The following is a 57671-nucleotide window of genomic DNA, read 5'->3' as shown; positions in this document are numbered from 1 at the left end:
CAAAAACAAGACCAGTTCCAGCTCTCCTGCTTTTTCTTTAGCAAAGGGCGTCTCATGATGAGGAATAAAGGGACCGATCCCCACCATATGAGGATTAAATTCTTTGATAAACAACAAGTCCTCAACCAGACAATCGGTATTCTGAAAGGGGGAGCCCACCATAAAACCGCATCCCACCTGATACCCTATCTTCTTCAAGTCAGATAAGCACTGTTTTCTTTTTTTAAGAAGCAGATTATGGGGGTGCAGTCGGCTATAATGTACCTCGTTAGCAGTTTCATGACGCAGCAGATAGCGGTCAGCTCCAGCCTCATAAAAAGCTTGGTAGGTTTCAAAGCTTTTTTCGCCCATGGAAAGTGTGAGTGCACAGTCGGGATAATTGTTTTTAATGGACTGGATAATATCGACCATCTTTTCATCGGTATAGTACCCGTCTTCGCCACCCTGCAGCACATAGGTACGAAAACCCAGTTCATACCCCGTATCACAACATTGGAGAATCTGCTCCTTGGTTAAACGGTACCGCTCCGCTGTGGAGTTGCTTTTCCGGATCCCGCAATAGTAACAATCATTCTTGCAATAATTCGTGAATTCAATGAGACCCCTAATATAGACATTGTTCCCGTAGTTTTCAATTTGTACTGCCCTTGCTTTGGCAAAAAGGTATTCCGAAAGCTCAGCGCAGCGGTTTTCGATGAGTTCTTTAAATTCTGCAGGTTCCAGCTCTCTGGTCTTATGAAGCTTATCGATCAGTTGTTTCATTAGATCCCTCATTTTCTGCCTTATCTTTTAACTTGGAATAGACCGCCTTAGTACTGACCCCGGGGAGTTTACCCAGCTTTCCCGAAAGTGCACTGATGATATCTTGGGGTGCATCCACTGCCAGGCTAATTATATTAATACCTTTTTCACGATAGGGAATACCCATTCTGCCAATAATGTACTGCCCGTAATTATGTAAAATATTATTTAGTTTATCAACAGACTCAACATCCTCGACGATGATTCCAATAATCGCAACTCTTGTCTCCATATAAGTACCTCCCTTGTAAAATAAAAAATGCGCCAGAAAGGCGCAAAAATTTCATGATAATATGAAGCGTTGCAATGCCTTTCGCCTTATAACTTGTATTTGGCGTCAGTAACAAATTATTGTTTTCACTTTGTCATCGGGACATCCCTTTGACTTAGTTAGGTACATTGTAATACGTTTTCATATTTTTTTCAATATTCGTAACAAAACTATTAGGCAATCCTTTATGAAAATAGTGAAATAAGGGGCAAACAAGCTATTCGATTATTCTTCTTCTAATAATCTCTTATAATAAAAATTACTAGTATATAAAGCCGCAGCAGGATTATGCCCCGTAATTCTATCTTTAGTAATTAGATTTGTTACTATGGCCTCAGAATACTTGATGAACAATGAATCATGACCCACACATAAACCAATAATGACATTCAAGTCCGTTTTAGCTTCATTTAATAACTTGGCTTGTAAAACAGGATTACATAGGCCTTCTACACAATCCTTTTGTAATTTCAATTCATTGGGAATTCCAATTTCTGTTTTATCAACTGATCCAACCTTACAGATTACACAATAACACTCTAATCCTTTGGCCCTTAAAATTTTGCTAAATAGTTTAGCTTCATTATGTAAACCAACACAAGTAGCGATCCCGATCTTTCGAGCCCCTATTCGCTTGGCAAAAGCAATAATTTCTTCAGCACGGGTCAATTTACCGTAATAAATACCTTCTATTTCAGCAGCTGTCTTAGCCAGTTTTGCGACTAAATCATCTCCCTTATATAAGTTGGTGCATTCATCAATTAGTTCTTGTCGAGTGTTAGTAGTCAAGCAAAAGCTTGGGAAATTGCTGTCTTGATGAAAACAATTTGCTGTTCCACAATCACAGCAGCTTAAAGATTCCATTTTTTCCTTTTCCATTTGCAAATCCCTCCAGAATATATTTATTGATTTGTTATTGTTCTTTATCTTTGTCAACTATTTCTTTCATCTGTTGTTTCGCCCCAGGAGACAATACATCGACAAGGTAATTGCGATTTATTCCCTTTAGTTCCTGATATTCTTTTCTAATTCTTTCGTTAGCCCTTTCAATCTCAACCTTCAGTTCTCTAGCGGATAATAAAGCAGCTCCTGCTCCCCTGATAATGAGCTGCTGCAGACCGTCTGAAGTTGCCACGGTGATATCATATTTTTTCTGATTGTCATGGGCGAACTTTTCAATATACTGATCCGCTGTTTGAGCCTCCCTGGTGAAGACCATATGGATATTATGATAGTCAATAACTTCTTCAAAATGCCCTTGTACACGGTAAGCATCAAAAACAACAATGATCTGAGATCTCCGTATCCCCTGATAATTGCTTAGAGTATCCAGCAATTTCATTCTGGCCCCATCCATATTGTCATCGGTAAGCTCTTTCAGTTCAGGCCAGGCATGGATGATATTATATCCGTCCACAAGGAGGTACTCTTCTTTGTTTTCCTTCTGTCTTTCTGCATAAGCAGATGGTTCATAATAACTGTCCCGAGCTGTCTTGCGTCTTTTCCAGACAGACTTTTTCCCTTGGTTGGCATAAAAGGTGTTGTTAATAATTTGGTCTATCTCCTCTAAACTGATGGACCTCTCCACTGGGTATGAGGCTTGGTTAGGGACTGCTTCTCCCTGCGAGTTTTTTTGCTGAAGATAGCTTTCAACATGCATGTAATCCTTGACGGCATACCATTCCACTAAAAAACCCGCACCATGAGCGCAAAATACCGAACCCGTCGGATTTGCCAGGTCTCTTTCCGAATCATAGCTGCAAGTTTCAATGACCTCTTCGGGATTGTGGCATGGCTCGTACCCTTTCGGGCTGCAAAACAACCTGCCGAGTCCTTTGGTGTAGGCCACTACTTCTTGCTGATAATTCCTCATGGTAACAACCGGGGCGCTCCCCACCAGAACTGCCGTCTCTCCATTGGTCTCGGATATTGCGCAGGTGCCATGCATTTTCTCTATATCTGTCATGGCTCTCCCTACCATTTTCTCAGGCAGTTCCAGCTGAAAGGCATAATAAGGCTCCAGCACTATGGATTCTGCTTCCTTTAGACCCTGACGGACTGCACGAAAGGTAGCCTCTCTAAAGTCGCCACCTTGGGTATGTTTATTGTGGGCCCGACCTGAGACTAAAGTGATTTTCAGATCTGTAATGGCTGACCCGGTTAGAACTCCTTTATGAGCTTTTTCTTCCAGATGAGATAAGATAAGTCTTTGCCAGCTTTTACTTAAGCTATCCTCACTGCATTCGGCCCCCAACTGCAGACCGCTTCCCTGCTCTCCCGGCGTGAGTAACAGGTGTACCTCCGCATAATGCCTGAGTGGCTCAAAGTGCCCTACCCCTTCTACTACATTAGTTATGGTCTCCTTATAAACAATCCTTCCTTCATCGAAGGCTACAGCCACACCAAAACGACTTTGGATAAGGCTCTGTAGAATTTCTATCTGCACCTCCCCCATAATTTGCGCCTGAATTTCCTGCAACTGCTCATCCCAGACAATATGAAGTTCCGGCTCTTCTTCTTCAATCTGACGTAGCTTAGGAAGCATCACTTTGGGGTCACAGCCTTCTGGCAAAGTAATCCGATAGGACAGCACCGGTTCCAAAACTGGTGTATCTGAAGCTGCCTCTATCCCTAAGCCTTCTCCCGGTCTGGTTTGGCTAAGCCCTGTTACTGCACAGACGGAACCTGCCTCTACCTCATTCACTTGAACGAATTTCTCTCCGGAATAGACCCGAATCTGATTTACTTTCTCACTCCAAATGCTATTGGTTAAGACGTCTTTCACCTTAAGTCTTCCGCCGGTAATCTTCAGATAGGTAAGGCGGTTCCCTTGCTCATCTCTTGCTATCTTAAATATTTTAGCCCCGAATTCCTCGGGATAGGCAGGTATCATGGCATACTGCACAATCCCCTGTATAAATTGCTCAACACCCTCTAATTTTAAAGCGGAACCAAAAAAGCACGGAAAAACTTTGCGCTCCGTAACAGCTTTTTTAATCTTGGAAGCTTCAATCCGCCCCGTTTCCAGAAAGGTTTCCATCATCATTTCTTCACACATGGCCAATTGATCGTAGAAATCCTCCGTGGGAGCTTGTCCAAATTCAAGACACCCATCATGCAGCTGCTTTTTCAATTCTTTCATCAACTTGTCTTTATCCGTCCCAATCTGATCCATTTTATTGATAAAAAGAAAAACCGGTATCCTATAGGTGTGCAGGAGCCGCCATAATGTTTTGGTATGCCCCTGTACCCCGTCCGCACCGCTAATCACTAAAATTGCATAATCCAACACCTGAAGTGTTCTTTCCATTTCAGCCGAGAAATCTACATGTCCCGGGGTATCCAGTAAGATAATCTGAGTCTCCCCTATTTCAAACATCGCCTGCTTGGAAAAAATAGTGATTCCTCTTGCTCTCTCCAGCTCATAGTTATCTAAATAAGCATCTTTATTATCCACCCTACCCAATCGGCCAATTTTACCGCTCAGATAAAGCAGACTCTCAGATAGTGTCGTCTTGCCCGCATCCACATGTGCCAATATGCCAATAACTAATTTTCTCATAATCTATTTCAAATCCTTCTGTTTAGCTGCTTCAATAAGCACAGCAGTATCGGCGTTTATGTCGATTCTTCTATTATTATGATACCAGTAAGCCTAAGGTTTAACAATTGAAATAGGAGAATGGGGGACAGGAAAGATTATGGAAGGTGTTTTCCCCAAAAAAGATTTACATTTTCTTGAGAATCTTTATCGATAATTAAAACATACATGCAAAAAGCATCGCCTTCATAAACGATGCTTGAGACAAAGTTATACCACGTTTTCGCTCTTTTCATCTGCTTTGAAGATACACTGGTTTCTTCCGGCTAATTTGCCCTGATAAAGAGCCTCATCTGCTCTGGCTATTAAAATGTCCAGAGAGGTATTTTCCCGGTATTGACATAATCCAATTGTAATCGTAATGCTTTTGCCGATGTCTCTGTGCCGGTATTCCGCTACTGCTCTGCGTATCTCATTGGCCTTTTTTAAAATTGAATCAAACTCAACCATCTCCAGTACTATTAAGAATTCCTCACCGCCCCATCGACCAACAAAACCACTGTCGCCGATAGCTGTGCTTATGATGGAAGATATGAGGACAAGGATTTCGTCACCTTTAACATGCCCGAACTGATCATTAATCTCTTTAAAATGATCAATATCAGCTAAGGCAATATAAAAGCCCTTTTTCTGCTCAATAAGATTCTTTATTTTGGCAAACACCAACCGTCTGTTAGGCAATTTTGTCAGATAATCTGTTTTAGACATAACTTCCATTTCCTCCAAGGCCTTCTGCAAATCGGAAGTCCGTTCCTTAACCAGAGATTCAAGATTACTGTTCAAAAGCTTAAGCTCTGACAAAATAGCCTTATTTTCTGCCGAGAGCTGCTCAGCTCTTGTAAAGGCATTGGAAAATCTGGCAGACAAGGTATAGGCCTGGGTAAAGGTAAATATTGCAACGCCGAAGGGAATTAGTGAAGGTGTATTGCGAAGTGTGATTTGATAAATAAAATCATTGATAAAGGTTATCCCTAAAAAAGCGAAACCCAGAAAAACGATATTGGCAAAAGGAACACTTTGCCATACGCCAATAACAAGGCGAATCATGGCATAGCCTAATAAGGCAAATCCAAATACAGCATAAATCATCAATAGTCTGTCCGCTGAACTATAGGGAATCCAGAGGATGAGCAAACCAAAAACTGTTCCCAGAGTGATACTGAACTTGACAAACCATTTGGGGAATAGGCCATCTAAGGCATAGTATAAGAATCCACACAAAGCTGCAAAACCAATAAACACAGATAGATAAGCCATTCGTCCGTAAACAAAAAAACTGAGATTCAAATGACTTGGTAAAAAGCGTTCGCCTACTAATAACATACGAAGTGAAAACAAGAGGCAAAAAACCCCAAAATAGAGTGGTGCACGATCCTTTGTCCTCATAATATACAGGCCAAAATGATAGATTCCCATGATGAGCAGCATACCAAAAAGGAATAAATCTCTGCCTAAACCCAACTGTACTTCTTGGGAAATCTGAGAGGCTAAACCGATTTTGGGTGCTACGATGGTACAATCTTCCGCTGTAAAATCTGATGTTTGATAAATTAGTTCCACTTCACTACTTTCCGGGTTAAAGTAGGTTGTAAGTATATTGTAGTAAGGAACGCTATTCTCCCGGCTCATTCCGACTTTTCCCACTTCACCCTGTAGATTACCGTCAATGTAGAGTTTAAAGGATGTCAGAATAATATCCGACCTTAGTCCATATGTTGACCTACCTTCAGGCAGTTTTATAACGAGCCTCACCGTACCGTAGAACTTGTTTTCCGCAAAGGGCTTGAAGCGTGCCATGCTTTCTTTGGTGCTGGGTATTTCAATAGGTGTTGGCATAACGTCAACACCCTTCACAAAGTCTTCGTGAGTCAGAAACTGATTGAAGTAGAATGACCACGTGCCTTCTAAACTAATAATTCCATTTTTCTCAAATGACCAGTTGCTTAAATCCAGGACACCGTTTATTGCCGTTGGTGGTTTCTCGGCAGTTTGTTTATTTACAAAAAATGTAGTAGTTGAAATGATTATTAGGGCAATAATTACAAATATAGGAGTAATTTTCCTTCTCATAATATCATCTCTACTTATTCAGTCTTGCCCAGTCATTAAAGTGAAAAGGCTGCAGGGAGGGCATATCATCCGTGCAAATCCGTAATTAGAATTACCGGTTTCGGATTGAAAGTATGTTCTCCAATCATTTTCTCCATCCAAATCATATCGTACCAAGTATTAAACTTGTATCCGCACTTTGTAAAATGTCCTACCTTCTTATATCCTAATTGATTATGAAAATACGCACTTCCATTGGTAAGATAACTATCATCATCGGTCGGGGTATATGCGATGCAAGCATTGAGGTTAAGAATATTTTGCTGCCTTAATATTTCTTCCAATGCTAAATACAATTTCTTACCCACACCTTTACCTCGGCAATCTTGCCTTAGATATACGGTGGTCTCCACTGCCCAATCGTATGCCGCCCGCTCTTTAAATGCTGACGCATAGGCATAACCAATAATCCGCTTCTTTTCTATTGCAACTAGGTAAGGATATTTCTGGGTTATATTACTGATTCGTTCTGCAAACGCTTGAACAGAAGGAACCTCATATTCAAAAGTGATAGCAGTATCCGTTACATAAGGTGCGTATACTTCCAAAATTTCTTCTGCATCTTCTTTAGTTGCCATACGCAATATGATGTCTGTCCCCAATTCTTGCCCTTCCTTTCACAAAATCAAATTATTAAAAACCAAAGGCCAAATTTTGGCCTTTGGATAAATTAACTATTATCGGCAATATAGTAAATAAGCTTTTCTGTACTCTCCCAACCCAAGCATGAATCTGTAATGGATTTTCCGTAGATATTTTCATCGATACCTTGTCTGCCTTCAACCAGATAGCTTTCAATCATCAAACCTTTAATCATTTTCTTAAGTAACCCATCGTACTTTCTACTTAATAAAACTTCCCGAGCGATTCGCGGCTGTTCATAAAAACGTTTCATCGAATTAGCATGGTTGACATCGACGATAATAGCCGGATTTTTAAGGTCTAGTTTTTCATACTCGGCAGCAGTATGAATCAGATCTTCAAAGTGATAATTGGGGATATTTCGTCCGGTGAAGTCAACGGCACCCCTTAAAATGGCATGGGCGTAGGGATTTCCTAGGGTATCAACTTCCCAGCCGTTATAGATAAAGGTATGGTTGCTCTGCGCAGCAATAATTGAGTTTAACATAACTGTTAGATCTCCGCTGGTGGGATTTTTCATGCCAATCGGCAAGTTAATTCCACTGACAGTGAGACGATGCTGCTGATTTTCCACCGACCTGGCCCCTATAGCGATATAACCTAAAACATCTGCAAGATAACTATAGTTTTCCGGATATAGCATTTCATCAGCTGCCGGCATACCAAATTCTGATAACGCTCTGATATGCAGTCTGCGAATGGCTTTAATCCCCTCGCATAAATCAGGCTTTTTCCCGGGGTCGGGTTGGTGAACCATACCCTTATAACCCTCACCTGTGGTACGAGGCTTGTTTGTATAAATTCTCGGAATGATTAATAGTCGGTCTTTCACCTTTTCCTGAACTTCAGCCAATTTCTCGATATAATCACAGACGGAATCCTCATTATCCGCCGAGCAAGGTCCGATAATCAGGATAAACCGATCATCTTGATTAGCAAAAACATTTCTCATTTCGTCAACTCGTTTGTTGCGAAGACTACTTATATGATTAGGTAACGGTAACTGCTCAATGATTTCTTCAGCAGTCGGTATTCGTTTAATAAATTTCATGCTCATACCAGTGCTCCTCGCCCCATTTAATACTTAAAGTATAAATCAAATCTAGAAAAACGCAACTGCAAAGGACCCCCTGCATTCATTTAAGTTGCTGATTATTCCGGAAAAAATCCTGCCAAGGGTCATTGCCGCCGATCCTCCGGAGGGCCTCCGCCATATTGATACCGTCAGGAGCCACCGTGTTCAGTTCAGCCCAGGCGATGGGCATGGACACTCCGGCCCCGTTCCTAGCTCTCAGGGAATAGGGGGCTATGCTGGTAGCACCTCTGCCGTTGCGAATCCAGTCGATGAAGATCTTGTTAGTACGCTTAGCTTTTCTCACATTGCTTGTATAACGGTCAGGCCACTTCTGTTCCATCACTTCGGCAACGCGCCTGGCAAAATCGTGAAACCTCTCCCAGGTTACGGACGGTTTTAAGGGGACGACTACATGATACCCTTTACCGCCGCTGGTCTTGAGGTAGGAGTTCAGGGAAAGCTGGGCCAGAATATTTTTTACATCCAGCACACCTTGACGCACCCTGCTCAGATCCATCCCTTCGTCAGGATCCAGATCAAATACCATCATGTCAGGTTTTTCTAGATGGTCCACCCGGCTCCCCCAGATATGAAATTCTAGGGTGCCCATTTGTGCTTCAGCGATCAGCCCGGCGGGGGCGTCAATATAGAAGTAGTCCTCTTGTTCACCGCTGCCGGTAGAAATCGGGATAGTGACAATTCCTTTGCTTCCCGGAACGGGATGCTTCTTATAAAAGCAAGTCTGGGCTATGCCTTTGGGACAGCGTACAATGCTAAGAACCCTATGGCTCACATAGGGCAGCATGCGCTCTGCCACCTGGGCGTAATACCGAATCACATCGACTTTAGTGATTTCCGAGCCAGGAAAGATCACTTTGTCCGGGTTGCTGATCTTGATTCCTTCGATGATGATCCCGTTGGTGTTTACTTCCACAAGGCTTTCCGTTTTTTTAACCGCTGATGGGGACAGTGTTTCGTCGTCTGCTCTATCTTCATCCGCTGTTTCTTTTCTAATATCCTTAGGATTCTTATCCCCCCGCAGGCCTTTAAAGCTGGCTTGCCTTAACTGATGATCTGCGGTCCATTCGGCAAATTTAATTTCCGCCACCAATTTAGGTTCCAGCCAGGTGATCTTTTCACCGGACCTGGGTTTAGGCGCAAATTGGAAAGGGGACTCTCCTCTCTGTATGCTAGCAAATTCACCCTCCAGCTTTTTCATATCCGCTTCGCTCAAGCCGGTGCCGGCTCGGCCGGCATAGACTAATTCCCCCCTTGCATAGACGCCCAGGAGGAGGGAACTTATTCCGCTGGTTTTTTTATTGGAAAGGGTATAGCCTCCGATCACAAATTCCTGCCTTTTATCGCATTTAAGCTTGACCCAGTCGCCGTTTCTTCCTCCACTGTAGACGGAATCGGCTTTTTTACCGATTATCCCTTCCATATCCCCTTCACAGGCCGCCCGGAAACTCTCTTTGCCGTTTCCTCTCACATGCCGGCTGTAGTGGAGGTTTTCGGGTGCATCCTGCATTAAGGCTGCCAGCGTCTCCTTCCTGTCAATCAGACGTTGGCCCCTGAGATCCGTTCCATCCAGAGCCAGGAGGTCGAAGACGATATAGGTCAGGTTTTTGGCCTGGGGGTTTTTTAGATAGTTCTGCAGGGCCTGAAAGTCCGTCTTCCCCGCTGGATCCGTGATGACCATTTCACCGTCCAGAATCATCGCCCGGCCAATAGCCCATTCAGTAAGGGAAGTGGCGACTTCCTGAAACCGCTTTGTATAATCATGGCCGTTCCTGGTAATCAGCCGGACACTGTTACCTTCAATATAGGCCAGTATTCTGTAGCCATCGTATTTCAACTCATAGAGCCAATCCTCACCCTTAGGAGGCGTATGGACTAATTGGGCCAACTGCACGCTGGCACTGCTAAAGGGATTCTGAGTGATTTTTTCCTCTTCCCCTTCTTCAATTTCCGTCATGGTGCGTCCGGTTCTAATGCTGGTATTAAATTCTGAAATTCCCTCGGAAGTTTTGGCATACTCATCTTTTTCTTTAAGCAACAGCCAGTTATCCTGCTTCTCCCCCGCTTTTCCTTTCAAGCGCACCAGAGCCCACTTGCCCTTAAGTCTGCGTCCTTTCACAACAAACTTCAGCACACCTGCACGGAGTCCGTCACCCACATCCCCATAGGGTTCCCAGTACCCTTCATCCCAGAGCATAACCACACCGCCGCCATATTCCCCTTGGGGAATCGTCCCCTCAAAGTTTCTATATTCCAAGGGATGCTCCTCCACCCTTATGGCCAGCCTCTTGTCACGGGTATCATAGGAAGGGCCCTTAGGCACTGCCCAGCTTAATAGGGCTCCTTCCCATTCCAGGCGGAAGTCGTAATGATCTCTGCGAGCCAAATGGTGCTGAACCACATACCTCAGACCCTCTTGGGTAACTTCTGTTATCCCTTCCGGTTCTGCGGTTCTGGTGAAGTTTCTTTTTTGATTGTACTGGTTGAGTTTTTCAGTCATCTAATCACGCCGGTTCCTTCTCATTTAGGATTTTAAAAAGCCTCCGAGCTATTGTTTCCAATTGAATTATAAGTATCCCCTTGTTTCCCACACGCTTCTGTCAATAATCAGATACTTTTCAGACCAGACTAGAAGGGATAATTTCGAAATCAGCAAGCCAGCGATGATACTTACCATTTTCTAATTTTAAATCGTACACAAGAGTTTGTGGGAAAACCTTCACTATTTTAACAATCATTCCTTGCTGAATCTTTGGCGGATGCCCTTTCTCATTCAATACTCTAGCCAGCTCTCCTGCCTGTAGTATCCCGTAATGATTGAGACATGGGCTTACAGGTTCCAACTCAGAGCCAGTAAACCATCGATGTAGCTCTCCATCGGGCAATTGTACTGCATAAAGGCTCTCTACTCGTGGTGATATTATGGTTGCTTTTGTTCCACTCCTAATCTCTGGAGGATGGAAAACGAGTGCAACTACTTTGTCTCCAGGCTTAAATCCGGGATAAGTAATGTAACCACTTGTCAATATAGCCACCTTCTTATTTTTATTTACTATATTTTACTGAATAACAAGTTTGTTGTTACATACTTACTAAGTAATAATTCGTTGTAAACGAATCGGAGGATATGAATACGCTACTCGGACTTGCAGAGTCGGTGATTCCGCAGGGACATTAATTGGTCATTTAATTCATTGATGTGTTTAAGATAACCATAGCGAGCCGTATTAAACAATAAATACCAGCGTACATGTTAGATTCTTGGATATATTAGAATCGCAGCGGATTGATTAATTTGACGGACACTTAGCAAAAGCATATAAGGAATATGGAAATGAATCTTCAATAGGAGGTCAGCTTCGTGAAAATTATTAGTTCCAAGGTTTTTCCGGGAAGGAACATTTATTCACACAAAAAATGCATCAGGCTGGACCTAGATTTAGAAGGATACTGTGACATTCCAAGTAAGGAAATCAAAGGTTTTAATTCAACCTTAATAAGCATGCTGCCAGAGCTTGAAAAGCACCGGTGTGGTATTGATGAGGATAGAGGCTTTATTAAGAGATTGACAGAGGGAACCTATTTGGCACATGTCACAGAGCATATTATTATTGCCCTCCAGAATATGTTGGGCTTAGAAGTAAGTTATGGAAAGGCCCGGGAGATATCCGGGGATAGATACTATGTTATTTATCAATATGAATACATGTCTACAGGGTTAGAGGTTGGGAATACAGCCGTTGACTTCATTAATTCCTTAATAAAGCATGAGTCCTTTGATCTAGATCTAAGATACGCAAATTTAAAGGAACTATTAGTGAGTGAACAACTCGGCCGGAGTACTCTGGATATTTGCAACGAGGCGAGGAAAAGAGGAATCCCGATCTTAAGAATCGGTCAAGAAAGCATTTTTCAATTAGGTTACGGAAAACACTCCAAAACTATCCAAGCTACTCTGGGCAATGACACCCGGGAAATCGCTGTCAGCATTGCTCAGGATAAGTTACTTACTAAAGAACTACTTAGCTTGCATTGTCTGCCGATTGCATATGGCAGGAAAGTTCAGAATAAAAGTGATGCCTTATCCGCTGCCCAAGAGATAGGATATCCGGTGGTACTAAAACCCCAGTATGGTAATCAAGGCAAGGGAGTTATAGCCAATATTAACGATAAGATAGGATTATCCAACGCCTATGACCTTTTGTCTAAGGATTATCAAAATATCATGATTGAAGAGCATATCCAGGGAAATGACTATCGAGTATGCAGTGTTTATGGGGACATAGTAGCTGTTTCAGAGAGAATCCCCCCCTTCATTATTGGAGATGGGGTAAGCTCCATAGAGCAGTTAATATATACAGTGAACCAGGACATTCGCAGAGGCGAGGGGCATGAAAAGGAATTAACAAAAATCAAAATTGATGAGACTTTGATTACTTATTTAAATCAAAAAAACTACTGCTTAGAGTCAATTCTATTGAAGGGTGAGAAATTAACCTTAAAAGCTAACGCCAATTTATCTACCGGTGGCTTTGCCATCGATCATACAGATTCAATCTGCAAGGAAACCATTGAACTCTGCCAACGGGCAGCAAATGCTATTGGACTAGACATCTGCGGCATTGATTTGCTGTGTCAAGATATTAGCAAGCCCCTTACCGAAGGAGGCGCAATCATTGAAGTCAATGCTGCACCGGGTATTAGAATGCATCACAATCCGTTCAGTGGCAAAAAACGCAATGTCGCAGGACACATCGTTGATAAATTATTTAAGGATGGATTTAAAAAAGTCCCCCTGGTAGCAATAACCGGAACCAACGGAAAAACAACCACCACAAGACTCATTGCCCACATCCTCTCACTTGCGGGCTATTCCGTTGGAATGACCACAACCGATGGAATCTATATCGAAGGGAAATGTATCTATCAAGGAGATACTACCGGTCCTCAGAGCGCTTTGTCAGTCCTGATCAATAAGGATATTGATGCAGCGGTCTTAGAAACCGCCCGGGGTGGCATGATTAAAGGCGGCTTAGCCTATGAGACAGCAGATGTCGGAGTGATCACTAACATAACTCAGGATCACCTAGGGCTCGATGAAGTAGAAACCCTGGAAGACTTGGCAAAAGTTAAAGCGTTAGTGGGCGAAGCTGTTAAGGAAGATGGTTATGTGGTGATTAATGGGGATGATCCGCTGAGCTTAAGCATTCTCGACCGTTTCAAAAGTAAACTTATTGTTTTTTCTCATCATAAAGACAATCCCACCCTGCAAGACAACCTCCTGAAAGGTGGGTATGGCGTCTATGTCGATGACGGCACGATAATGATCCAAAAGGACTATCATGCTGAACCGTTGCTAGCTGTTAATAGCATTGGCATTACCTTAAACGGCGCTCTGAAATACAACATAGAAAATGCCATGGCTTCCTGTGCTGCTGCTGTAGGGCTAGGTATTGATTATAATTCAATCAGACAAGGTTTGACGTCCTTTTATTGCAATAATAATCCCGGTAGATTTAATATGTATTGTGTTAATGATCAGCGGGTTATTTTAGACTATGGCCATAATAAAGAAGGTTATCAATGCGTAATTGATGGACTTAAGCAAATAGAACACCATAAATTGATCGGAGTTATTGGAGTACCTGGAGATAGAGCAGACAAGGATATACTTGAAGTTGGGGAATGCGCCGGAGCGAACTTCGACTATATTATGATAAAAGAAGATCGGAATAAAAGAGGCAGAGCGGACGGCGAGGTGGCAGATCTCTTGGAAAAAGGCGTCCTATCCTCAAACTTTCCAAGAGTAAACTTGCAAATAATCCTTGATGAGGAGGAGGCTTTTAAAGCTGCCTTGGATCTCGCCAAACCAGAGGATATCGTTATTGTCTTCTTCGAAGAATCTGCACCTCTTATCGAGATAATGAAAGATAGAAAAAAAGGTATGCAATTTGATAAGCTTACTGCAAAATAATACTTGCTCTGCACAATTTACATTCCAAATAAAACCCCAGATCGAGGCTCCTGTACTAATGGTACGGGAGTCATTTCCGTTAGAACTGTTTTTCAAGTTTTGATAAAAACTGGTCCAATGATTCATTAATATCAATATTCATACGCTCTGCCAAAACAATTAGCCACCATATGCACTCGCTAAGTTTATGCTCCAATTCAGATACTGTATTACCACCTTTTGGCCAACGCTCCTGCTGACACATAGTCAAACGACCCACCAAGCCGGCATCAGTTAGGAAAGCTAAGGCATCCTCTTCCACGGTCCATTCTGATCCATGATGCTGCCGTTCTAGTTGTTGATAGAGTTTTCTTATTTGAACGGAACGTTCAACTACGTCGCTAAAATTCATATCTTTCATAGTTTCCTCTCTTTTCCAAATACTTTTTGCTACCTGTTACGGTATCACATGCTGTTATTATACGATATCAAACTTGAAGACATCATGTCATATTAAGCAATCAAAATATATTTCTTTCCACATACATAGTGCAATATACCCATTGTTGAATTTTATGTGTATGTAAAGAAGGAATTGAAGAGCAAAATGTAGAAATTCGAATGCTACATATAGAATAGGAAATTGAATATGAGGGTGATTACTAATGAAGGAAGCACTTTTTGACCGGGTTGCTGCACATTATGATTCCTGGTATGATACTGAACTTGGATCAGTCTCTGATCAAGTTGAACGTCACTTGGCCCAGTCCATGTTTAAGACACCGGGTACCAAGGTTTTGGAGATCGGTTGTGGAACCGGACAATATACCAGCTGGCTTGTGCAAGAGGGCTATGAAGTGACAGCTGTGGATATTTCTGCTGAAATGATGGCTCTGGCCCAAAAGAAACTAGCCTCCCTCGAGGGGAACACTGCAGAAACTAAGCCTGTTCACTGGTGGCAGGCCGATATTACTGAGATTCTTGATCAACTGGAAACCTATGATGGGATTTTTTCCATGACCGCCTTTGAATTCGTCCCTGAACCGGAAAAAATCTTGCAAAAACTATTTAGTCGCTTAAAGCCCGGGGGCTGTCTGATGATCGGACTCATCGCCGGCAGGAGTGCCTGGAGTGAATACTATGCCGAGGCAGCTCGTAACAACCCCTCTTCTGTCTTCGCTCGTGCTACTCTTTATAGCAAAGAGGAAATAGGTTCCTGGCAAATCGGCAGATCTGCGGAAATTGGAGAATGTCTTTTCTTCCCACCCAATGTTCAAACCACAGCAGAGGCCCTAGCCATGGAGGAAAAAAGAGAAGGAAATCCTGGCTTTGTGGTGGCCAAGTGGGTCAAGGACTGAGGAAATTACCAGTCAAGATTCTTAACAAGGAAGTTCAGTCATACTGAGCTTCCTTTTCATATAAGTGCTAAGTACTTAGGGTGTGGTTTATGAACGTGTTTGATAGACCCTTTTTTTATCTGGTGGTATAATCACCTTATTTAGGTTTACTTAAAAAGTAGTATCACGCAAAGTAATGCTAAAAATAATCATAAAAGGAACTAACTTTATGGAAAAAGCAACGATGATTGAAATGATCAAGAATAATCCTAATGCGATAGCCTATATCCCTAATCCCACCGAGGAGATTAAGTTATTGGCTGTACAAAAAAATGGTCTGACTTTGAAATTTATCGATAATTCAACCAGAGAGATGCAAGAATTGGCTTTGGACAATAATGGCCGAGCAATTCAATTTATTAATGACCCTTCCGAAGACATGCAGATCAAAGCAATCAAAGATGGCTGGGTTAACTTAGAGTACATTAAAAATCCCAGCGAACAGTTAATTAAATTAGCCCTCAATCAAGCCGGCTGGGCTATTAAATATGTTCAGAATCCCAGTGAGGAATTGCAATTATTAGCTGTGCAAAAAAATTACGATTCCATAAAATTCATCAAAGAACCTTGCGCAAGTGTTCAAGAAGCGGCTGTAAAAATTAATTATGATGCCTTAAGATATATTAATTCACCTACCTATCAGGCAGAACTTTTGGCGATCAAGAATAATGAGAGGGCTATTACCTTTATTAAGGATTTAGATCAACCAAAAATCTTAGAATTTTTGCAAGTCAACATTTTAGTCATTAAATACATTATGGACAAAATCTCTAAAGCTGAATTAGAACAAGTGTTAAAGCAATCCTTAGCTATTGAAGATGTTAACGAAAAATATGTAAGAGACTTTTTAAATTGCAGTTATATCCATAAAAGCAGTGACCTGATGCCCCTAGACAAGATCATGTTTATTTATAAATATGGCAGTAAAAAAGCAAAAAAAATAGCTGTCGATGAAAAGCTGAAGATGCTATAGGAGTGAGACACCATGAATTTTACAGACACCTTAAAAAGTGTTGACTTAGTACTATCCACTGAGGAAGTCCCTTTAATCGTTGGGGAAAGCGGGATCGGCAAAACAGCCTTAGCCCAGGAAATTGCTCAGAAAAATCAGTGGAGTTTAATTGTTATTAACGGAAATCTCCTCAAAGAAGGGGAAATCGGGGGTCTGCCAACGATAGAATCTTATCAGGGGGTTAATGGTAAGACAGATCCGATGGAAAAGAAAGCAACCGTCTATGCAGTTCATCATAAGCTCAGGGAAATTGACGAAGAAGTAGCTCAGGGAAAAACTGTTCTTTTATTTATCGACGAGATCAATCGCTGTGAACATACCGTCCAACAGGAACTGATGAATTTAATCCTAAATCGGGAAATCAATGGCTATAAGTTACCTAAAGGTGTAAAAATCTTAGCTGCTATGAATCCTTCCAGTAAATATGGTTCGGATTTTGATTACCAGGTTGTCGATATGGATGCCGCCCAAGAAAATCGCTTTGTCTGGTTATCTATGGAGCCAGATTATCAGCAGTGGATGGGTTGGGCCCTAGAGGCCGGAATTGAGGAAAAGGTTGTCGAGTTTATCTCCACTTTCCCCGATTATTTGCATAAGATCAATGAAGATGATCTAAGAGCTACCCCCAGAAGCTATGAGCGAATTTCCAGCAGTTATAAGATTTATAAGGAGAACAAAGATTCCATACCCAGATCCGTATTTCTAAATGTTGTCAAAGGAAATGTTGGACGCTTAATAGCCGAAGAATTTGTAAGTTTTGTGGAATCCGATCACCCTTCCCTCATCTCCTATAAAGAGGTTTTTTCAGAACCTTCCCTGCCTGAATCCATCAGAGAAAGCATAAAGAAAGAAAGCCATACCCGGCTTTATCTAGCTGCCAAGAATATTCTCAAAAGCTTAGAAACAACCATCTTGACCCAACGTGATGATTCTAGTTTTTATATAGATAGGTTAATTGAGTTTTTAAACCTATATCCTGTGGACTTAATGATAGGAATCATGAAAGATATTAAGAACAGTTATCCTGAAGTTTACAAACTTGCCCTAGAAAATGAAGCCTTTATTGAATCATATTTTGAATCTTATCGTTTAATCAGGTGATAAGTATGGAAAATTTGTTTGAGAAACAAGTTAAAGGTCTTTATGAAAAAGCAGATAGTGTTGTTAATAGTTTTTTCTCGGCAAAACGCAAAAATCATCATTCTGAACTTTATATACCCCAAGAGTTTAAAAAAGAGTTTTTCGGCCTTGTCGATAAAGTTAATTTAAGTCTTATGGAAGATGCAGATAACTTTTATGGCTATTTTTTACTGCAAATGTCCAGAGAAATACGCTTTGACATTAGCAGCCCAACTGCAGTGAATTTTAAAGGGGCTAAGTACGTTATCTATTTTAATCCCATCATTTTTCTAAATCTTAATATTAAGCAGATGGAAAGTACCATTAAACATGAAATTCTTCATATCTTATCCAGGCATTTAATCAGAGCTAAAGAATTTAAGGCTGACTACAGCACATTAGCTATCAATCTAGCCATGAATATCGTCGTCAATACCTATTTAGATTATCTTCCCCCCTATTCTGTTACCTTAGAATGGGTTAATTTAAATTATTCCTTAAACCTCCTGCCCTTTAAACCCTTTGAATATTATGTGGAGGAGATTCAAACCGCCCTGGACTTGCTGGAAGCGGATGAGGATGCATCCGATGAAAGTGATACAGATGACGCTGATCCTGATCAGGACGATACAATAGAAACAGAGTATGATCCTGAAAAAACCCATGACCTTTGGGCAGAGTCAGGAGATATGGATGAAAAAACCCTGCAAGAATTTACTGAGAAGTTTATTGATAATGCTCAAAAAGGCAGCCTTCCCAATTATTTAGAAAGTATGGTCTCATCCCTTAAGAACAGCAAGGGTGAATTGCCTTGGAATTTATATCTTAAGCGGCTGATGGGAACGGTTGAAAGCAATAAAAAGAAGACCATAACCAGAAGAAATCGAAGACAGCCCGAGCGCTTGGATTTAAGAGGACAACTGAGGAGTCATAAAGCCAAGATTGTTGTTGCCCTGGATATCAGCGGCAGCATTAGTGATCAGGAATTTAAGCATGCCCTGCAAGAAGTCCTGGAGATCGTTAAAAATCTTAATCATGAAATTACGATTATCGAATGTGACAATGAAATCAGACGAGTGTATACCGTCAAATCTGCGAAGGATATCAGAGACCGAATTAATATTAGTGGAGGCACCAAATTTACCCCGGTTTTCGAATATGCTAATCAGCATAAGGTTAATTTACTAGTCTATTTTACGGATGGCAAAGGTGAAGAAAAGCTTAAGACAATACCACGGGGTTATAAAACCTTATGGGTAATTTCTGGGAAAGGAGATAATCTTTCCTTAAAGGAAGCTTATGGAGCAGTTAAAAAGCTTAAGAATATTGAAATAAACGATGATTCCTTGAATATGAGTGATGTGAAAAAAGATGGATTTTCAATGCAAGACCAGGAAAGCATGGGGGTTTGAAATGATTAATCAATCTGAATACACATGAAATCTAGTTAAATTAAGGGATTTTGGGTAGTAATATAGGCTAGAATGAAGGAACTAATGTTCATTTTCTTCCAAATAGGACTACAAAATTAAAATATTTGTAAACACAATCCACATCCAAAAAACCACTATCTTTTAACCAGTTTACCTGGTCTTCTAGAGTAGACATTTTATCTAATTTTGTCCTTTCATACGCCGAAAGGATTTCTTCTTTTGACAAGTCGCTGTTCTCTACCTTGTATCTCCAATCACTTTTGTATAAGGATTCTATAAATGGAGTTCCTCCGAGAACTTGATCTGCATTAATAAAGACCCCGTCCTTATTTAAAATTGAATAGATATTATGATATAACTGCTTCTTCTCATCACCGGATAAATGGTGTATTGAAAGAGAGGAAATAACCACATCGAACTTTTTATCGAATTTATATATAGTATAATCATCAATTATGTACGTAAAATTAGGATTATCTTTAAACCTTTCTTTGGCTGCCTCTAACATCTTCTCCGATAGATCGATAAGCGTTATATTAGCATCCGGAAATTTTTCTAATATTAAAGATGATAATAAACCTGTTCCTGCCCCTATATCTAAAATATCCGGATTATTTGTATTGGTTTTGGCAATGGAAACTGCTATTGAATAAAAATCATCAAAGCATGGAATGAGCTTTTTCCTTTGGCCATCATACTGACTGGCGTTTTCATTAAACTTTACTTTTACCTCATTGCGTTCAGCATCCATAGAGCATCTCCTTCGCTTTTCCTCATAATACCAGCAACAAATTCTATATTCAACCTTGCTCTAAAGATGATTATGGGTAACAATCCAAACCGCTCCTTCCTCACTCTTAATGCAGAGAGTATTTATATTTATGTCTTGAACTTATCTATCTCCTTATACTTAATCTTTTGATGAGGATACATCAAAAGAATTTTTTATGTTTAGGCTCCGGTCAATTGTACTCTTATTATTGAAAAATCTGATGCGTTTCCGGCATCTTTTTGCGAACTAGTCTCGATCCTTTTTAATATTAAAATTCGTCTTAATCCCAGGAGGATATTTTTTCAGCGTCTCCACCATGTTAGTCGCTATCTTTAACGCCTCGTTCCTGTTTAGTTCCTTCTTCACAGTAATACAGAACGCTGTTTCGCAAGGGGTGAAGCAATTTTTGCAAAAAAAAATGGCACAACGGTCTTTCCCGCTGTACCATCTGTTATTTCAGCCTCGAGCACTTGATTACGCATGGGCAGTACCCACTACTGCACAACGGAAAAGAGGGCGGATTAGGTGGTATTAAACATGATGATGTTTGTGGTGACCATGACCTTGGTGCATACCTTTTTTCCGGCAGGAACCATGATGCCCTAAGCCATGTCCGTGGTGCATCCCCCCTCCATGAGAATCCTCTGCCGCTTCCAAATTTGCGCACAATTTCTCCGTAAGGATAAGGAGTTGTTCTCGTTCATCCTCTGTTAAAGCCTTGAAAAAGGATTCTACGAATGCATCTTTGCTTTCAGCAATTTTCTCAACAGCTTTTTTCCCTTCCTCGGTTAAATAGATGCGCATTACCCGCTGATCCTTATCATCTTGTTTTCTCAGGATCAGTCCACTCTGCTCCAGCTTTATCAACATCTCTGTCATTGAAGACGGACGTACATCCAGTTGTTCTGCCAAATCTCTTTGGCTGGAACCGTTATTTTGCAAGATTATGCGCAGCAAGTTTGCCTGTCCATGATAAAGTCCACCTTTTCCGTGCCCTTCTCGATGGTACGAGCGGTGCATCTGCCGATTTAAGCGATGCAAAGCATGATATAACTTACTTGAATTTGTTTTCGACATAGTTTTTACCTCCAAAAATGCTAAATTATATTTAGGTACCTAACTTATTTTTATAATACTTGGATCCCTTTTCGATGTCAACAGAAATATTTAGGAACCTAATCAATTCTACCTATCCCCCGATTCTCACTTCAATTTAAAAACTCTTCCATTTTTTCTGCCTAGTGTGTAATACCCCAGGTCATAAAGCTGGGCACTTACACCGGATTCATGGGAATGGGGAATGAAATCCTCCCAATTCACATGGGTATGTTATAATGAAAAAAATGCTGTAATAAAGCATTTGTCGAAGTATACCAACACACTAATCTTTGCTTGAGGTGAATAATGGCTATCTCTATACAACCCGTTGCAATACTATTAATTATCATTGTCATAAGTAATTGCTTTATTAGTTTCGGTAAAAGCAATCTGCTGAACAAATCATATATTCTACTATCATCTGTTCTTTCACTCGCGGGGATAGTAGGTATAATAACAACCCGACCACGCTTAATTGAAAGTTTATATAAAAATGCAAGCCGGGGGGAATTCGATTCCGACTTTGTAACATGGGCTATTGAAAAGTTTGATTCTTTCGCGGTTATTTCGATGATTGCAACTTGCTTAATTACTATATTTTTAACAATTCATTTGTTCTTAACTAGAAATAAAAGAGGTTTTGTCTGGACTAATATTACGGGTACTGTTATTTTTTTGATGATCATAAATTTTCTCGCTGGAGTTTGGTATAGTTTAGGAACCATAAACATATTGTTCGACGTAGCTGGTTATATATCGAATCTAACTGTTTCTGAATTTTTTGCTCTGCATATTCCTTTAATAGTTAAAAGAATCCTGATAGGTAAACGTGAAGCTTAAGCAAACAGGGAAGCATTGATACTGCTTCCCTGTTGCTTGCCCATATTGCTTCTTCACTATTTATAATTCCATATGGTACCTTGAAGCATTGGACTATAAACCAGCAGAAATCTCGACTAAATCAAAGAAGAGTGGTTCGTTCTAACAATAACTATATTCCTAATCTCCAGGGAAACATGGGGAAAAAGTGAGTAAGTTCAAAAAATCCCTTACCCTTCAATTATGTAGTGGTAAATGGTCACTTCCCCCAGTCCTTAGGTGTCCGAGCCTGAAACATTTTGAATTTTGAAAAGATCGGAAGGAATTTACATAGTTGTGAGTGAATTACTTATTGATGCATATTATAGTTAGAGGACTAAAGAACTTCCTAATATAAAAACTTGATTCAAGAGTACATGTGTAGCTTGAAGAAATACGAAAGTGGGAATGTGTAATGAATGAAGAACAGAAATGCCCTATATGCCCAAAATGCGAGCAGGAGTATAATGATGGGAAATCTATAGAGGAAATTAATGTCTGTCCAAATTGCGAAACGATGGAAATGCTAAAAATTTACGCCAAGAACCTAGGTCAGGGAAAATAATAAACTGATTCATCTTTCCAGTTGACTAAATCCTATAAATCTCAGATTCATAAAGGTTCTCTTGATTTCTTTCGGTGACATTTTTGATCGTATCTATAGAGCCTTTATTTGCTTTGCCTGTCCGATGTAGGAATCTTATTGTCATTCTGCAGTTTCTCCATCTTTAAACGATAGTCATAAGTAATTATGGAATTAGACGAAGGGATTATTATACTCAAACCAGGGTGTCGCAAATTACTTCTTTATAGTATTGCGACACCCTCTTTTAATTGTATGCTTTTAACTAAACAACTATTTAGGCCATACACTCTGGGAGGTAAGACTTCATATGGTACTATATACCAAATTCAACCAACCCTTCCAGTAGTGTTGGAGTATATAAGTGGATGGTTATCAGATTGCTACACTGAAAGAAAATAGTTCTTTAGCATGTTTTATAAATTTCGAAATATATGAAAGGGTGGAGTAAAATGTATAATGGATATAACTCCTATCTACGCCCCTATTTTGATAACACGCCAATTTCTAACCCATATAAATATCCCTGCCCTCCCAGGGCTGAAGCACCAATGTATCCAGGGAAGGTGCTTCCTTTAAGGGATTATGGACCAAACCCCTTTGTAATAAATATCAAGGAGACTTCACTCCAAAACAATACCTTCCGTACTGCTTTGTGGACCGGCAGTTATTTACAGCTTACCTTAATGAGCATCAATGTAGGGGATAGCATCGGATTGGAAATGCATCCTGATGTCGATCAGTTTATTCGCCTTGAACAAGGTCAAGGCCTTGTTATAATGGGAGACAGCAGAGATAGGCTTAATTACCAGCAAAGAGTGGGTGATAATTGTGTCATATTAATACCGGCTGGTAAATGGCACAATCTGATAAACACTGGCTGTGTACCACTTAAATTGTACTCTATCTATGCACCGCCTCAACATCCCCACGGCACTGTTCATAAAACAAAAGATGTTGCTGAAGAACATCATGTATAACTAATCGTCTAAAATTCTTACCAATTATAAAAGATCACTGCAGAGGAGTCCTTCTGCAGTGATCTTTTATAATTAATGTTGCCAGTCACAGCCACTAAGGTAATCAGGTTGACGTTGGAGCAAAGCTAAATCCGTTAGGTCAATGGAACTAATCATTCAACAATGATTTCATTTTTGTAGCAGTATCCGTTTCTAATAAAGGTACATGTACAATCAATTTTAAGCCAGAATTGTCTGAAACATCAAAATTACTAACTTCAAAATCTAATATCCCTGCAACAGGATGATTCAATTGCTTGTAAATTTCTTTATTACTCTCAATTTCATGTAAAGACCACCATAAATTAAATTCTGTGCTTTGCATTTTAAGATCATTAATAAACTGAGCAAGCCATGAATCTTCAATGTATTGCCCACACATTGAACGAAATCGGCCCACCAGACCCTTGGCATAGAGATTCCAGTCGCCATATAACTTTTTATATTTATTATCTGTGAACATTGCCCATACTATATTTCGTTCTCGAAGGTTCATTTCATGGAAATCACCAAAGATTAAACATGCTGCTTTGTTCCAAGCAATAACGTTCCACTTCTGATCCATGACAAGAGATGGGCAGAGTATTAAACTATCCAGAACATGCTGAAGTATCGGACTTACTGTTCCCTGGTAGCCCGGTATATCTGCCGGAAGGGGCTGATTCGCTAAAAGGTACAGATGAATGCGCTCTTGTTTATTAAGCAATAAAACTCTAGCTAAGCTTTCTATTACTTGAGTTGAAACATGAATAGGTCTTCCTTGTTCAAGCCATGTATACCAAGTCAAACCAATACCAGCTAACTGAGCAACTTCCTCTCTTCTCAAGCCAGGAGTACGTCGGCGCATTGCTGATGAAAGTCCCACATGTGATGGTAAAGTTCTGGCTCTTCGCGTTTTTAAAAAATCAGCAAGCTCTTTATATCGATGTTTCTCATTATTCAAAATTCTCATCAATCCTAACTAGTATAATTTATACCATTATAATTTCACTCCTAGTTACATTATAAGATTTGTATTACTATAATTCATGAAGAATTTGTAAAACCAATAAAAATGTTTTCTTAACTGCAGAGAGTCTAAAGATTTAAAGGAGAGGGTCTCATGAAAATACAATCACTGAAACTGGTTTGTTTTTCACCTACAGGGACAACAAAAGCGATTGTTCAAGGTATTGCGCGCGGAATTAATCACAGCACTGTCGAACTAATAGATATTACCAAACCAGCTGCGAGAAAACACCAATTACAAACATCAGAAAATGAATTACTTGTTGTTGCTGTGCCAGTTTATATGGGGAGAGTACCTTTACTTTTAATTGAATGGCTTCATAAGATTAAAGCTCGTAATACACCTGCTGTATGTATTGTCGTTTATGGTAATCGTGTGTATGACGATGCCTTACTTGAGCTTAAAGATATTCTGACAAAACGTGGATGTATGCCGATCGCCTGTGCTGCCTATATTGGAGAACACTCCTTTTCTAGTGCCGAAACACCGATAGCCGAAGCCCGTCCTGATGCAAGTGACTTAAATCACGCAGAATTATTCGGACGTAAAATAAAGGAATTACTACTATCTGTTTCATCAGTCCATCACATTTCCGATCTAAATATACCTGGCAACTATCCCTATAGAGGAGATTCGAAGCTATGGAGTGTTGATTTCATAGCAATTAGTAATGAGTGTACGCAGTGCGGAATTTGTGCAGAAGGGTGTCCTGTAGGGGCTATCGATTCCGAAAATAGTCATTTGATTGATCAGGAAAAATGCATCACGTGTTGTGCCTGCATAAAGAACTGTCCTCAAAACGCCAGAACTATGAAAACCGGTCTTGTCAAAGACGCTGCAACGCGACTAAATAAACTGTATAAAGAGCGAAAGGAGCCCTTATTCTTTTTTCCAACATCAAATCCGGGATGATTGATTGAATAATTTTTTACCACGGGATCACTCACCAAAATGAGCTGGAATTATAAAGTATATTTATGCTCGTCTGCTTAGAAGACCAAAAGCAGCCCCGCAGACTCCTCCTAAAATATGAGCTAGATGAGCTATTCCATCCTTCGATCCAACACTTAATATCTCGCCCCCAAGATAAATAATTATGACCAATATGAGGGTTAGTGGGATTTTCCCATCCTTCATGCCTGCAACTGATGATAGGACTATCATCATAAATACAATACCACTGGCACCCAGTAATACAGTATTCGAAAATAAAATTGCATGAAATAATCCAGACACCAGGGCAGTAATTACAATCATGATTAAAAAAGATTGCGATTTGTATTTTTCTTCAAGTATGGGACCTAAAACCAGAAATAGTACCATATTGTTTGAGTAATGGCTCCAATCCCCATGACCAAGCACATGACCAAACAATCTGAAGTAAGTCAATGGATCCGTTGAAGATGATCGATATACACTAAAAAGCAAATTTGTCGTTAGTCCGTCTGTTATATAGCCTAACAACAATATCGCCAAGGAAAGAAACGTAAATGTCAGGGTTACCGGCGAATTATATTGGAGTTTTCCTAAAAATTCTTTCATATAGTTCGTTCCCTCCTTTTCTATTAGATCTTCAGCTGTTTAGTGGTGCATAAATTTGGTGTTTCTCTTCTATCATGACCGTGTAGAAAATGCAGCAGATAGAGCACTAAGAGCATGAATCCCTTCCCTTGACTGGATTCATGCTCTTTACTTGATGAACAGATAGAACTTATGGTGTTAATTAGCCAAGTTTGCTATTAGGCAGCAAATGACTAAAATTTTGAGCAAATTGCATAACAACGGTTTGTACTTCAACCAACTTTTCAGGTTTTAGCAAAGCGATCATTTTCGGCAAAAACAGCATAATATCATCCTGTGTAAAATTGCCTTCTGTCAGCTTCTTGAAGTTTTCAACAAGTAATTCTTTTGCTTCCTCTACCTTGTCATCTTTTACTCTTTCTAAAATAAAACTTAAAATTTGTTCTTGTTCGCGATTCATATTTACCTCCATTAAGCTTTATACATCCAATAGTATATCACAATTTTTTAGTGTGTTCACAGCTTAGGTGGGATAGCCAGGTACGATAGTCCCGGTTTTAGTTGTCCATTACTTAAGACTGGCCGTGATTATACCCATCTTGTAAACCTCTTCAGCAGTACAACCCCTGGAAAGGTCATTAACAGGAGCGTTCAGACCCTGGAGAATCGGACCGAAAGCATCAAACTTTCCCAGTCTCTGGGCTATTTTATAACTGATGTTCCCTGAATTAAGATCCGGGAAAATGAAGGTGTTTGCTTGTCCCGCTACTTGCGAATCAAAAGCTTTTGTTTTAGCAACATCAGGAGAGAAAGCTGCATCAAATTGCAGCTCTCCGTCGACTGGAAAATTAAGACTCATTGCTTTTAATTTTTCCGCTGCATTACGCATCATATCGACAGTCTCACCTTGACCGGAACCTAATGTACTGTAGGATAGCATAGCCACCTTCGGGTCTACAGCAAAACACCTGGCTGTTCTAGCTGTTTCCACAGCAATTTCAACTAATTCATCCTCTGTGGGTTTAACGTTGATAGCGCAATCAGCCATGAGATATGTTTCTTCGCCATCTGGCGTAGAGCGGTGCAGAACAAAGCAGCTTGAGACAAGCTTATTGCCGGGCTTTGTCTTAATAATCTGCAAAGCGGGGCGAACCGTATCAGCTGTGGAATAAGTGGCTCCGCCTAGGAGACCGTCGGCGTACCCCATTTTTACGAGCATAATGCCAAAATAATTGGTTTTTGTCAAAAGAGCACGACAAGCGGCCTCATCCACTTTTCCCTTTCTCAGGGCAAACAACTCTGCAGTCATTCTATCAATGCCAGCATAGGTTAGGGGATCAATAATTTCAATCCCTTCTATCGGCCAACTAATGGCTTGAGCAGCGGCCTCTACCTCAGAGCGATTGCCCAGAAGTATCGGCACAAGGATACCGTCCTTATGGAGGCGACTTGCTGCTTCAAGAATCCTCGGATCTGTTCCCTCAGTAAAAATGAGCTTTCTCTGCTTCCTCTTTAATAACTCAATCATAGGTTCAAACATAGTTCATCCCCTGCCATTTCTGAATCTATTAAACTATTCACTGCATTCTTGATTCTTTCCTATATAGTATATCTAATTATACTAAAATTTCAAAACACCTGTTATTCTTTTCGAATCAATAAATTTCTAATAGGGCAGATAACTTAACAATAACTGCAAATTAAATTGATATAACTACATTTCTAATTTTCACACTTTTATATTGTCATCTTTCTTGTCATACTATATAATTAAATTTATAACTATTACAATTTTACATAAATTCTTAAGTCCACGATGATTAGACAGAGCAAACCCTTTTATTCACAGCGTAGCTGTGTAAATGCCATAGTCAAGCTGCTGCAGATTATTTTTCCGGCATCGTTGTCAAGTTTGGGTGGTGTTCTCTCTCCTTTCGCGGAAAATCGCAGATCCATCCTTGATAATCCAGATATGCACCTATCCAAGAAATTTACGAGGAGGGAACTTTATGGATGAAAAAAGCAGATGCCCGGTAACAGGCCATACAAAAAGTGCTACGGCAGGGGGCGGCACTTCGAACAGGGACTGGTGGCCAAACCAGCTGAACCTCAAGATTCTTCATCAGAATTCCAACTTGAGTAATCCCATGGCTCCGGAGTTCAACTATGCCGAAGAATTCAAGAAACTTGATCTGGAAGCACTCAAGAAGGATCTTTATGCATTAATGACCGATTCCCAGGATTGGTGGCCGGCGGATTATGGTCACTACGGGCCGTTCTTCATCCGGATGGCTTGGCACAGCGCAGGCACCTACCGTACCAACGACGGCCGCGGCGGTGCGGGATCCGGAACCCAACGCTTTGCCCCCCTCAACAGCTGGCCGGACAACGTGAACCTGGATAAAGCTCGCCGTCTGCTCTGGCCCGTCAAGCAGAAGTACGGCAGGAAAATTTCCTGGGCTGACCTGATGATCCTTGCCGGAACCTGCGCCATCGAGTCAATGGGACTAAAGACTTTCGGATTCGCCGGCGGACGCGCGGACGTCTGGGAGCCGGAAGAGGACATTTATTGGGGATCTGAGGCTGAGTGGCTTGGCGACAAGCGCTACTCCGGTGAACGGGATCTAGAAAACCCCCTCGCCGCCGTACAAATGGGACTGATCTATGTAAACCCGGAAGGCCCGAACGGTAACCCTGATCCTGTGGCCTCCGGCCATGACGTTCGGGAGACCTTCGCCCGTATGGCAATGAATGATGAAGAGACTGTCGCCCTCGTCGCCGGCGGACACACCTTCGGCAAGTGTCACGGTGCGGGGGATGCGGCCCATGTCGGTCCTGAACCTGAAGCTGCCGGTCTTGAGGAACAGGGCTTAGGCTGGAAGAGCAGGTTCGGCAGCGGCAAAGGCGGAGATACCATCGGCAGCGGTATCGAAGGTGCCTGGAAGCCTAACCCGACCAAATGGGACATGGGCTACCTTAACGTGCTTTTCAAATACGAGTGGGAGCTGGTCAAGAGTCCAGCCGGCGCGCATCAGTGGCTTGCCAAGGATGTAGCTGATGAAGACATGGTAGTTGACGCTCATGATCCGTCTAGGAAGCACCGACCCATGATGACCACGGCGGACCTCTCTCTGCGCTTCGACCCGATCTATGGCCCTATCGCCCGACGCTACCAGCAAAACCCCGAAGAATTCGCGGATGCCTTTGCCCGGGCTTGGTTCAAGCTAACCCACCGAGATATGGGTCCCCGTTCACGCTATCTCGGTTCGGAAGTTCCTAATGAGGAGCTGATCTGGCAGGATCCGGTACCGGCAGTGGATCATGAATTGATTGAGGAACAGGATATGGCGGATCTTAAGGGGAAAATCTTAGCTTCAGGCCTGTCTGTCTCCCAGCTTGTTGGGACAGCTTGGGCCTCGGCATCTACCTTCCGCGGCTCGGATAAGCGAGGTGGTGCCAATGGAGCTCGCATCCGCCTTGCTCCCCAGAAGGATTGGGAAGTCAACCAACCAAGTCAGCTCAATCCGGTACTTGCAGTTCTGGACAAAATCCAAACAGAGTTCAACAGTGCCCAGTCAGGTTCAAAGAGAGTTTCCCTCGCTGACTTGATCGTCCTGGCCGGTTGTGCAGGTATAGAGCAAGCAGCCAAGAATGCCGGTCATAATTTGTCCGTTCCTTTTAAGCCGGGACGCACGGATGCTCAGCAGGAGCAGACCGACGTTACTTCAATCTCTGTGCTCGAACCTGCTGCAGACGGATTCCGCAACTACTTAAAATCTAAATTTTCCGTACCGGCAGAAAAACTCTTGCTGGACCGTGCCCAACTTTTGACTTTGACCGCTCCGGAAATGACTGTTTTGTTAGGCGGACTACGAGTCCTGAATACCAATTACGGTCAGTCTCAGCACGGTGTCTTTACTAGGAAATCAGAAGCCCTTACCAACGACTTCTTCGTCAACCTCCTGGATATGAGAACAACCTGGCAAGCGACATTTGACGATGAAAACGTGTTCGAGGGTCGCGATCGCACCACGGGCGAACTCAAATGGACCGGCACCCGTGTTGATCTCGTCTTCGGTTCAAACTCTCAACTTCGGGCCATCGCGGAAGTTTATGCCTGTGACGACTCTCAAGATAAGTTTTTGCATGACTTCGTTTCTGCTTGGAACAAAGTTATGAATGCGGACCGTTTTGACCTAGCTTGAGTATAGCTAACATCAAGGAATCTAAATCTCTTTTCATCCCGTCAGTGTCCAAAGTCATAAAACATCCGCCCCTCATGCTCATGCCGAGGGGCTTTTTCTTTAGAAATCAAGGTCAACAATTTCTAAATCTTAGGAGTTTGCCTAAGGTTCAAACTTCAAATCAACCCCAAGCCCATTTTTGTGACCGGTATCCCTATGACAATTATTGCACCCTAAACCCTTTTTAATTTTAATTGCATGGTTGTCAGGCATAATTGGTGCATTACTCTCAGGTTTAAAATTACCTATGTGGCAGGCAATGCAGTTTGAATTGTAGTAAATAGAGTTTGTAAACAGACCATAATCTCCTGTGATATTTTCTGCCACATCTCTTATTCCTCTACTAAATGAATCCAAGCGATGGAATGGGCCCCTTGTTACATGACAATCCATACAGTCAGTATTTTTATGTGCTGATTTCTGCCACGAGGTATAATATGGTGCAACTTCGTGGCATTTTTGACAGGACGATGGGGTCGTATACCACGCATAAGTAATACGAAACGGTATGTAGAATGCTAGAAAAACAAGTCCTAATATGATCAAACCTTTATGAAATGGCTTCATTTCTTTTCCTTTCGGGTTTATATTACTGCATATAAGAGTATCTATAGTATCTTACCAGAAACATATTTTTAGCCATTCAGTACATTTTTTCTGTGAGGACAAATAACAAATCCTTATTTCGCTCCCTTAAAGTGCGAAATAAGGATTTGTTTTTTAATAAAGTATAGCCGCAGCTAAGTTTGGCGTTACTTTATTAATTACTGCAATTATATTACTACTGGGCCAAAGCTAAGTAAGCTACCCTATTTGTCGTATGACTGGCATGGTCTCTCTCTTATAACCTTCATCAAACGATTAATCCATATGCCTTCATAACTGAGATCAACTTTTCACGGTTTGTATCCTCTATGGTTGTGAGAGGCATTCTAAGGTAATCCTTGCAAAAACCCATAGCTGCCATAGCAGCCTTGACCGGAATAGGGTTAACTTCACAAAACAGGGCCTCTGTAATGCCATAAAGCTTATATTGCTGCTCAGCACTGCCGGCAATGTCACCCTTAAAGAAACGGGTGCAAATCTCACGTGTCTGCGCCGGCATAATGTTGGAAAGTACGGAAATGCAGCCAACTCCACCAAGGGCCATAAGCGGAACTATTTGATCGTCATTGCCTGAATACAAATCAAGCTTACCGTGGACACGCGCCATCGTCTCAACAATTTTTGAAATGTTGCCATTTGCTTCTTTGATCCCTACGATATTTTCGTGTTCAGCTAATACCTCATAAGTTGCTGGCTCAATATTAATACCTGTCCTTGAAGGCACATTGTAGAGAATGATGGGCTTTGTGCTCTTGTCGGCAATTTGTGTAAACATTTTAATTAAGCCTTTTTGCGTAGCCTTATTGTAATATGGGGTAACTACCAGCATAGCATCCGCACCTGCTTCGCAGGCAAAACTAGTGAGGTCATGGGCGTATTCGATGTCATTGCTGCCTGTACCTGCAATGATCGGCACTCTGCCATTAGCTTGTTGAACAGCAAAGGTAATCGCTGCTCTGTGCTCAGCGTCAGTCAGGGTCGAAGCTTCACCTGTGGTTCCACAAATCACCAGAGCATCAATCTTTTCGTCAATTTGCCAATCAATCAATTTGCCAAACTGCTCATAATTAATTCCTGTTTCGTCCAGAGGAGTTATGAGAGCAGAGGCAATACCTTTGAAAACGGTCTTCTTTTTCATGTTTATCTCCATCTCCTTTTATAAAAAATAGCTGATACGGAATCAGCCACTAAATTACCTATATGATTTTCCAATCATACTGTAAGATAGATAGCTCTCCGCAAATGCGACAGTTAAACAAATCTTATTTTGTTCAACCAGCCTTGTCCCCACGTAAATTGAGACCGACTTCGGCATCTACACCTTTCACCAAAGCTACGGTCTTACGTAAACCTTAACAACTTTGGGTACTGATTGTACGATGCACCTCTATCAATTCTTATTAAGAATATTCATATATTGCTATATTTGTCAAGACTAAATTTGAAGAACCACTTAGGCAAACTACATCTGAAGCTTAGAATCACTTATTGTTTACATAACCCTTATAAGCTGAATGAAAATTACTTATTAAGCAAATAAATATAATGCCTATTAATTAGGAGGTAAGAAAGCATGGATAAAATGATAACATTATTATTCTACCCCTTATTCCTAGTCATAACCTTTTGCCTAACACTAATCTTTATTCCTAAAAACAAATATAAAGAATATTTTATCTATGGAATTCTTATCGGTGGGTTAGGGGATATAATAGCAGTTGGTTTACTTCAAAACATACTAGGTATTATGTGGTTTAAGAACCTGAGCATCTTCTATGTTTTGAAAATGATGGCCCTATCTCCACTGTGTTGGACGGTTTCTGTTATGATTTTTCTTTATTTTTTACCCGTCAAAAAGTCTTTCAGGTATCCCTATATCTTAACTTGGGCCAGTATAAGCCTTGGTTACGGATATATAGTACATAATGTTGAACTATACGATTTTGTTAACTGGTTCTACCCCCTACCGGGTTATTTTATATTTCTCTGCTGGTGGAGTTTTGCTTCATGGTTGTTTAGAAATACCAGTCCTTTGGCCAAAGAAGAGTGATTATGCTTAAACGACTAAGTCTCTTGAAGGACATGAGCTCATCCCATGGATATTATTAATTTTGTATTAAAGCATGTACCTCAATGTAATACATTTGGTATCTTACCTCATTAAAAAACCAGCTCTCCTGGTCTATAGCCGACAGGCAATTCCTCTTCACTTAAAAACTTGAAACTGTCATCACGCAGTATGGGTAAAAAAACTTCGTAGGGTATCCTGAAAAACGCACAGGTATAATTGCTGGACCCGACCCACCTACCCTCATTGCCACTAAAATTCAAACCTCTGGCAAATTTCGTATAGTTTGAGCAATCATGAACTGCTAAATCCCAGCTTTCTTCAACGGCTGTTTTCATGAATTTCAGAGTCAACTCCCGACTCCAAATCGGAGATATATAGCCATGTCTGGAAATATACATGTTTTCCCCGTCATAATTATCTATGTTATTGGCATTTAGGTGTAATTCTGCGCAATTGATAAAATCAAGTTTCGTCTCTAAGATCGCTTGCTTCTTCTGGAAAAATGATTCGAAGAAGTCAGGGGTCATTGGCGTTTCAATACCGACATTTTTAATGTATTTTTTCGCTATGGCTATATTTTTTATCACTTTGTCCGAGCAATTTGACGCACCCAGGTTGAAACGCAACTCGTCAAGACCGGCTTCACCTAAAGCTTTCAAGGTCTCTTCTGTAGCTAAAGTGCCATTTGTATAGAGGTGTTGATGAATCCCTGCAGCACTGAATTTCTTGATAATCGGATAGTATTTTTCAATTTCCATGAATGGTTCTAAATAAACATAGGAAATGCCCGTGGGCTTCTGTTGGATGGAAAGAAGCAAATCAATGTCCTTCTCATAAAACTTTGTGTCTCCGATTTCCCACATACCTTCGCCAACCGGGGGGATTTCATCCAGCTCTCCATAATGATAGCAGAACTTACACTCTAAGTTACATTTGTTCGTTTTCCTGATGGCACTCAAACCGGTTCCTAAGAGACAAGAACGACATCCTTTGGGGAATTTTCCTTCATCTCCCACAAAAAAAGTTCTATTCTCTAAAGTTTTCAAGCCTCTGATTTCTGACATTAAGATATCATTTCTATGATCGATGGCTGCCTCAATTTGGGCAAAGGTTGCGTAAATGATTTCTTGTTGCTTGGTCATAATTTCCTCATCCTCTGGCAATATTGCAAAGAACTCAAACCAAGTTAAGGCATCTTTCTTGGAAATTTTCATAACATGTCCTCCTATAATTAAAAATCTACAACGGATTAGATTCGTATCTCCTGCTATGTTTTTTCATAATACCATAAAAGTTTCAGATTAACACGGATATAGCTACACTGGTCTCAATTTCCTCTAGTATTTTACCTTATGGAGATCAAAATGAATATGGGGACAAAAAAATAGAACTCCAAAGATAACTTTTCAGCTGTCAGCTTGTAGTTCTATCATTACATTATTATTGCTTTTATCTTTAGTCCTTACCCTGGACCGTGGGTATATCCCACAACAGTAAAATGCTCAGATAGCCTTCAACCAAGTCATAGTCTGGTGCCCTTGCTCTCAAGCAGGAAGAAAGGTGTACAGATTCTATCCCGGCTTGCGATTTAAATCGCCGCCAGTGTGAGTAAACGTTAGTAATTCTAGTTCCTCAGTATATCGGGCAAAGGAATCCTTTCTTTGAAAAAAAGCGTTAAGATAGCCCTTTCCCGTACAATTTGCATGGTTTCTTCACGCACTAAAATTCCAATCTTCATAAAAACCACCCTTAACCATTATACTACGATTTAAATGGCTATGGTGTGAAGTGCTTCAAAACTTTAGCTTGCTGAAAGCGGGCATTAATTTATCAAAGCAGAATGCATTGGCTTCCGCTAGTTTTCTATTTGGCGGCGGAAGGGCTTCTTTGTTTATGCTATAATAAATGTCAGATAGGCAATAATTTCTACGTCTAAACGTATAGAAGTACTATCTCCATCAAACTATAGATTAGAGGAGGCGAGGGGAATTGGCAGTAGGATTTATCGGCATTTTTGGAATCGTTCTATTCGTTTTGGTACTTCTTATGATTGTTGCAGTCGTGCTTTCAGTTCGGTCACGACAAAAAAATATAGATCCTGTCTATCAAGATGAAGGGGGAAAAAAGATGATTAAGATGGTGTATACGTATCTTATTTTGTTTGCCACCCTGATGATGACCATTGGGGGAAGTGTCGCTTCCTTTATGGCAGTGGCTGACTTGGTTTCACCTCCAAGTTACTATATGACATATGAGGAATATAAAAGAGGGTATGTTGCTCCTCAAGAGTATAGCGATCCAAAACAGCCTCAGCAAAAAGTCGAAGAGAAAAGCGAAGAGGAATTACAAAAAGATTATCAAATCCTTGTTAGTCAGGAAAAGATTCGAGCCCGTGAGCGTGCTTTGAATAGCCTGATTAAGAGTTTTGGTTGGATTGTAATTCCTTTGCCAATCTTTTTATATTATCAGCGGAGGTTGAAGCAGGAATAAGGACATTCAAGTATTCCGTGACAGATAGTTATAGTTTAAACATTGTGACACTACCTTGAAAGTCTGTTGCCATTTGAGCCAGAGAGGTTGCCGCCCTACGGATTTCCTCCATAGAAGCACTCTGTTCCTCTGTACCTGCCACGACATTTTCCAGACTCCCTGCAATTTCCTTAGGAATGTTTGCAACCTCCATGATTGAGGTAACAATTGTCTCGGTACTTGCCCCAACTTCCTGAACTACGTCAGCAACGGACAGGGCCTGTTTTGAAAAGTCGTTGACCCCCTGCAAGATATCTTGGAAAGCTTCACCTGCGGAATTAATCATGTGAATCCCCTCTTCGGCCGCAACAGTTCCATTGTTCATGGTGTTAACTGCCTTCGTAGTTTCCTTTTGAATCTCGTTAACCAATCCACTGATTTTTCCGGCTGCATCACTGGACTGTTCGGCAAGTTTTCGAACTTCGTCAGCAACTACCGCAAACCCTCGTCCTTGCTCCCCTGCCCGTGCTGCTTCAATCGCTGCATTGAGAGCCAGCAGATTCGTTTGGGAAGCAATATTGGTGATAAGTGCTACTATCTGACCAATCTCTCCGGATTTTACTCCCAGATTATTGACAACATCAGCTGCTTCCTTGACGGTATTACTTATCGCTTGCATCTCGTCAACGGCTTTCCCAACGACACTATTACCTATGGTAGCCTTCTCGGAGGTCGCACGCGCTCCTTCTGTAACTTTTTGGATATCCAGAGTTATAGTTTGCATATGCTCAGAAACTTGTTGCGCTGAAAATACCGTAGCATCGACTCCCGTCAGCTTTTGTTGTACTCCGTCGGAAACTTCCTGAATGGATCGCACAATTTGTTCAGTCGTTTTGCCACCCTCGTCGGCACTGGCGTTTAACTCTTCTGCTGAAGCAGCTAACTGCTGTGAACTGTTGACAATTCCCAGGATAATTGTCTTGAAATTTCCCATCATAATGTTAAGGTTTTCTGTCATCTGGCCAAACTCATCTTTAGATCGAACCCTAATGCTGTGGCTGAAATCGCCTTGTACGAGAGCCTCTGCAAACTGGTTCACCAATTTAATATTCTTAACGATATAACGGCTATATAGAAAAAGAGCTGTACCGGCAATTAAGATTGTTAGTATAAATATGATGAGCATCTGATATAACAAAGCATTCAAAGGAGCTAATAAATCAGCCTCTGAAACATCAATAGCTAGTGTCCAGCCGAATCCTGGAACAGGTGCATAATAAACCTGTCTTGCCCCGTCTCGTGAGTATGTAAACGATCCTTCTTGACCACTGAACATGGTTTTGGCGGCATCGCTCAAGCTTTTGTTAGTGTCCTCCGTAATCTTCCCTTGCATTACTTTCGATGGGTCTGGATTGGCCAGATACTGCCCCTCTTTGTTCAAAAGGTAAACGTCCGCCTTGATATTTAAACGGATCTCACTAATTAGTTTTTGCAGAGTAACAAAATCAAGATCTCCTGTAGCTACCCCTATAAAAGCTCCTTGCTTATCGTACAACGGTGCGACGGCAGTGAGCATTGTGACCTTTGTAACATCATCAAAGTATGGATCTGTCCATGTAATCTTTTCTTTTGAGTTCTTACCGGTTTTATACCAGTCTTGGCCAGGGTAGTCATATTTTTCATCACTATATTCATCTGTATAGATCACTTTATCTTTTTCCTTATAAACATAGGGGCCATAATACTTAACGTCTTCCCTGTAGGCATAAGGCTCATAAAACACGCCCATCCCAAAGGTTACGTTACCGGATGCGATTGTTTTCTTAAATAAATCAGTATACTGCTCTTGGCTTAGGCTACCACCGACAGAGTCTACTGTACTGACCATACCTTGAACTAAAGTACCATGTTCCGTTAATTGTTTCTCGATACCCTCTATTGTTCCCTGTAATTTAGCACTCATCTTGTTTTGGATCTCATTCCTAAGCAGTGATTCAGAATACTTGTAACTAATCCCGGACATAGCTACGAGGGTTAATACGATTATAGGCAAAATTGTAAGCATCGTCTTGCCTCGAACACTATAAACATTGAAAATCCTTTTAAACACTAGATCAGCTCCTTCATAGCTGTTTTTTAGACATATTTTTTTAAAATAGTATTTTATATCCTTCATATTACCAGAACATTGTTAAGCCATTATTGATAAAGTGTAAATTATACGTTATTTACAAATCCGGACAAAAATATAAGTGAGATACAGTCCCGGCTTCTTAGTATGAAAGAAAAAATAGCAAAACATTTCACGCACTGATTAATTAATCAGTGCGTGCTTTTTTCGGAACAATATCATCCCGGCAAATCATATTAAGCTAAGCTTTTATAAGCTGACACACTGCTGTCAGGTTATAAAAGCTATACTGAAGTTACCGGTTGGTACCAAGGGAGGAATAGGGGAGGCAATTGACGGCGGCATTGTCCGCATAATATGACAGAGAGTGCTGAACAGGCTGCTTAAGTTGATGGGGAATGAAAAGCGGATTATAGTAAATTATTCATTTCCTCCAGAATGCTGTTGATCTGGTTAAGTATGTCCAAGCGGTTGGTCTGGATGGAAGCTATTTCAGCAAAGGCTGTATCCATGGCAGCATAATCCTCTTCCTTGATCAAGCCTTTATATTCCTCTTTAATACCTTTGATTTTGCCTTTTGTATCTTTTAAAGAGTTCGCCAGTTCAGCGATTTGTGCCTTGTAAGCTTTTAACTGCGTGGTTGTTTCTTCCGGAATTACTGAACCACTGTCTTTTAATGCTTCTAGCTTTTGGGCCAGGGTTAGGCGCAGTTGATTGTTTAGCTCGACAACGCCGAGGTTGTTTTCACGATTTTCAAGTACCTCCTGCCTGTGCTCTGCTAAATCCAGTTTGAACCCTTCGAATCCCTCTTTCTTGGTTGCTAGCTTTGACTGTTTTTCCAGGTTGCGGGCTTTGATTTCTTCAATCTTCTGCTGCTTTTCCTCCAATTTTACAATACGTTTGTCTAATTTGCTCCCGTCACCCGGAGTGGCGGCAAATACTGAAGTACTCGTAACAAGGGTAAGCATTAAAGCTAGTACGGTTACCGTTATTTTTTTCATTGTTAAAACCTCTTTTCTTTCTTATGGGTTTGAGATATTAATTCCTCACTTGATACACCCGGTTTTCCTCAATTTGTCACCTCCCTGCTTTATCTTAACGTTTGACCTTTGCGCAAAACAAAGGTTAAACTGTGGCAAAGCTGTGGCAATTCTTTTTATCTGGCAAAGAATAGTCTACAATAGGGGCAAGGAAGTGATACCATGAGAAAATTAATCTACCTGGCGGATGATGATGAAAATATTCGCGGCTTAATTAATATGTTTCTGTCTAATGAAGGGTTTGAAGTGAAATCTTTCGCCAATGGGGATGACTTACTTGCGGCGTTTTTGCAAAAGCCTGCCGATTTAGTCATTCTTGACATCATGATGCCGGGGACAGACGGACTTTCTGTATGTACACAGATTCGAAATTGCAGTAATACCCTGATTATTATTGTATCCGCAAGAGACAATGAAATGGATCGGATAACAGGGATTACGCTTGGTTCGGATGATTACATGACAAAACCTTTTTCTCCTATGGAACTGATGGCCAGAGTCAAAGCATTGTTCCGCAGATTGGAATTGGATACAGGCGGCAGTTCCAGGCACATTTTGACAGCCGGCAATTTGATTATCAATGCCGCCACCCGAGATGCAAAAGTAGATGGAAGTCAGTTTGATCTGACTCCGACGGAGTTGGCTTTAATGGTATATCTAATGCAAAACAGCACACGTGCCGTATCCCGGGATGAGCTCTTGAAAAATGTTTGGAAGTTTGATTTTGAGGTTGACTCCCGGGCCACAGATGATGTGGTGAAACGTCTGCGCAAAAAGCTTGCCGCTGTCAAGTGCAGTGCAAAAATCGAATCTGTCTGGGGATTTGGATTCAAACTAAGCGAAGGGGGAAAATAATTTGTGAAGACGATAAAAAACGCTATTGTTACTCCCTTTGTCATCATGATCACGGTCTTTCCCCTCATAACACTGCTCTTATTCAATCTCTCGGTTAACTATTATTTAGATCGCAATGCCAGGACTGAACTGCGCGGTGTTGTGAAGACCATGGAAGGCGTGGTAAAAAAAGAACTGCCGGATATCCAAAACACTGCCGCGGCAAATTTGGCTGCTCCTTTTGCCAAACTCTACAGAGCTCTGCGCTCTTCTCAATTAGCAGCGAACACTGAGATGCTTTTCTATAGTCAAAATCAGGAGCTTTTCTCTCCCCTCAGGGATGGGTACATTTCCGCTAGTTTTATCAACAATCAGTTCATGAAACGACTTAGTGGGAAGCTGCCTTCGATGGAGGATAACCAAGTATATACCATCCGCATCGGGGGAGATAAATACTTTGTCCTGTTATACCCGGTCACAAATTCCGGGAGTCCGGCTGTTGTTTTTGTATCTCATGCGGATAAGGAGATCGCCTTAGTCCGCTTTATAAATCTCATATTAATAAGTATTATGCTGATCGGAGCTTTACTGGCTGTGTGGCTGGCTCATCGTTTATCAATCCGGATTACACGCCCCGTCAGCGAGCTGTGCAGACTGACCAGAGACATCGGTTCTGGGGACTTTTCCGCTCCGCTTCAGACCAGTAATCATGATATTCTTGAACTTCATATGCTTAAACAAAGTATTGGGGAGATGTCCGCTCAGCTTGAAACCTATGATAAATCGCAAAAAGCATTCCTGCAGAATGCTTCTCATGAACTGAAAACTCCTCTTATGTCTATCCAGGGATATGCAGAAGGTGTAATTAACGGGGTGCTTCCAGATGTAAAACATGCCTCTCAAATCATTCACAGCGAAAGCAAACGGCTGGGTAAATTAGTCGAAGAACTCCTGACACTGTCACGGATTGAAAGCCAGACGTACAGCAAAGTACTCAGCCAAGTTGATTTGGGGAATATCCTCAAGGAATATGTCCAGCGTCTTGGCGGCCTTGCTGCAAAACATCAATGTGAACTGGCACTTGTCCTGCCGAATAAGCCTGTATACGTAGCGGCGGATGATACCCTTTTATCCCAAGCAGTCATTAACATCGTATCGAATTGTCTGCGTTACGCCAAATCTACGGTGAGCATAACTTTACTGGAAGATGAAAATTCCGCAGTCATTCTATTAGCGGATGATGGTGACGGCATATCGGAAGCGGATTTACCCTATATTTTCGAAAGGTTTTACAAGGGTAAAGGAGGAAATTTCGGTCTCGGGTTAGCAATTGCTAAATCTGCTGTAGAGTTTATGGGGGGGAGCATCCGGGCAGGTAACGGTCAAACAGGAGCCGTATTCGAAATAACATTAAGAAGCAACCCCGTCCAACCAGTCAGCGCTGTTGGAATATAGCTACTATAAACAATCAAGTGTCCATAGAACTACATAGCAATACCTGCAACTTTGTAAGCTGCTTCGTCAAACCCAGGTTCATTCCTTTCAAAGGCAAGTACCGGAATGCGTCTATTCTTATTAATGCTTCCTCTTTTAAGTACTCAGATAGTTGGAGCAAACTACTTTTACCGTTCAGAAGAAACAGAAACTTTGTCATTTTTGGCAAAATATAAACTAGGCTTCTATAAAAATACAATCGAGGATCATTCCGGATAAAAAGCTTGAACTACCACCTTATATTTCCAATACTATTTAATTGAACTGGTATATATAACATGTAGTGATTAGAGAGAGGCTTTGTTTTGCTATCATAATTAACCAACCTTAGCTTTTTCTTACCAAAAGAAGCTAAGGTTGGTTTTGTCAATTTTATAGCCTTTGCCTTGAACTTTGTTAGGAAATCCTTGAGATCGATTCATTTATAATTCGGGCTTTTATTGGGGCCAAATCATCACGTTTCCAATGTTTCAATAATTTCCTTCAATGCACAAGCAAACTCGATGCAAGCTCTCTCTAGATCTTCCTCTGGTATAGAATTAAATCCAAAGAGGAAGATGTTTTCCGGTGCTTCTTGCTGGTTCCGCCAATAAACTTTCGTCCCATAAATTCCAAAGCCTCTCAATCTCATCTTCGTGATTAGACCTTCTTGACTCTTGCATCCCGGAATTTGTATCAAGCTATGAGAACCTGCTGGCGCCGGGAAAATCTTAACGACACCTGCCAGACTTTCTTTTACCACTTTGTTAAATATTCCGTATTTTCTTCTGTTTGACAGGGACATTTTGCGTACATGTCTCTCGAGATGCCCATCTCTGATAAAATAGGCCAGTGCCTTCTGATTATAAGTTGGAAGCGCCGAGTAATAGTACTTGTATCTATCTTCATATATTTCCATAAGTTTGTAGGGAAGGACAAAATACGCACACCGAAGAGACGGAGAGAGAACCTTCGATAAGGTACTCAAATAAATCACATTCTGGCTGGTGCTCAAAGACTGAATAGAGGGAAGGGGTTTTTCTCCATATAAAAACTCATTGTCATAATCATTTTCAATAATATAGGTTCGATTCTTTTGCGCCCATTCTAAAATCTGCAAACGTTTTGTCAAGGATGTAGTGACTCCGGTAGGAAATTGATGGGATGGCGTTAAGTAAAGCAGATGACACATGGAGTTTTCCAGGTCATCAATATCGATTCCCCGATCGGTCATGGAAAGATCTTTGATGGAGTATCCTTTATTAGTAAATATTCTTTGCATTCCAATAAAGCTGGGATCTTCCACACCTATGGTATTTACTTTCTCATGCAAGATATCGGTAATAATATCCATAGCATATTGTGTACCGGCGGAAATGACGATTTGCTCCCAACTGCATTTTACACCCCGGCTGTTATTGATATAATCGCACAGACTTTTCCGTAATTCTACATTTCCTTTGTTACATTCATAGGCGATTTTCGCGGAACAGGATTCCTCCAACATTGCGTCCTGCATATACTTTCGCCACTTCGTCCAGGGAAAAAAACTTGACTCAATGCTCTCATAATTGAAATCATACTTCAGCGGAACAATAGACTCCCGTACTACTTCTTTTTGTCCCTTCCTATATAACACGCCCGATCTCGGTAAAGTTGACAAGTTCTCCACATAATAACCGCTTCCCCGAACCGACCGGATATATCCTTCCGCCAGCAGCTGCTGATATGCCCTGCTCACGGTATTGATGCTGATGTGCAATTCTTCCGACAATACCCGAATTGGCTTAAGAGCGTCGTTCGTTTTGAGATCACTTTGAATAATACTCTGCCGTAAAGTCTCGAATAGCTGTTCATACAAAAACGGTCCATTCTTATCCAGCAAGAGCATGGAAATCCCCCTCTTTCCAATTCCGGATATAATCCTGTAATCATCAGGCCTGCATTTCTAATCCAGCACCCATTTGCAAAAAATTAATCTGTGTATTTGTATCCGTAAAACCTGGTATGTGTATGCAAGTGACTTTGATAACTTAGAAAAAATAACGCTCTTCAAGGAATAGGCTGACCTACCCTCGAAGAGCGCCGTTGCTCAAATAAATATCTTAGGAATGAGGCATTCATAACGAACGATACTTTTCTTTAATTAACTTATCATCACAATATATGAGGATTTTTCACATGTCAATAGTTTTGAACTATTGAATATTGTATTTTACCATCTTTCTCCCCGCCTTACAGTATATACAGGTTTTTCTTGAGGATAAGCAGTTCTCGCAATCATTTCCGACAAAGTTTTGTTGGCTGTTTGTGACCAGAAAGAACCCGGCATAACTCTTTGTGGGCGACATAAAACCACTATCGAGCAATTTTAAACTGATTTTCTCGCCATCCAATATGGCAAAGAATTGCTCCAACTGTGAAACATCCATACCGAAAAATCCCGGTCCAAAATTATCTGAAACAAACCTGTCTTTATTGCAGCTTAATCCCTGCAAATATTGTCTTAATATTTCCTGTCCGGCGTCCATGTAGGCGTTTTGCCAGATATCATAGTAAACTTGATTCAGAATACTGGCTTCGCTCAAACATAGTTCTCCAACTGTTAAGAGGTAGATGTATATTCCCTCAATGTCCTCGCTGGGAATCTGAGCAAGAGCATTGCAAGTAAACAGTTTTCCATCCAGCAGCATCTTAATTCCATCAACACAAGTTTTTTCGTATTCTGAGATCAGAGCCTTGATTTCCAGCAGATGGTATATATCATTCAGACTTCTTAATGATCTGTCAAATATTTTCTGGGGTACAGGTTTTCCCCTGTTATACCCGCACATGTCTGTAAAATTCTTTTCCGCGGTTTCCTTTCCTTGATCCTTATCTAAATGAATCACATGGTTTTTCATACCTACCTCTCCTTCAATTGAAACACAAAATCACTGTATTTTTAAACATACACCATCCAGAAAAACATTGCTTTTCGAATAACGATGAATGCCACTCTGCTTTTCTCTGTGCATCAATAATCGTTCCAAACCAAATCCGATGCCGACCCAGGAACACGTGATTCTCCATTTGTCATCCAGCGGATGAGGCCCCATAGAAGTAGATGCCAGCTCCAATCCGTCTCTGCTTACCACATCAAGCCCAACGCCATAAACCACCGAGTCCTCTTCTTGGAAAGCATAGTCGTCGATTCGGGCTGCCTTTAACACCAAGTCTGCAAATTGTTTCAGTTGGTGGATTCTGTTTTCCTGCGGTGTTCCCCACTCAACCAGATTGAGCATGGTGAATTCTTTCAAATGAGAGTTGCCTTCCGATTCCTTGCGGAAACAAGAGCCGATTTCAAAAATACGAAGGGGCAGCTTTTGGCTGGTCAATATCTTTCTGGAAACTTCATAAAGATTCGGTGCAAGCATTGGGCGCAGGCAGGTCTTGGGATCCAGCCAGAACACCTGCTCGTGCAGAGGGTTGTTCTTATCGATGGTCATTTTCTCAAGGGCCCTCGACGAGATTATGATAGGGGTTGTAACTTGGGTAAACCCTTTTTCGCACAGGGCATCCGCCAATTCCTGCTGCAAGCGGCAGAGTGCCGGTTTACGGCTCTGTTCCAACAGGTAGTTTAAATCGGCCTTGTTTTTTACCACCGCCTGTTTTTCCACGATTTTATAGGTCTGTTCTCTTTCCGTTACCGTTTCAAACATCCGAAATACTGTTTCCTTTTTGACGCCCAACTCCGTCAATCGGTTTTTTTGTGTTTCCGTAAATTCTATACTCATACCGTCACCTATCTTCTGGTATCCGTAAATACCGTCTGGGAATATTTCGTCAGTTTCCATTCCGGGATCTTGCACTTTTTACAGGGATTTTTACACCAACGATTGCGCAGCCATCTTGCGCTCCGGCTATTTTTCGAATCCCACACGACAAAGGATTCTCCACAGTGTGTCGTCACCACCATGGTTTTACCTCTGTTTTCTATTGATTTCACGCCGTGAAGCGTTCCGGACCGGGAGGGCCATAGTTTGACCTTATTGATCAAGAGGAATAGCCTCTGATTTTTGAAGATATACCTTACGACTTTTTGTTTTTTAGCTTCCTTTATCTTTTGGTTCATATCTTAATCCTCTAACTGTTTCATACAATCAAAATACATGGTTATGATCCCCAGCTCCAATGGATTATGGATTACCATGGCCTTTTCTCTAGCTGCAGCCGTCGCTCCGCAGGGCATACCTGGTGCCGCTATAATTGTTTTTTCGGTCACGTCTTCTTCCGTAATAAAATCCCTCGTCGTACCGGCATCGATGATATAGCTAAACTGCCGGATCGGAGCCGGCGAAGAAACCCATGCGGAATGATCTAACGTTGCTGCCAAGCAAGCCGCTTTGTTATTGTCCAAATCGCAGATCACCGGTATCGCCTGTTGTTCTGCGATGTAATGGGCCGCCGCTTCTCCCACGGGGCCGGCTCCGATTATCAGCACGGGTTCCTGCAGAGGATTTATCCCCTTTTTCCTCATAGCCTCGATGATAGCCGCAGCAAAGGCCCTTCCCGTAGCCCAGCCATTGTCGGATTGCACGGCACTCCCAATCCCCAAGGCCGCGCACACGCAATCGTCGGCAAGAAATGCGATTCCGCATTTTGACAGATAGGCTTGTTGGAGACCGGCAACGTCCGTTTTCTCAGTAATCAAGGTTTCCACCCGGTGATGACGAAGAATGGCTCCCACCGCTTGGGAGAATCCGGCGATAATGCCCAGTCCGCTGGTAACGGAAATGACTGCGGTCTTGATTCTCTTGGTATTTTCCCTTAACCCGACGGCTTTTTGAGCAATTTCCTCCATGGTACAGCCTGTTTGTCTGATAAAGAGATTTTCATAATTCTGAAGTTGTGTTTCAATTAAATCGATATCAGATTCCAGCAGTCTTGTCATACCTCCGAACTCCTCTCATCATTCAATATACTCCCAGTCCTCGATTCCCAACTCTTTCTTCAATTGCTGAATAAACTCAAGAAATGTTTCCTGGGCTTGCTGTTCGGTTTCCCCAGTGACGATTATAATTCCTTTCCAGTCCCTGCTGCCTTCTTCATAGTCGGTGATGGCCTCTGTGCATCCAAAGAGTCTTTTGCGAATCTTCAAATGGCGGCAAGAGCCAATGATATGTTCTCCTGTGACTTTGATTATTCCGTCACAAACCTGTATCTGCTGGTACATACAAACCTGTTTTGCCGGAAGAATCCGGATGCTCTCGGCCTTTCCTAAAGCCAGCTCGGTCATCATTTCCACCATATTCATCCCCGTTGAATGATATACGCTGATGGGGGTCTGGCTTGGCAGCCTTGCATCGATCTCTAGTATTTTCAGTTTCCCTGCCTGGCTGATCACTTCAATATCGAAAATCCCCTTAATTTTCAGGATTTCCGCCAGCTTTTCACCAATCTCCAGCATCTGCTGCTTTTCCTGCGCATCCAGATTGGCAGGGGCAACGATTCGTTTGCAGTCATATTCCTCGTCTACTATAACTTCTGTTATCTGAGGAAAATAAAAACGTTTACCGTCCCCGATCACTTCCAGAGAATAAGAGGCTCCCTCCACATATTCCTGAATGACAGTATGACTGTTTTTATGGGTTTCCAGGTATTCTTCTACCTCGCGACGACAATAAGCCTTCTTAACATGCTTACTGCCACTTTCCCCGTCCGGCTTCAAAATAACAGGGAATGCACAATCCGGATATATTGCAGGTATCGGCAGTCGGTTTTTCTGAAAAAGTTCGAGGGAGCGATGTTTGGAACGGGAAATATTATGGGCATTCACATCAAACATGATTTTAGTGCCCGTTTTCCTTCCGTACTCCTCCACTTTGGCAAGGACTTCATGATCCTCTATTGCCGGCAGCACTGCATCCGCCTTCAAAAACAGCGGGAGCATCTCTTCTTCCTCAAAGACGTCCCCTTTGATAAATTCGTCAGCCAGATCCCTGCCGGGAGCATCCCCGTTATGATCCAAAGCCGTAACATGATACCCGGCTTTTTTCGCCAGATATATCCCCTCAACTCCTTGCAATTTAGCACCGATGACCAGTATCTTTATCATGGAATCCCCACCTTAACCGCGAATAAAATCCCCTGCACATTTTCTGGCAACAGGCTTATCACTAATTCTTCTATCTGCAACCCAACGGCTATACTCCTGGGCCGTGGCATTCTCTAAATTACATTTCCTCAATGTATTCTGAATCTCCTCCACCGTACGTAAGCCCTCATCAATGTCATTTTTACAGCTTGCAACCCCCGCGAACCCCTTCCTAGGCGGAATGATGGAGGTCACGACGTTTGCCCCAGCCATCAGCCGCTTTTCAAGGCCGCCCAACCCCTCTATATCCAAGGATGCCGGGATCAATACATCGGGGAATAGCAGCCTCATAACCGCGATATTCATCAGTTCTTTTTGATATCCCTGATTCCCCACACCTTCAAAGGGTGCTCCCTCTTGCGGGACAAAGGTCATAGTCCTTATTTGTCTTGCTCCCAGTTTTTTCATCTCTCTAAACGAATGAACCCTGTCTTCTAAAGTATCTCCGATTCCGGTCAGCAAGCCTTCCTCAATGAGCATCCCCAGATCTCTGGCATATTGTTTGGCAATCATCCGCTTTTCGTAACTTTGCCCTTGCCGCAGCTGGTCAAACAAGGGTAGTTGATGTGTCTCCTGATACAAGGCATACCAATCGGCACCCGCCCCCTCGATCAGCTCTAAACCCTGCCCATCCAACACTCCTGGGGATACCATGATGGACAGACCGGTTTTGTCTTTTACGGCTTTGACAATTGAGGCCAGTCTCTCCGGATGTTCCGTATAAAACCTATCGTCTCCCGTCGTCAAATCAATCAAATGCACTCCAGACTTCTTCAATTCCACGGCTATGTCAACCACTTCCGGCAATGTTTTGCGATACCGTAGTGAATGGGAGTTTTCCTTTCTGAAATAACAAAAGGTGCAGCTATTCTGACAGTAGGTTGAAAAATAGACGAAACCATAGAGAAAGACTTTATTTCCGAATACAGCTTGCCGGACCTTTCTTGCGGTCGCAAAAATCCGTTCCCTTTCACTTTCATCCGTCCGGTTCAATAGGTAGACAATTTCCTCGGTCGATATTTGATTTCCTCGCTGACATTTTTTGAGTATGGTTTCAAGCATTCCGTAAGCCTCCTACTTAGCTATGTCATAGAACTTCGCTCCCACCTGTTCCTTTCAAAAAAAAATATAGGAATCTGCAAGTGCTAAACATACTCCAACGAGACATACCAGAATGTTTAGACCTTTCAGACACCTATATACCGGAATCTATTATGGCGAAGAGTCCCGGAGTCGCACCCGGCTGTACGGATTTAGAGTCCGTAAGATCACTACGATCCACCCTCCATATAGTCATCTGCCAACAGTCCGCAGATCGAACTTACGAACCACCCTGAGTCAATAAGCGTAAAACCCACAGACTGCCGACAGATTAATACAGTAATAGTATTTATGCCTGATTGAAATTAGTCATTCCAATATGTCAGGCCTAAATCAGTCATAATTTTAACAGCTTCATCGTAAACCTGGATATATTCCTCCGTCGGAACCAGTGCCTTTACATCATAGCATTCCTGGAAGGTTTTCCCTGCAGGCGCCGTTTTATAATCCTTTTCATATAAGGAAACTAGTTTGTCCAACAGAATGTTTACTTCATGAAGATCCATTCCCGCAACTGCATGGGCTACTTCACCCATGAAACGTGCTTCCATGGCTGTAAAGAGGTCGGTGACAACACCTTTTCCGGAAGCGACACCGGACAAGATCTCTCGTCCGCTGACTGTATCCGTAATAGCCTGAGCTGCCGTCTCCAGTAAGCACATGACTGTGCAGGGACCTGCTAAAGTGTAATACTGATTTCCCAAGATCAGATGGGTATTTTCTTCAATGGCACGAGCTGCGTGGCCAGCAACGGCAAGAGCCTCTCTCGTCGTTGTTATGCCCCAGCGCACGTGCACCGGCCCATCCAGATGCCAGGTGGCCTGTAACATTACAAATGAGTTTAAAGTTGTAGCGACATCAACGATAGTGGTCTCTTCCAGGCCACCTGCGTATCCGCCGAAGATAGGCATCTGTTCTACCATTACGTTTACACCAGCTGTAGCGTAATGTGCTCCTACAACCAACGCACCTACGTCGATTTTGAGCTCATTCAGCTGAGAAACCTCATGGGAATCAGATGGCCTCATGCCGCCTTCAAAGTCTGCAGATATGACCCCTGCGGCACTTAATGATGTCTCATTCCCCTATGTTCCCATGCCTTTGCGTCCGGCTCTGAGCTGTGCTTCGCGCACTTGTAAAGCTTCTGAACGCACAGCCATTATCTCCCACGGAGAACCGGGCGACGGGTCCTTACCCATGACAGTCTGCAGCACACCGTCAACCATCGCATCGATGATCCGTTCTTGGGCATATGATTGGTGGATTGCCAGGAACAGTTCCTCGGAACAGGGAGAACCCGTTGGGCCACCCTGAATAACGGGAGCTTTGGGTGAATTATAACTCCTTGGCACCACATTTATTGCCTCTTTACCTTCACCGTAGGTAAAATGGTCCGGTGCTGATTTAATAGCATGCAGCACCTCATCCTTTGTGTACTTAATTACCCGTCCGGTATCCATGCAGTAAACGCCGCACTCAACCAACATCTCCAAACCTGCATTAAACAGCTTGTCGATAAGTTCTTTGTCCTCCGGAATAATTGTTTTTTTGTCCATTTTTATTCCGTATTTATCTTTTAATTTTCGGGCGGTTTGGGGTATTAATTTGAAATCCCAATCTTTTTCGTTCATTTTGGGTCCGGTCTTGGCCCGATCATATACGTCAAACACAGTAACGTTTTTCCCTATTGCCTTCACTAATTATGCACCTCTTTTCTTTGCAATCAACTCTTTGGCCATTGCTGCCACCTCTGAAGCCGTATCGGTGTAACCGTCTGCTCCGATTTCACTACACCACTTTGCAGATACGGGAGCGCCTCCGAACATGACGATGTATTTATCACGAATTCCGTCTTCCTTGAGAGAATTGACAATTTCCTTCATCGACGCCATGGTTGTCGTCATAAGGGCAGAACCGCAGATAAGATCCACGCCGTATTCTTCAGCCTTTTTGATTACTAAAGGAACCGGCACATCACGCCCAAGGTCAAAAACTTCAAAGTTATTTGCCGCAAACATTGTACTTACTATGTTCTTGCCAATATCGTGAATATCGCCCTGCACTGTGTGAATAAGAACTTTACCACTGGAAGCATTGTTTTTCTCCTCAGCTGACAGTGCACTCGTCAAGATATTGACTGCGGTTTCGAATGCCTCGGAAGCCATCATCAAATCAGGTACAAAAGCCTCGCCTACATCGAACAAGTCACCCATAACCGCCATGCCTTTCGAGAGGCCCAAGCTGATACACTCCAACGGATCAAGGCCTGCTGCAATTGCCTCATTAGCTGCTTCTTCTGCTAAATCGGTATCCATTTCCACAATCGATTTTTTGAGTTTAGCATAAATCTCTTCGCTCAAGTGTGTTTCTCCTCCTTTGGTTGAACTTTCTTTTGCCTCGAATACTAACTCATTACAAATAAGCAACGCTATGATTGATTTGACACAAGATTGTTTTACTGCGAGCAATACTCCTAAAAGCTATAATTGACAACAAAAAAAGGAGTCCTGGTATTTTGCGACTCCATTGTCTGCTTAGCACTGCGTCTCGTCCGTCTCATGTGCCAAATCTATATGCAAATTATAAGATACCGTTCCTCACCTTCAAAGATACAATTTTAGAATTTTTTCGGGATACAATTCCTAAGGGTCTTTGTCTCTACGCTTAAACAATGCAGCTGTTCACTTAGTTAATAAAGAATACCCTTTAGACAATTTCATCGTCGAAGAAATTGTATCCTGAAAATCCTTTCAAATTGTAGCTTCACAATTTTTTGACCATGATTTATACTTCTTTAAAATCAACAAGAAACTCATCACAGCAAAGACAAAGACGCTCTACCAGCTTACCGGAAGCGTCTCTTTGTATACATTGTCCCTGCATTTGAGGCGGGGTTCGGTGGATGAATGTTCATGTCAAAACGTTAGGGGGATAAAAAAATGGGTAAAGAATTGCTAATGAAGGTGTTGAATCACGAGGTTACTAACGGACAGCTTCCCTGGATTCCTTTCGCAGGTGTCCATGCAGGAAAACTAAAAGGTTATTCAGGAAAAGAAGTCTTAACTGATTCCGCCAAATTAATCGAAAGTCTGCGGGAAGTATATAAGCTTTATCAACCGGACGGTATGCCAATTACCTTTGACTTGCAACTAGAAGCCGAAATTCTTGGTTGTGAGCTTATGTGGGCTGATTACAACCCCCCCTCTGTTGTGTCTCATCTGTTCGACAAAGAAAAAGGGATTCCCTGCAAATGCAAATTCCCGACACCGGAATCTGGAAGAATACCTGTTGTTTTGGAAGCAATGCGCGTAATGAAAGAAGAAATTGGCGATAAAACCGCGCTTTATGGGTTGATCTGCGGACCATTGACACTCGCCTCCCATCTGCGCGGAAGCGATTTTTTTAAAGATATGAGAAAAGATCCTGATTACGTGGTACAGCTCACGTCCTTTTGTGCCGAGTATGCCCAGAAAATGGCCGACATATATATTGCTGCGGGCATGGATGTGATCGCTGTCGTTGATCCATTGGTCAGCCAGATTTCTCCGAAGACATTTGCCAATCTGCTCCACGAGCCCTTCAAAGCTGTCTTTGACTATATCCGGCTGAAAGGCGTAAAGTCTTCCTTTTTTGTCTGCGGCAATGCTTCTTATCAAATCAAAGTGATGTGTGATACCTATCCGGATTCCATTGCGGTGGACGAAAACGTAGATATGGTTGCCGCCAAAGGGATTACGGATCAGTATAACATTGCGCTGAGTGGTAACATTCCGCTGACAACCACCATGCTTTTTGGTACCCAACAGGATAATATTAAGGGCGTTCTGGACTTGATGGACAGCCTCGACAACAAACACAACCTTATCATCAGTCCCGGCTGTGATATGCCCTATGATGTCCCTTTAGAAAACACAGTTGCCTGTGCTTTAGCAGTCCATCATCCTGATGAGGCCCGTGCCATGGTTGTCGACTATTCCGCAAGCGGCTTTGACCAGATTGAAATCGAGATTCCCAATTACTCAGGCATGGATAAAGTCTATATCGAACTGTTTACCCTGGATCCGGAACAATGTGCCGCCTGCACCTATATGGTGAAAAGTGTCACCGATATCTATGATGAGATTAAAGATATGGCTGACTACGTTGTTTATAAGTACTTTATCAAAGAGGACATTGCCAGAACCGCTAAAATGGGATTGAAAAATCTGCCCACGATGTGCATTGACGGGGAAAGTGTGTACATTTCCATCATTCCCGACCGTGACGAATTGATCAGCGAGATCACCAAACGCTACAATGCAAAGCACAACAAATGAGGATGTACCGATTCAATCTCAGAGATGGAAAGAATGATGCTTTATGACACAACTGATCCTGCTTACTGGCTTTCTGGGTACGGGAAAAACTACGCTTATGGAGCGCTTGCTTCATTATTATAAGGATAGCCCTGTGGGGGTTATCGTCAACGAATTCGGCGAAATCAATATCGATGCCCGTTTGCTGGAAAACGACGGGATTATTATGCGTGAGTTATCCAACGGCTCAATATTCTGTTCCTGCATCAAAGAGAACTTCATCAAGGCTCTTATAGATATGTCGTCCCAAAACTTTGAATATCTATTTATCGAAGCATCCGGGCTGGCTGATCCCGGTAACATGCAGCAGATTCTGCAGACTATCACCCCATACACTGTTCATCCCTACCACTATTCAGGTTCTATATGTGTTTTAGACGGCGAATCTTTTCTCGAATTGAACAACATTCTTCCGGCAGTAGGGAACCAGTTGACCCAGGCGGGGGTTGTTCTTGTTAACAAAGAAGATCTGATTATTCCCGCGGTTAAGGCCGAAATCCAGGCTGAAGTACGGAATGCCAATATCCAGGCCCCTGTATATTTTGCCAGTTACTGCAATATCGATATCAATACATTAGTCATGAATTTGCAGCCCTCAAAATCCGCGGGCCAAGACAGCACCAATACACCGGAAAACAGGCCGCAGACCTATATCATCAAGGTTCTGCCTTCGGTTACAATGAAAGAACTTCAGAGTTTTCTGGAGTTCGTTGCGCCCTATACTTATCGTATAAAAGGTTTTGTAACTGTGGGAGATAGCAATTATTCTGTAAGCTGTGTTCGCTCTCATATGATGATCATGCCATGGTCCAGTGATATTCCAGCTTCCGAAATAGTACTTATTTCCGCTGTTGGGATAGGCTTGACCGGAGCCATAGCTGACGGGATAAACATGAATGCACCCAAATCAATAAAGATATGATGAAATATCATCGCCTACTATATATGAAATATAGCACGCAGGAAAAATCGGGTGGGATCCAACTAAAAATGGCTATGGCCCTTCATTCAATTACCCTTTGCTTTTTCTTTCTTGGTTTAGGAACAGAGATGAAGGGCAACAGCAAGGATATGATTTCTTTGCTAAACTTCCTGTTATCAATATCCAATATATAATGCTCCTTTGCGCCGTCATAAGGAAAGCCTTTTTGTGCTTCTTTCATTTTATCCCTGATACAATCAAGAATTTTTACATAAACTGTATTATCACAAACCAGAAGAATGGGTTTCTCTTCCACATAGACCATATACTCGCCAAACATTTTTCTATATCTGATTGTACCTGCTCCCGAGATCTGTTCACAAACATACTCTATACAATCTGAACTGGTAGCCATGCCACACCTCCTGGCTTTATTTCATCTGTCTCTGCTCTTACCTTTAATAATTATCAGCATTCCTGATCTAGCGCTCAAAGATCCTCTAATGCGCAGCAACCCTCACCCTATTCTTCTTGAAGGCCAGTTTAGCTTATTATAATCTCTTACCCTTGAGCTATTTTACATGTAGGTTGAAAAATTACAGACAATCCCCATCCTTTAAGAGCGAAGCAAACCATTCCAAATTTACCAAATGATGCGAAACAGAGTTCTCTAACATCTTTCTAAAATATATTGGGAGTTGATGTTCGCCTTCCAAAGCATCCTTTAATAAACCAATTTTTGCTTCAGTCTGCTCAATTTGTATTTTAATAATCTTGATCATATTATCGCTTTTGTATTCCTTAGCAAATAAAAGCGCCGCATAAAAGGACAGGTTAACATACTCCGTTTTTGTACCGTACTGGTACATCAACTTTTCAAACTCGGCTTTCCCAATTTCCGTGATAACATAATGATGACTTTCCCGACTTTGTTCCGATTGGATAACCTGCTTTATTAAATTTTTTTCTTCTAGCTGCTGAAGATTATAGTAAAATGAACCCTTCGTAAATTTCACAATATATTTGTAGTGTCTTTCTTCCATTTGTGCCAGGAGTTCGTATCCATTAGATCCTGGATTTTGAATTAATAGTCCTAAAATAAGCAATGGAATCATAACCTATTGCCTCACTATTCGTTGATAAGTTTTTGATAAGAAATTTTTCCAAGTGCAAATTCCATTTGTTTCATAAACATCAATTCATTTGGTGTATGGATTCTAGCAATAAGTCTATCCCAAAGCTCAACTTCATGGCTTAGTGGTGCCAAAACATGAGTTTTTTTATCAAAGGCTTCAAAGTAACGCAGACCAAAATATCTTTGAGATAATGAATTCACATGAATACCATCTGGATTCGCTGTCAACCCCTGAGCAGACACAAAATAACAATGTGCTTGCTCAAAAGCAAATTGTTGTAAGCAATCGTTTATACGATCATACTCGACACAGTACTGCCCAAATCCTGTTTTTCCTAAAAAGTCTCCTAAGCCGCCAATAATAAAGGGTATCTCTGGAACATTAAGGATATCTCTAAGGGTTTGTACGATTATCGATAACTTGTCATTATACACTTTGTATTTGCCATCTGAACTATCACTTTCTCCTTGATGCCACAAAATACCTGTCAAGGTGCTATGCTTCATAGCAAATTTGGCTTCGCTGACGGCATGCTGAAAAAGCTCGCCATCAACAGACCAGTCATCTAGAGAGCTTCCACCTTCTGCACAAGGTATTAGTCCAAGCGTATCTTTCGGATACTTTAAACACCATGCACCTGCAAATGAAGCCGCCAAACTTACACCCGACACAGGACGATCATAGTTCACAGGTTCAATCATCATTTGCCATCTGCCATTGCGCAACATTTGTATACGTTCGTTTATAATTGGGGGCACATCATTCAAAAAGCCTCTGCCGGCCATATTAGATTGCCCTATCATCAAAAAAGATTTAATCATTATGCACTCCATTACAAGCAATTACTCTAAATCAGTAACTAATTACTTATACTTTAGATGTATAGTCTAATTAGACTACCATAATGATTATAGTCTAATTAGACTATATGTCAACCACCAAATGTAACCACTTGCATTATTTGGATCATGAGTGCTCCAAAAACCCTGAGCCTCATTTTGCCACTCAAGTTTAATAAACATTTTGTTCTTACTAAATATGATAAGCTTACCTTAATTGTAATAATTTGTTTTTCCTTTCGAAAAATGAAAGGGGTTGGTTAGGGGGGAATTTCATTTTTCATTCATTGGTATTAGATTTTTATTGCACTTTTTCCGCTAGAGCTTTTATACGCTCCAGAGCTCTAGGAAACCTGATATTAAACGTTTCTTCTTGTTCTTGTGGAACATCGGTTTTAACTACTAATGTAGTAACTCCATTTTTTTCGGTAAGAGAATAACTCTCTGTCCCACCAGTCCACTCTTTTTCGCGTTCCAGCTGTCCACTTTCTTTTGTGTCTGCACTATGCCTGAATAATACAAACTCATTTGGATTAAGTTTCACTATTAGACTTGTCACACCGTAACCACCTACAGATGATATAAACTGGATTTCATTTCCTTCTTTCATTACTCCCTTCATATATGTACCTTCATCAATAGTATTTGCCCAGTCACGGAATGTTATATCTTCCCATAGAGTTGTCCAGACTTTTTCTTTAGGGGTATTTATTTTGATTGAGAATTGAATTTCTTTCATGTTTTCCTCCTATATCAAGATGTTTTCGGCGTATAGCCAAATACCTATCTTTTAACTCTTGAACCGCTTCAAGTGATGCTTAATTTGCTCTAAAACCTTAAAACCTAGTTTTAATAGACTTTTTTTATATTCATCAATTGTGTCAAAGATTGAGTACTTATTTGCTTGTGCAGACAAAAAAGATGCCGCATAAGCCTGGTGGGGCTATTAATGTCTTATTTTCTTAGAGGGGGTTATATTAATCAAATTTGGAAATACAAAATATTACTATAGTATATAAAAGGGTACTATGCTACAAATAAGTGCATACTTGCTAGTTTTCGTATTAGTAATTATTATTATACTAATATAAAATACATTTCCTATAAATAGAAATAATTTTGGAGGTATATATGGAGAAAAATATACTTATTCTAACAGGAAGCCCCAGAAATGGCGGCAATACAGATAAGTTGGCAAATGCGTTCATTACCGGTGCCCAGCAGGCAGGACACATGACAGTAAAATTTACAACTGCAGATAAACACATCAAGGGATGTATAGATTGTCAGACTTGTTTCAGCAGGGACAGCGCTTGCTCTATCCCGGATGACTTTGCAAAACTGGCTCCACTGCTGGAACAAGCTGATATGGTTGTTTTCGCAACGCCAATGTATTGGTTCACGTTTCCTGCACAATTGAAGGCTGCTATTGACAAGTTCTATTCATTTTTAATAGGCAAAAGGCCCTGGAAGGTGAAAGAATGCGCTCTTCTGGTGTGTGGTGGCGGGACAGATTTAAAAACTTATGACGGTTTTGTCAAATCCTATAAGACGATGGCTGATTTCCTGAACTGGAAGGACAGCGGCGTAATTATCGTACCTGGACTTCACGATAAAGACGAGATTCTTAAAACCGATGGACTGAAGAGAGCCGAAACATTTGGGAAAAGCATATTATGAACAAAAAAATATGATCTATCATCATCTTTTTTTCGCAAGTGCTACCTGAAAATTACTACAAATGAATATCGCCTGAGGTCTTGATTATCAAGGCCTCAGGCACGTTCAATAAGGCATACCGCTTCCACGTGTGTTTTGGCAAGTTATAGTGATACTGAAACGCGTAAATATGGGTTTTGCGTAAAGGTTAGCCCCCCTTAGACAAGGGGGGCTAACCTTTACGCAATTATTATACACTCTATGTCCCCTGTCACCCCAAAAGAGCTATAACGCTATTTCCTTTATTACCCTACCTGGAGCGGTTATTTGCCTCACTTTAGTCTTATTAATAATCGTAATCGCA

At 41.6% G+C, this 57671-nt stretch carries 50 protein-coding genes, 1 pseudogene and 1 riboswitch (1 of these 52 running past the window's edge); of the genes and pseudogenes, 17 read left to right on the top strand and 34 right to left on the bottom strand.

The features are described 5' to 3' along the window. The 9 genes from hydE to DP73_RS12820 form a co-directional block, all read right to left on the bottom strand. Positions 1-762: the 5' portion of a [FeFe] hydrogenase H-cluster radical SAM maturase HydE gene (hydE, locus tag DP73_RS12860; protein WP_205623389.1), read on the bottom strand. It extends 282 nt beyond the left edge of the window; 762 of the gene's 1044 nt are visible here — the first part of the coding sequence; it begins with the start codon at positions 760-762; its stop codon lies beyond the left edge, outside the window. Next, a complete protein-coding gene (locus DP73_RS12855) occupies positions 743-1033 on the bottom strand; it encodes a TM1266 family iron-only hydrogenase system putative regulator (RefSeq protein ID WP_014903740.1) in 291 nt (96 codons plus the stop codon). Before DP73_RS12855 ends, hydE begins: the two co-directional genes overlap by 20 nt. 264 nt (positions 1034-1297) lie before the next feature. Then, positions 1298-1951: a DUF1847 domain-containing protein gene (locus tag DP73_RS12850; protein ID WP_034600017.1), complete on the bottom strand. Its 654-nt coding sequence runs from the start codon at positions 1949-1951 to the stop codon at positions 1298-1300. Positions 1952-1985: 34 nt separating this feature from the next. Next, the gene (locus DP73_RS12845) at positions 1986-4634 is read right to left on the bottom strand and encodes a TetM/TetW/TetO/TetS family tetracycline resistance ribosomal protection protein (protein ID WP_034600016.1); all 2649 of its coding nucleotides are present in this window, start codon (positions 4632-4634) and stop codon (positions 1986-1988) included. Positions 4635-4883: 249 nt separating this feature from the next. After that, on the bottom strand, positions 4884-6743 hold the full coding sequence (locus DP73_RS12840; protein ID WP_034600015.1) for a diguanylate cyclase: 1860 nt from the start codon (positions 6741-6743) through the stop codon (positions 4884-4886). A gap of 65 nt (positions 6744-6808) precedes the next feature. Continuing rightward, on the bottom strand, positions 6809-7384 hold the full coding sequence (locus tag DP73_RS12835) for a GNAT family N-acetyltransferase (RefSeq protein WP_034600014.1): 576 nt from the start codon (positions 7382-7384) through the stop codon (positions 6809-6811). A 68-nt stretch (positions 7385-7452) separates the two neighbouring features. Then, the gene (locus DP73_RS12830; protein ID WP_034600013.1) at positions 7453-8481 is read right to left on the bottom strand and encodes a 3-deoxy-7-phosphoheptulonate synthase; all 1029 of its coding nucleotides are present in this window, start codon (positions 8479-8481) and stop codon (positions 7453-7455) included. Between the two features lie 79 nt (positions 8482-8560). Then, positions 8561-11017 (bottom strand): DNA ligase D, encoded by a 2457-nt coding sequence (gene ligD, locus DP73_RS12825; RefSeq protein WP_034600012.1) that lies wholly within the window; start codon positions 11015-11017, stop codon positions 8561-8563. A gap of 118 nt (positions 11018-11135) precedes the next feature. Next, on the bottom strand, positions 11136-11543 hold the full coding sequence (locus DP73_RS12820; protein ID WP_034600010.1) for a hypothetical protein: 408 nt from the start codon (positions 11541-11543) through the stop codon (positions 11136-11138). 335 nt (positions 11544-11878) lie between these two features. On the opposite strand from DP73_RS12820, the gene cphA reads away from it, so the two are divergent. Next, entirely contained in the window at positions 11879-14491 is a 2613-nt protein-coding gene (gene cphA, locus DP73_RS12815; protein ID WP_034600009.1) for a cyanophycin synthetase, read from the top strand. A 79-nt stretch (positions 14492-14570) separates the two neighbouring features. Here the strand turns inward: cphA and DP73_RS12810 are convergent, their stop codons facing one another. Next, positions 14571-14891: a MazG-like protein gene (locus DP73_RS12810; RefSeq protein WP_034600008.1), complete on the bottom strand. Its 321-nt coding sequence runs from the start codon at positions 14889-14891 to the stop codon at positions 14571-14573. Positions 14892-15135: 244 nt separating this feature from the next. Here DP73_RS12810 and DP73_RS12805 point away from each other — a divergent pair, with 244 nt between their 5' ends. The 4 genes from DP73_RS12805 (at position 15136) to DP73_RS12790 (ending at position 19410) form a co-directional block, all read left to right on the top strand. Then, the gene (locus DP73_RS12805; RefSeq protein WP_034600007.1) at positions 15136-15828 is read left to right on the top strand and encodes a class I SAM-dependent methyltransferase; all 693 of its coding nucleotides are present in this window, start codon (positions 15136-15138) and stop codon (positions 15826-15828) included. A gap of 208 nt (positions 15829-16036) precedes the next feature. Next, on the top strand, positions 16037-16840 hold the full coding sequence (locus DP73_RS12800; protein ID WP_034600005.1) for a hypothetical protein: 804 nt from the start codon (positions 16037-16039) through the stop codon (positions 16838-16840). Positions 16841-16852: 12 nt separating this feature from the next. Next, entirely contained in the window at positions 16853-17980 is a 1128-nt protein-coding gene (locus DP73_RS12795) for an ATP-binding protein (RefSeq protein WP_034600004.1), read from the top strand. 5 nt (positions 17981-17985) lie between these two features. Then, entirely contained in the window at positions 17986-19410 is a 1425-nt protein-coding gene (locus DP73_RS12790) for a VWA-like domain-containing protein (protein ID WP_034600003.1), read from the top strand. A gap of 88 nt (positions 19411-19498) precedes the next feature. Here DP73_RS12790 and DP73_RS12785 read toward each other — a convergent pair whose 3' ends face one another. Together DP73_RS12785 and DP73_RS12775 are read right to left on the bottom strand one after the other, a co-directional pair. Continuing rightward, positions 19499-20182 carry a class I SAM-dependent methyltransferase gene (locus DP73_RS12785; protein WP_034600002.1) on the bottom strand — a complete coding sequence of 228 codons (684 nt, stop codon included), beginning with the start codon at positions 20180-20182 and terminating at the stop codon, positions 19499-19501. Between the two features lie 552 nt (positions 20183-20734). Then, positions 20735-21280, bottom strand: a complete 546-nt coding sequence (locus DP73_RS12775; protein WP_034600000.1) for a MarR family transcriptional regulator — start codon at positions 21278-21280, stop codon at positions 20735-20737. 327 nt (positions 21281-21607) lie between these two features. Between DP73_RS12775 and DP73_RS12770 the strand changes: the two genes are divergently transcribed. From DP73_RS12770 to DP73_RS12765, 3 genes are all read left to right on the top strand, one after another. Further along, the gene (locus DP73_RS12770; RefSeq protein ID WP_034599999.1) at positions 21608-22141 is read left to right on the top strand and encodes a hypothetical protein; all 534 of its coding nucleotides are present in this window, start codon (positions 21608-21610) and stop codon (positions 22139-22141) included. 433 nt (positions 22142-22574) lie between these two features. After that, positions 22575-22724, top strand: coding sequence for a hypothetical protein (locus tag DP73_RS23470; protein ID WP_165574412.1), 150 nt, complete (start codon positions 22575-22577; stop codon positions 22722-22724). Positions 22725-23194: 470 nt separating this feature from the next. Continuing rightward, positions 23195-23722 (top strand): cupin domain-containing protein, encoded by a 528-nt coding sequence (locus tag DP73_RS12765; protein WP_034599998.1) that lies wholly within the window; start codon positions 23195-23197, stop codon positions 23720-23722. A gap of 148 nt (positions 23723-23870) precedes the next feature. On the opposite strand, the gene DP73_RS12760 is transcribed toward DP73_RS12765, so the two are convergent. Next, a complete protein-coding gene (locus DP73_RS12760; protein ID WP_052090668.1) occupies positions 23871-24713 on the bottom strand; it encodes a helix-turn-helix transcriptional regulator in 843 nt (280 codons plus the stop codon). Between the two features lie 150 nt (positions 24714-24863). Between DP73_RS12760 and DP73_RS12755 the strand changes: the two genes are divergently transcribed. After that, complete coding sequence (locus DP73_RS12755; protein WP_034599997.1) at positions 24864-25682, top strand: EFR1 family ferrodoxin; 819 nt, start codon at positions 24864-24866, stop codon at positions 25680-25682. Positions 25683-25745: 63 nt separating this feature from the next. Here DP73_RS12755 and DP73_RS12750 read toward each other — a convergent pair whose 3' ends face one another. From DP73_RS12750 to pta, 3 genes are all read right to left on the bottom strand, one after another. Next, positions 25746-26312, bottom strand: a complete 567-nt coding sequence (locus DP73_RS12750; protein ID WP_034599994.1) for a rhomboid family intramembrane serine protease — start codon at positions 26310-26312, stop codon at positions 25746-25748. Between the two features lie 181 nt (positions 26313-26493). After that, positions 26494-26751 (bottom strand): hypothetical protein, encoded by a 258-nt coding sequence (locus tag DP73_RS12745; RefSeq protein WP_081963047.1) that lies wholly within the window; start codon positions 26749-26751, stop codon positions 26494-26496. A gap of 108 nt (positions 26752-26859) precedes the next feature. Then, positions 26860-27831 (bottom strand): phosphate acetyltransferase, encoded by a 972-nt coding sequence (pta, locus tag DP73_RS12740; protein WP_034599991.1) that lies wholly within the window; start codon positions 27829-27831, stop codon positions 26860-26862. Between the two features lie 469 nt (positions 27832-28300). Here pta and katG point away from each other — a divergent pair, with 469 nt between their 5' ends. Continuing rightward, entirely contained in the window at positions 28301-30496 is a 2196-nt protein-coding gene (gene katG, locus DP73_RS12735) for a catalase/peroxidase HPI (protein ID WP_034599990.1), read from the top strand. A 141-nt stretch (positions 30497-30637) separates the two neighbouring features. Here katG and DP73_RS24215 read toward each other — a convergent pair whose 3' ends face one another. Further along, a complete protein-coding gene (locus tag DP73_RS24215; RefSeq protein ID WP_034599988.1) occupies positions 30638-31102 on the bottom strand; it encodes a NapC/NirT family cytochrome c in 465 nt (154 codons plus the stop codon). 286 nt (positions 31103-31388) lie between these two features. Then, the gene (dapA, locus tag DP73_RS12725) at positions 31389-32279 is read right to left on the bottom strand and encodes a 4-hydroxy-tetrahydrodipicolinate synthase (RefSeq protein ID WP_034599987.1); all 891 of its coding nucleotides are present in this window, start codon (positions 32277-32279) and stop codon (positions 31389-31391) included. A gap of 83 nt (positions 32280-32362) precedes the next feature. Further along, a riboswitch (Lysine riboswitch) is annotated at positions 32363-32539 on the bottom strand. A gap of 175 nt (positions 32540-32714) precedes the next feature. On the opposite strand from dapA, the gene DP73_RS12720 reads away from it, so the two are divergent. Then, complete coding sequence (locus tag DP73_RS12720; protein WP_034599986.1) at positions 32715-33191, top strand: hypothetical protein; 477 nt, start codon at positions 32715-32717, stop codon at positions 33189-33191. Positions 33192-33301: 110 nt separating this feature from the next. On the opposite strand, the gene DP73_RS12715 is transcribed toward DP73_RS12720, so the two are convergent. Continuing rightward, the gene (locus DP73_RS12715) at positions 33302-34426 is read right to left on the bottom strand and encodes a radical SAM protein (protein ID WP_034599985.1); all 1125 of its coding nucleotides are present in this window, start codon (positions 34424-34426) and stop codon (positions 33302-33304) included. 775 nt (positions 34427-35201) lie between these two features. On the opposite strand from DP73_RS12715, the gene DP73_RS12710 reads away from it, so the two are divergent. Then, positions 35202-35702 carry a hypothetical protein gene (locus tag DP73_RS12710; protein ID WP_034599984.1) on the top strand — a complete coding sequence of 167 codons (501 nt, stop codon included), beginning with the start codon at positions 35202-35204 and terminating at the stop codon, positions 35700-35702. Positions 35703-35730: 28 nt separating this feature from the next. Here the strand turns inward: DP73_RS12710 and DP73_RS12705 are convergent, their stop codons facing one another. Together DP73_RS12705 and DP73_RS12700 are read right to left on the bottom strand one after the other, a co-directional pair. Further along, positions 35731-37791, bottom strand: a complete 2061-nt coding sequence (locus DP73_RS12705) for a methyl-accepting chemotaxis protein (protein WP_034599983.1) — start codon at positions 37789-37791, stop codon at positions 35731-35733. A 431-nt stretch (positions 37792-38222) separates the two neighbouring features. Further along, positions 38223-38813 (bottom strand): hypothetical protein, encoded by a 591-nt coding sequence (locus tag DP73_RS12700; RefSeq protein ID WP_034599982.1) that lies wholly within the window; start codon positions 38811-38813, stop codon positions 38223-38225. Positions 38814-39014: 201 nt separating this feature from the next. Between DP73_RS12700 and DP73_RS12695 the strand changes: the two genes are divergently transcribed. Together DP73_RS12695 and DP73_RS22085 are read left to right on the top strand one after the other, a co-directional pair. Further along, positions 39015-39707 (top strand): response regulator transcription factor, encoded by a 693-nt coding sequence (locus DP73_RS12695; RefSeq protein ID WP_034599981.1) that lies wholly within the window; start codon positions 39015-39017, stop codon positions 39705-39707. 3 nt (positions 39708-39710) lie between these two features. After that, positions 39711-41141: a HAMP domain-containing sensor histidine kinase gene (locus DP73_RS22085; protein WP_052090652.1), complete on the top strand. Its 1431-nt coding sequence runs from the start codon at positions 39711-39713 to the stop codon at positions 41139-41141. 493 nt (positions 41142-41634) lie between these two features. Here the strand turns inward: DP73_RS22085 and DP73_RS12685 are convergent, their stop codons facing one another. From DP73_RS12685 to DP73_RS12640, 9 genes and pseudogenes are all read right to left on the bottom strand, one after another. Beyond that, positions 41635-43050, bottom strand: coding sequence for a PLP-dependent aminotransferase family protein (locus DP73_RS12685; RefSeq protein WP_034599980.1), 1416 nt, complete (start codon positions 43048-43050; stop codon positions 41635-41637). A gap of 307 nt (positions 43051-43357) precedes the next feature. Then, entirely contained in the window at positions 43358-44062 is a 705-nt protein-coding gene (locus tag DP73_RS12680) for a vitamin B12 dependent methionine synthase (protein WP_034599979.1), read from the bottom strand. 30 nt (positions 44063-44092) lie between these two features. Further along, entirely contained in the window at positions 44093-44995 is a 903-nt protein-coding gene (gene pylSc / locus DP73_RS23685) for a pyrrolysine--tRNA(Pyl) ligase large subunit (RefSeq protein ID WP_205623388.1), read from the bottom strand. After that, positions 44944-45273 (bottom strand): pyrrolysine--tRNA(Pyl) ligase small subunit, encoded by a 330-nt coding sequence (gene pylSn, locus DP73_RS12670; RefSeq protein WP_034599976.1) that lies wholly within the window; start codon positions 45271-45273, stop codon positions 44944-44946. The genes pylSc and pylSn overlap by 52 nt, the downstream gene beginning before the upstream one ends. Positions 45274-45276: 3 nt before the next feature. Continuing rightward, complete coding sequence (gene pylD, locus DP73_RS12665) at positions 45277-46092, bottom strand: 3-methylornithyl-N6-L-lysine dehydrogenase PylD (RefSeq protein WP_034599975.1); 816 nt, start codon at positions 46090-46092, stop codon at positions 45277-45279. A gap of 18 nt (positions 46093-46110) precedes the next feature. Then, positions 46111-47256 carry a 3-methylornithine--L-lysine ligase PylC gene (gene pylC / locus DP73_RS12660; protein WP_052090649.1) on the bottom strand — a complete coding sequence of 382 codons (1146 nt, stop codon included), beginning with the start codon at positions 47254-47256 and terminating at the stop codon, positions 46111-46113. Positions 47257-47268: 12 nt separating this feature from the next. After that, entirely contained in the window at positions 47269-48357 is a 1089-nt protein-coding gene (pylB, locus tag DP73_RS12655) for a methylornithine synthase PylB (protein WP_034599972.1), read from the bottom strand. 344 nt (positions 48358-48701) lie between these two features. Continuing rightward, a pseudogene (locus tag DP73_RS23940) lies at positions 48702-50066 on the bottom strand (monomethylamine:corrinoid methyltransferase). Between the two features lie 30 nt (positions 50067-50096). Then, positions 50097-50756 carry a corrinoid protein gene (locus tag DP73_RS12640; RefSeq protein ID WP_034599966.1) on the bottom strand — a complete coding sequence of 220 codons (660 nt, stop codon included), beginning with the start codon at positions 50754-50756 and terminating at the stop codon, positions 50097-50099. Between the two features lie 579 nt (positions 50757-51335). Here DP73_RS12640 and DP73_RS12635 point away from each other — a divergent pair. Further along, the gene (locus tag DP73_RS12635; protein ID WP_034599965.1) at positions 51336-52712 is read left to right on the top strand and encodes a uroporphyrinogen decarboxylase family protein; all 1377 of its coding nucleotides are present in this window, start codon (positions 51336-51338) and stop codon (positions 52710-52712) included. 43 nt (positions 52713-52755) lie between these two features. Further along, on the top strand, positions 52756-53673 hold the full coding sequence (locus DP73_RS12630; RefSeq protein WP_034599963.1) for a GTP-binding protein: 918 nt from the start codon (positions 52756-52758) through the stop codon (positions 53671-53673). Positions 53674-53755: 82 nt separating this feature from the next. Here the strand turns inward: DP73_RS12630 and DP73_RS12625 are convergent, their stop codons facing one another. From DP73_RS12625 to DP73_RS12610, 4 genes are all read right to left on the bottom strand, one after another. After that, entirely contained in the window at positions 53756-54088 is a 333-nt protein-coding gene (locus DP73_RS12625; RefSeq protein ID WP_034599962.1) for a TfoX/Sxy family protein, read from the bottom strand. A gap of 181 nt (positions 54089-54269) precedes the next feature. Further along, the gene (locus tag DP73_RS12620; RefSeq protein ID WP_034599961.1) at positions 54270-54788 is read right to left on the bottom strand and encodes a helix-turn-helix transcriptional regulator; all 519 of its coding nucleotides are present in this window, start codon (positions 54786-54788) and stop codon (positions 54270-54272) included. Positions 54789-54802: 14 nt separating this feature from the next. After that, positions 54803-55630: a sialate O-acetylesterase gene (locus tag DP73_RS12615; protein ID WP_034599959.1), complete on the bottom strand. Its 828-nt coding sequence runs from the start codon at positions 55628-55630 to the stop codon at positions 54803-54805. A 319-nt stretch (positions 55631-55949) separates the two neighbouring features. Then, positions 55950-56387: a hypothetical protein gene (locus DP73_RS12610; protein ID WP_034599958.1), complete on the bottom strand. Its 438-nt coding sequence runs from the start codon at positions 56385-56387 to the stop codon at positions 55950-55952. A gap of 392 nt (positions 56388-56779) precedes the next feature. Here DP73_RS12610 and DP73_RS12605 point away from each other — a divergent pair, with 392 nt between their 5' ends. After that, the gene (locus DP73_RS12605; RefSeq protein WP_034599957.1) at positions 56780-57328 is read left to right on the top strand and encodes a flavodoxin family protein; all 549 of its coding nucleotides are present in this window, start codon (positions 56780-56782) and stop codon (positions 57326-57328) included. The last annotated feature ends 343 nt before the right edge of the window (positions 57329-57671 follow it).

It is taken from the genome of Desulfosporosinus sp. HMP52 (assembly GCF_000765145.1).
Classification (GTDB): domain Bacteria; phylum Bacillota; class Desulfitobacteriia; order Desulfitobacteriales; family Desulfitobacteriaceae; genus Desulfosporosinus.
This window is presented reverse-complemented; position numbering and strand designations above follow the sequence as displayed.

Coding starts and splice junctions, on each gene's coding strand:
- DP73_RS12855 (WP_014903740.1), bottom strand. CDS start 1,033: ATGGAGACAAGAGTTGCGATTATTGGAATCATCGTCGAGGATGTTGAG.
- DP73_RS12850 (WP_034600017.1), bottom strand. CDS start 1,951: ATGGAAAAGGAAAAAATGGAATCTTTAAGCTGCTGTGATTGTGGAACA.
- DP73_RS12845 (WP_034600016.1), bottom strand. CDS start 4,634: ATGAGAAAATTAGTTATTGGCATATTGGCACATGTGGATGCGGGCAAG.
- DP73_RS12840 (WP_034600015.1), bottom strand. CDS start 6,743: ATGAGAAGGAAAATTACTCCTATATTTGTAATTATTGCCCTAATAATC.
- DP73_RS12830 (WP_034600013.1), bottom strand. CDS start 8,481: ATGAGCATGAAATTTATTAAACGAATACCGACTGCTGAAGAAATCATT.
- ligD (WP_034600012.1), bottom strand. CDS start 11,017: ATGACTGAAAAACTCAACCAGTACAATCAAAAAAGAAACTTCACCAGA.
- DP73_RS12810 (WP_034600008.1), bottom strand. CDS start 14,891: ATGAAAGATATGAATTTTAGCGACGTAGTTGAACGTTCCGTTCAAATA.
- DP73_RS12805 (WP_034600007.1), top strand. CDS start 15,136: ATGAAGGAAGCACTTTTTGACCGGGTTGCTGCACATTATGATTCCTGG.
- DP73_RS12800 (WP_034600005.1), top strand. CDS start 16,037: ATGGAAAAAGCAACGATGATTGAAATGATCAAGAATAATCCTAATGCG.
- DP73_RS12795 (WP_034600004.1), top strand. CDS start 16,853: ATGAATTTTACAGACACCTTAAAAAGTGTTGACTTAGTACTATCCACT.
- DP73_RS12790 (WP_034600003.1), top strand. CDS start 17,986: ATGGAAAATTTGTTTGAGAAACAAGTTAAAGGTCTTTATGAAAAAGCA.
- DP73_RS12785 (WP_034600002.1), bottom strand. CDS start 20,182: ATGGATGCTGAACGCAATGAGGTAAAAGTAAAGTTTAATGAAAACGCC.
- DP73_RS12775 (WP_034600000.1), bottom strand. CDS start 21,280: ATGTCGAAAACAAATTCAAGTAAGTTATATCATGCTTTGCATCGCTTA.
- DP73_RS12770 (WP_034599999.1), top strand. CDS start 21,608: ATGGCTATCTCTATACAACCCGTTGCAATACTATTAATTATCATTGTC.
- DP73_RS23470 (WP_165574412.1), top strand. CDS start 22,575: ATGAATGAAGAACAGAAATGCCCTATATGCCCAAAATGCGAGCAGGAG.
- DP73_RS12765 (WP_034599998.1), top strand. CDS start 23,195: ATGTATAATGGATATAACTCCTATCTACGCCCCTATTTTGATAACACG.
- DP73_RS12760 (WP_052090668.1), bottom strand. CDS start 24,713: ATGAGAATTTTGAATAATGAGAAACATCGATATAAAGAGCTTGCTGAT.
- DP73_RS12755 (WP_034599997.1), top strand. CDS start 24,864: ATGAAAATACAATCACTGAAACTGGTTTGTTTTTCACCTACAGGGACA.
- DP73_RS12750 (WP_034599994.1), bottom strand. CDS start 26,312: ATGAAAGAATTTTTAGGAAAACTCCAATATAATTCGCCGGTAACCCTG.
- DP73_RS12745 (WP_081963047.1), bottom strand. CDS start 26,751: ATGAATCGCGAACAAGAACAAATTTTAAGTTTTATTTTAGAAAGAGTA.
- pta (WP_034599991.1), bottom strand. CDS start 27,831: ATGTTTGAACCTATGATTGAGTTATTAAAGAGGAAGCAGAGAAAGCTC.
- katG (WP_034599990.1), top strand. CDS start 28,301: ATGGATGAAAAAAGCAGATGCCCGGTAACAGGCCATACAAAAAGTGCT.
- DP73_RS24215 (WP_034599988.1), bottom strand. CDS start 31,102: ATGAAGCCATTTCATAAAGGTTTGATCATATTAGGACTTGTTTTTCTA.
- dapA (WP_034599987.1), bottom strand. CDS start 32,279: ATGAAAAAGAAGACCGTTTTCAAAGGTATTGCCTCTGCTCTCATAACT.
- DP73_RS12720 (WP_034599986.1), top strand. CDS start 32,715: ATGGATAAAATGATAACATTATTATTCTACCCCTTATTCCTAGTCATA.
- DP73_RS12715 (WP_034599985.1), bottom strand. CDS start 34,426: ATGAAAATTTCCAAGAAAGATGCCTTAACTTGGTTTGAGTTCTTTGCA.
- DP73_RS12700 (WP_034599982.1), bottom strand. CDS start 38,813: ATGAAAAAAATAACGGTAACCGTACTAGCTTTAATGCTTACCCTTGTT.
- DP73_RS12695 (WP_034599981.1), top strand. CDS start 39,015: ATGAGAAAATTAATCTACCTGGCGGATGATGATGAAAATATTCGCGGC.
- DP73_RS12685 (WP_034599980.1), bottom strand. CDS start 43,050: ATGCTCTTGCTGGATAAGAATGGACCGTTTTTGTATGAACAGCTATTC.
- DP73_RS12680 (WP_034599979.1), bottom strand. CDS start 44,062: ATGAAAAACCATGTGATTCATTTAGATAAGGATCAAGGAAAGGAAACC.
- pylSc (WP_205623388.1), bottom strand. CDS start 44,995: ATGGAAACTGACGAAATATTCCCAGACGGTATTTACGGATACCAGAAG.
- pylSn (WP_034599976.1), bottom strand. CDS start 45,273: ATGAACCAAAAGATAAAGGAAGCTAAAAAACAAAAAGTCGTAAGGTAT.
- pylD (WP_034599975.1), bottom strand. CDS start 46,092: ATGACAAGACTGCTGGAATCTGATATCGATTTAATTGAAACACAACTT.
- pylC (WP_052090649.1), bottom strand. CDS start 47,256: ATGATAAAGATACTGGTCATCGGTGCTAAATTGCAAGGAGTTGAGGGG.
- pylB (WP_034599972.1), bottom strand. CDS start 48,357: ATGCTTGAAACCATACTCAAAAAATGTCAGCGAGGAAATCAAATATCG.
- DP73_RS12635 (WP_034599965.1), top strand. CDS start 51,336: ATGGGTAAAGAATTGCTAATGAAGGTGTTGAATCACGAGGTTACTAAC.
- DP73_RS12630 (WP_034599963.1), top strand. CDS start 52,756: ATGACACAACTGATCCTGCTTACTGGCTTTCTGGGTACGGGAAAAACT.
- DP73_RS12625 (WP_034599962.1), bottom strand. CDS start 54,088: ATGGCTACCAGTTCAGATTGTATAGAGTATGTTTGTGAACAGATCTCG.
- DP73_RS12620 (WP_034599961.1), bottom strand. CDS start 54,788: ATGATTCCATTGCTTATTTTAGGACTATTAATTCAAAATCCAGGATCT.
- DP73_RS12615 (WP_034599959.1), bottom strand. CDS start 55,630: ATGATTAAATCTTTTTTGATGATAGGGCAATCTAATATGGCCGGCAGA.
- DP73_RS12610 (WP_034599958.1), bottom strand. CDS start 56,387: ATGAAAGAAATTCAATTCTCAATCAAAATAAATACCCCTAAAGAAAAA.
- DP73_RS12605 (WP_034599957.1), top strand. CDS start 56,780: ATGGAGAAAAATATACTTATTCTAACAGGAAGCCCCAGAAATGGCGGC.